Below are 57,671 nucleotides of genomic sequence, written 5' to 3'. Positions count from 1 at the left end.
ACCGCGTTATAGAGCCGCGCGTGCTGCCGGTCGATAACCCGCTTCTGCGGTTCGCGGTGATACAGGTTGTTCACCGACGCAAACACCGAACTCAGCATCAGATCGTTCAGCGTGGCGAGCGTATGTACGAGCACCGGATTGTGCGACGCCTCGCAGATCGCGAGGTGGAACGCGTGATCGAGTCGGGCATGCGTCGATGCGTCGGTCTCCTGCGCGTGGGCAGCAACCATCTCGTCGTACCGTCGCGTAATCAGGATGTAGTCGGCGGGCGTGCCGCGCAGCGCCGCGAGTCGCGCCGCCTCGGCTTCGAGCATCTCGCGCACTTCGAGCAGGTCATAGAGCGTGCGCGGTTGCGACCCCAGCAGATGCATCAGCGGCGTTTGCGCTGGCTCGGCCGTCAGCTTCGCGACGAACGAACCCTTCCCCTGCGATGTTTCGATCAGTCCCCGCGCGCGCAGGATCTTCAGCCCCTCTCGAAGCGCGGTTCGCGACACGCCTAGCTTTTCCGTCAGGCGGCGCTCTGACGGCAGTGTCTGCCCCTGTTTCAGCACGCCGTCGACGATCAGGCGCTCGATGCGCTCGACGACCACGTCCGCGAGTTGCCGCTTGCCCTCCGGTTCTGTCTCTTTCATGGCGCTCACCACTGGTATTACCACTGTTCCATGGTAGCACGCGAGCATGCGGCTGGTCGTCTGAGATCCTTGTAGAAAGTACCGCCAGCGATGGCGGTAAAAAATCGCGCTTAGAAAAACTGGTATTACCACTGAAAAATGATTCGACATCGCTGCCCCGACCCAGAACAATCGAGAAAATTTGCAGCAATCCGACGCTCGTGAGAAGCCGCGAACCCACAGGAGACACCGCATGACCTACGCTTACGACGAAAAGCTTGACGGCCCGCTTCGGGACCACGACAAAGCCGCAATCGTGCGCGACCTGCAGGCGCTCCTTCCCGATCTGCAGCTTCTGCATTCGAAGGAAGACCTGCGGCCGTTCGAATGTGATGGCTTGTCCGCCTATCGCATCACGCCGATGCTCGTCGCCCTGCCTGGCACCATCGATGAAGTTCAGACGCTGTTGAAGTACGCGTTGGCGCAGGGCGTGCCCGTGGTCGCGCGCGGCGCCGGCACCGGACTCTCCGGCGGCGCCTTGCCGCTCGAAAAAGGCATCCTGCTCGTGATGGCGCGCTTCAACCGCATCCTCGAAATCGATGCCGAAGCCGGCACCGCCCGCGTGCAGCCGGGCGTGCGCAATCTGGCGATTTCACAGGCAGCCGCTCCACACGGACTTTACTACGCGCCCGATCCGTCGTCGCAAATCGCGTGTTCGATCGGTGGCAATGTCGCCGAAAATGCAGGCGGCGTGCATTGCCTCAAATACGGGCTGACGGTCCACAACATCCTGAAGGTCGAGATCGTGACGATCGACGGCGAGCGGCTCACCCTCGGCTCCGAAGCGCTCGACTCGCCCGGCTTCGATCTGCTCGCGCTCTTCACCGGCTCGGAGGGGATGCTCGGCGTCGTGGTCGAGGTCACCGTGAAATTGCTGACCAAGCCGCAGAGCGCGAAGGTGCTGCTCGCGAGCTTCGACGACATCGAAAAGGCCGGCGATGCGGTCGCGCAGATCATCGGCGCGGGCGTGATTCCGGGCGGCCTCGAGATGATGGACAACCTCGCGATCCGCGCGGCGGAGGACTTCATCCACGCGGGCTATCCCGTCGATGCCGAAGCGCTTCTGCTGTGCGAAGTCGACGGCGCGGAATTGGACGTTCAGGAAGACTGCGAGCGCGTGGAAACGCTGCTGCGCGCGGCGGGCGCAACCAACATCCGCCTTGCGAAGAACGAAGCCGAGCGCCAGCGCTTCTGGGCGGGCCGCAAGAACGCGTTTCCGGCGGTCGGCCGCATCTCGCCCGACTACTACTGCATGGACGGCACGATTCCGCGCCGCGAGCTGTCGCGCGTGCTGCGGGGCATCGCGGAGCTGTCGGTGCAATACGGACTGAGCGTGGCGAACGTCTTCCATGCCGGCGACGGCAACATGCATCCGCTGATCCTCTTCGATGCCAACGCGCCCGGCGAGATGGACCGCGCCGAAGCGATCGGCGCGCGCATCCTAGAATTGTGCGTCGCGGTAGGCGGCAGCATCACGGGGGAACACGGCGTCGGACGCGAGAAGATCAACCAGATGTGCACGCAGTTCAACAGCGACGAACTGACGTTTTTCCACGCGGTCAAGGCCGCCTTTGATCCCGACGGCCTGCTCAACCCGGGTAAGAACGTACCGACGCTGCATCGCTGCGCCGAATTTGGCTCGATGCACGTGCATCACGGAGTCCTCCCCTTTCCTGAACTGGAGCGCTTCTGATGCGACACGACCTCATTTCCATCGACGACAGCGCGCGGCTCGTCGAGCAGGTTCGCAGCGCGCTCGCTGAGAAAAAGCCGCTCTCCATTCGCGGCGGCGACAGCAAGGCGTTTCTCGGGCGGCCCGTCTCCGGGGAAGAAATCGATACGCGCTCGCATCGCGGAATCGTGAGCTATGACCCGAGCGAGCTCGTGATCACCGCACGCGCCGGTACGCCGCTCGCCGAAGTGAACGCGATCCTCGACGAAGCCGGCCAGATGCTTCCCTGCGAGCCGCCGACCTTCGGCGGCGGCGCAACCGTGGGCGGTGTGGTCGCGAGCGGCCTGTCCGGTCCGCGCCGGCCGTGGGCCGGTTCCGTGCGCGACTTTATCCTCGGCTGCAGGATCATTACGGGTGAGGCAAAGCATCTTCGGTTCGGCGGGCAAGTCATGAAGAACGTGGCGGGATACGACGTGTCGCGCCTTATCGGCGGCAGCTTCGGCTGCCTCGGGCTCATCACGGAAGTTTCGTTGAAGGTGCTGCCCAGGCCGCGCGAGGCGCGCAGCCTCACGCTCGCGATCGAAGCGAGCGAAGCGATGCGCGAACTGTCGGCATGGCGCAAGGCGGCGTTGCCGGTGGGCGGCGCGTGCCACCTGGACGGCAAACTGCATCTGCGTCTGGAGGGCGGCACGGGCTCCGTGCGCGCGGCGATCGATTGCATCGGCGGCCAGGATCTCGACCCGCGGTTCTGGGAATTGCTACGCGAGCAGCGTCTCGCCTTCTTCGACGATCCGCGCCCGCTCTGGCGTTTGTCGCTGCCGAACAATATGCCGCTCATCGAGTTGCCGGGCGCCGTGCTGCTCGACTGGGGCGGCGCCCAGCGATGGCTCAAGAGCGACGCCCCCGCCGAGGCAATTCGCCAGATCGCGAGCGCGGCGGGCGGCCATGCGACCTGTTTCACGCCACAGCCGGGCATCGAGCCGTTTCATCCGCTTGCCGCGCCGCTGATGCGCTTTCACCGGCAGCTCAAGGAACGCCTCGATCCGTACGGCATGTTCAATCCCGGGCGCATGTACGCCGACTATTGAAGCGATCACGATCATGCAAACGAATCTCAGCGACGAAGCAAAATCGCTCGCGCGCGCGAAGGAAGCGGAAGACATCCTCCGATCGTGCGTGCACTGCGGCTTCTGCAACGCGACGTGCCCAACGTATCAACTTCTCGGCAACGAGCTCGACGGCCCGCGAGGGCGCATCTATCTGATCAAGCAGATGCTCGAAGGCGAGCCGGTCACCGACAAGACGCAACTGCATCTCGACCGGTGCCTGACTTGCCGCAACTGCGAAACGACCTGTCCGTCGGGCGTCACGTATCACGCGCTGCTCGACATCGGGCGCGAGATGCTGGAACGGCGGGTCGAGCGGCCCGTCGCCAACCGCGCGCTGCGTGCGGGCCTGCGCCATGTGATCCCGCGCGCGAGGACGTTCGGCGCGCTGCTGAAGCTCGGGCAAATGATGCGGCCGGTTCTTCCCGTGGCACTCGGCGAGAAGATTCCTCCTAACGCCCGGGTCGCCCTTGAACGGCCCGCTGTGCGCCATGCACGTCGCATGCTGATGCTCGAAGGCTGCGCGCAACGCTCGCTCTCGCCGAATACGAACGCGGCCGCCGCGCGCGTGCTGGATCGGCTCGGTATCAGCATCGAAGCAGCGCCGGAGGCCGGCTGCTGCGGCGCGACCGACTATCACCTGAACGCCCAGGAAGCGGGGCTTGTGCGAGCGCGCCGCAATATCGATGCATGGTGGCCCAAGGTGCGCGCGGGCGCTGAAGCCATTATCCAAACGGCGAGCGGTTGCGGTGCGTTTGTCAAGGAGTACGGCCACCTGCTGCGCGACGACCCGGCCTATGCCGACAAGGCTCGCCGCATCAGCGAAATGGCGCGCGATCTGGGCGAAGTCCTCGCCGATGCGCCGCTCGAAGAGTTGCGGATCAAGGCCGACAAGCGCGTCGCCTTCCACTGCCCGTGCACCTTGCAGCATGCGCAAAAGCTCGGTGGCTCGGTGGAGGGCGTGCTCGGCCGCCTTGGCTTCGACCTCGCGCCTGTTCCCGACGCGCACCTGTGCTGCGGGTCGGCGGGGACCTATTCGTTCACGCAGCCCGAGCTTGCCCGCAAGCTGCGCGACAACAAACTCGACGCACTCGAAAGCGGCAAGCCAGACGTGATCGCCACCGCCAACATCGGCTGCCAGACGCATCTGGGTGCGGGCGGCCGCACGCCGGTGCGCCACTGGATCGAAATCGTCGACGAAGCGATCGTCTGAACTGCGCACACGTTCAGCGTACGCCGGACAGTACGCCACTGCCACCAAGCCTTCAATTACGGGATTTTAACCGAAGCATTCCTATTTCGCCGCGCGGCGCACTCCGTGCGCTGCGGCAACCCTTATCGCATCCGAAAAAAGAGACTGGAGACATGGATATCATCGCCAAACCCAACGACTACGCGCTCGACCGTGCCACGGTCGAAACCCGCGCTTATTCGAAAGCCACCTGGCGGCTCTTGCCGTTCCTGTTCGTGTGCTACGTCGCGGCGTACCTCGACCGCGTAAATGTAGGCTTCGCCAAGCTTCAGATGCTCAATGACCTGGCGTTCAGCGAGACCGTGTACGGTCTTGGTGCGGGCATCTTCTTCATCGGCTATTTCTTCTTCGAGGTTCCGAGCAACATCATCATGCATCGCGTGGGCGCGCGGGTCTGGATCGCGCGGATCATGATTACCTGGGCGGTAATCTCTGCAGGGTCGCTGTTCGTTAAGACGCCGACGACCTTCTATGTCATGCGATTCCTCCTCGGCGTGGCGGAGGCGGGCTTCTTTCCGGGCATCGTCCTTTACCTGACCTACTGGTTTCCGGCCGAGCGGCGCGGGCGCATGAACGCGCTCTTCATGATGGGCATCCCCATTGCCGGCGTGGTGGGCGGCCCCTTGTCCGGCTGGATCATGGCCGTGCTCCAGGGCGTGGGGGGCTGGTCGAACTGGCAATGGCTCTTTCTGCTCGAGGCGATTCCCTCGGCGGTGCTGGGCGTCGTAACGCTGTGCTGCCTGCCGAACGGCATCCGCTCGGCGAACTGGCTCACGGATGAAGAAAAGCACGTGCTGGAGGTGAACGTCGAACGGGACAGCGCGGGCAAGACTCACGGTTCGCTCGCCGGAGTGTTCACCGACGCCCGTATCTGGAAGATGGCAGTCATCTACTTTTGTTGCATGATGGGTCTCTATGGAATCAGCTTCTACCTTCCGACGCTGATCAAGGCGACCGGCGTGCGCACCGCGCTCGATGTGGGCCTGCTGACCGCTATTCCGTATGCGTGCGCTGTCGCGAGCATGTTCCTCGTGGCCCGCAGCGCAGACCGCTCGGGCGAGCGGCGCTGGCACTTCGCGGTGCCCGCCGTGCTCGCCGGCGCGGGCCTGTTCGCCAGCACGCAACTGACCGGCAATATTCCGCTCGCGATGGTCGCGCTGACCGTCGGCACAGCCGGCATGCTTGCGACGATGCCCGTGTTCTGGACCTATCCGAGCGCGATCCTCGCCGGTGGCTCGGCTGCCGCGGCCATCGGCATGATCAATTCGATCGGCAACCTGGCCGGATTCGTCAGCGCGTCGATCATCGGCTGGATGAAAGACGTGACACATAGCACGAACGCCGGGATCTACTGCGTGGCGGGCGCGCTTGTCTTCGGCGCCGTGCTGGCTTTGCTTCAGCCGCACCGGTCCGTGAGCAAGTAAGCCGGGTGAGACTCGATAAAACCTTCTGTTGCGTTTGGTCAAGATGCCTTCTTAATGGCAGAACGCAACGCTTCTAAGCGGCTATCTTTCTCGTCGGGAGAGCGAAGAATCGGGTTGCCCGCGGGTTATTGCCTGCGCAGTTCGCGCTGGCCTTTGTCAACACGCGCCCGTTCGTGACAAGCAACCTCATTGGGGCCACGTCACTCGAGCAACTGCGGGAGAACATCGCCAGCATCGACGTCAAGCTGCCGGCAGAGGCGCTCGCGGAAATCGATGCGCTTCAGAAGGAGCAGCCGAATCCCGCGCCGTGATGGCGCAGCGATGGTCGCCCTATGGGACCGCCTGCGCGGTACCGGAAAACTGGAAGGGACTGCTCGGAAATCGTGCAGCCGAATGAACTTTTCGATCGCGAGTGAGTGGTGCGGATACCCGACCCCGGAAAGCATGCGTTATAAACGTTCACGCCACGTTCACGCGCTCGTTAATGTAGGGAGGCCTTGTCATGGGATTTGATTTCAGCGGCAAACGCGTGGTCGTCACTGGCGGATCACGCGGGATCGGCCGTAGTATCGCGCTCAGGTTCGCGCAGGCCGGCGCCGCCGTGTCTGTCTGCGCACGCAACGAGCAAGGATTGCAAGCGGTCGAGGCCGAGCTGGTCGCCTACGGCCACCCTGTGCACACCGCGCCGTGCGATCTGGCGCAAGACCGGGCGATAGGCGCGTACATCGCGGCCGCGGGCGAGGCGCTTGGCGGCATCGACATATTGATCTGCAACGCGTCGGGTTTCGGAGGCGGGGATACCGAAGCCGGCTGGAAGGCGAGCGTTGATGTGGACCTGATGGCAACGGTTCGGGCAGGTCATGCCGCGCTGCCTTTCTTGCGCAAGTCGGCCAACGCTTCCATCGTCAATGTGACCTCCATCTCCGCGCTGCATCCATCGTCCCGGACGCAGTCTTACGCGGCGATCAAGGCAGCGGTCGTGCACTATACAGCCTCGCACGCGTTGACACTGGCGCCGGATCGCATCCGGGTCAATGCTGTGGCACCGGGATCGATCGAATTTCCGGGCGGATTGTGGGAACAGCGGAAGACCTCTGATCCGGCTCTCTATGACCGGGTACTGCTTTCTGTTCCGTTTGGCAGGCTCGGTACACCTGGCGAGGTCGCTGGCGCGGTGCTGTTTCTCGCCAGTGAACACGCTGGCTGGATCACCGGTCAGACCTTGGTGGTTGATGGCGGGCAGGTGTTGACATAAGCGCGCCAAGACACGGCAGGGAGGGGCGAGGTTACGCCGCGCCTGGAGGACGTCGCTCGGCACAACCTTCTGCCCGTTTCGGCAATCACCGCCGCTTCAGTCCTTCAGCTTGAAGGCGGAGTGGCGACTCACGCGCGGACGTGCGGGAAATGCCGAGCGACTCCACAACGTCAATGGATCGCGAGAAATACGTCTTGATCGCGGCGACGAACGTGCCGATGTCCGCGCGCGAGACATCCTTGTGCGTGACGAAGCGCGAGGCATACAGCATCTGTGTGAGAATGCCGCGCTCCTTCAGCCACGCCTCGAGGGGCGCGCAGTGTTCCGGCGGACATTGCGCGAAGACCATGTTGGTAGCGTGCGACTGCACGCTGATCTCATCGATCTGCGAGAGGCCGGCTGCGAGATGGGCGGCATTGTCGTGGTCTTCGGCGAGTCGCTCTACGTTGTGGTCCAGCGCGTACAGACAAGCTGCCGCCAGCACGCCAGCCTGCCGCATACCGCCACCCAGCACCTTCCGCCAGCGATGCGCGACGTCGATCAGCGTCTTGCTGCCGACCAGCACCGAACCTACCGGCGCACCGAGGCCCTTCGAAAAGCAGATTGACACGGAATCGAAGGGCGCACACAACGAGGCGATCGTCTGCATTGATGCAACAGCGGCATTGCACACGCGTGCCCCGTCGAGGTGAGTCATCAGCCCTCGCTCGCGCGCGAGCTGCGTCGCTTGCGCGACGTAAGCGGGAGGTAGCACTTTGCCGCCAATCGTGTTTTCCAGCGCCAGCAGACGCGTGCGCGCAAAATGATCGTCGATTGGCTTGATTGCTGCGATGACTTTGTCGAGCGGCAGGGAGCCGTCCGGCGCGTTTTCTATCGGTTGCGGCTGGATGCTGCCCAGCACAGCCGCGCCACCGCCTTCGTATCGGTAGGTGTGCGCGGCCTGTCCGACAATGTATTCGTCGCCCCGCGCGCAATGTGTCATCAGCGCGGCAAGATTGCTCTGTGTGCCACTTGGGAAAAACAGGCCAGCTTCCTTGCCGGCTCGCGCGGCGACTGCCGCCTGCAGGCGCCGGACCGTCGGATCGTCGCCCCAGACATCGTCGCCGACTTCGGCAGCCGTCATCGCGGCGAGCATCGCCTGGTCCGGTCGGGTTACGGTATCGCTGCGCAGATCGATCATTCGGGTCTCCTTGACTCTGATGGGGGCGTCACACCAGCGAAGCTGACGGCGCGGATGGAATTGAGAGTTTACCAATTAGTTGCATGGTACCGCTGGTCATGGTGGCTTCAGGACGCCTTTCGATCGCCGCTGTCGCCGCGGAGGTCTTCTCGGATAACAGTTCCGTTTCGCGGAACGAATGATTGACCACGCGACGCTGGTGCTGCGCTTGCTCATGTATGGCATTTACGGCGCCTGAGTGTTCGACGTGAGTGACGTTCTGTTGCGTGCCATGGCCGATGCTCGTACTCATTTCCCGTACGTGGCCAATCTCATATGTCTGCTGCTGGCATGGCGGGTCGTTCCGGGCGGGCTGCCGAGCCGGCGACGCCGACCATTGCGCCAGCGCTGTGCAACGCAATCTTTGCCGCCACCGGCAAGCGCATCCGCACGCTGCCGATCCGGAACCAGCTCAAGGCCTGATCTGACTGGATCGCGCGGTCGTCACATGTATGGGATCAGCCGCCCCGCGCCGATGATCAATCCGATCGAGGCGCGGTGGCACCGGTACGGTTCCTGCAGCGGTCAACTTTGCGCGCTGACCGAAGCAGGGTTGGGCAAGAACAGCGATCGTGCTTGAAAAGGGCGAATTTCTGTCGTGTGCTGATTGCGCCCACGCAAGTCATTCTGGCATGCAGGGTCCCGCGCGTGGGAATAGTCGCGACACCTTGTTGCTTCCTTGGAACCGAGGCTTGGCATACGACCGGTAGACGTGTTCCGACCGGTTCCCTGGTTGTGACGACGCAGCCAGAAGCTTGCGCGCTGCATCCCCCACACCCCGGATCGGCCGCCAATTTTGTTCCCGCTGCGACGGGCAGCAGCCTGATGGAGAGATTTTGTCTCTTCATCAGGCGATATTATCTGCCCCCTGCAACGTGGTAGAACGCAGGCGATCGGGCGCTCGTCAGGCGCCAACGCCTTTCGGAACAGCCAATAGCGTCGCGCTTCTGAGGAACGCTTCGCATCTTCGAAGTTGTCGCAGTTCGACGAACTCATTGGGACGGTGCGCCTGCTCGATGTTTCCAGGGCCACAAACCACCGTAGGTATTCCGGCCTTCGAGAAGTAACCCGCTTCCGTGCCGTAGGCCACCTTTCGGCGAACTGCATCGTGCGTGAGTGCCCTGACGAGTTGAACGATCGAGGATGCTTCAACCTCAGAAAGCGATGGAGCAGCCCCAAGGCAGGAGAATGTGACGCTCGCTCCATCGAATACCGCTTTCATCTGCGCTTCCAGCCCTTCCGCATACGCCTCGATACTACGCAGAAGGCGGCCCACATCCGTGCCGGGCAAATCCCGGATTTCGAAATCGAATTCGCACACGTTGGGCACCGTATTGAGCGCAACCCCGCCACGCACCAGCCCGGTTTGCGCAGTGGTGTATGGCACGTCGAAGTCTTCGTCGAAGGGGCCCGCACGGCGGAACTCATCGGCCAGGTCGCGGATGAAGCATATGATACGCGCCGCGTACTCAATCGCGTTGACGCCCGACGGTGTCAGTGACGAATGTACAGAGCGACCCACCACGCAGCACCGGTAATGGTTCAAGCCCTTGTGAGCAATGACCGGACGCATGGATGTCGGCTCGCCCACGATGCAGCCCGTCGGGTGGATTCCGCGGTCGCGCATGTCGGCAAGGAGAAGAGGCACGCCAAGACAACCGACTTCCTCGTCGAACGAGAATGCGAGGTGAACCGGGTCTGCGAGCTTCGCTTCGACCAGCTCCGGCACGAGGGAAAGCAATGCGCCAAGGTAGCCTTTCATGTCCGCGCTCCCTCGCCCATACAGACGGTCGTTGTCGATGACTGCGCGAAAGGGGGGGGTGTGCCAATCCTGGCCGTCCACTGGAACGACGTCTGTATGACCGGAAAATACAATCCCGCCATTCACCCTCCCGTCTGCGGCCGGAATTGTCGCAAACAGGTTTGCCTTAGCATTTCGGGCGTCGTAGGTCAGTTGTGTCGCAAGACCAAGACCTCCAAGAAAATCCCGAACCATTTCGATCAGGCCCAGGTTCGAGTTCCGGCTGACCGTCTCGATTTCAACCAGTCGGGATACCCATTCAACGACTCCGGAGAGTCGACTGTCATCGTTGCATGCATTCATTTGTATGTAGGCCTATCAATCAAATATCGGTACGGCGATGAGCGTTCTATCTTTAGCCGACCTATGCCGCTTTCGGGGCGCGACATCGAACTTCGGGGTCAACCGCATTTTTGGGCCACGCTGACCATGTCACGCGTGGTCGATCACCATATGAATTTCTCGCGCGTATCGTCGGCTCCTCGCCAGTTCGAGCGATTGGGAAGCTAACCGGGCTCGCCGCTCTCGCCTGGAGGAACACGCCCCCGGGCGTGTCGCGTGTCAATTGTTCGAAAGTGCGGCTTGTTCCAGTTCCGCGGCGCCTTGCGATGGCTCGCCAGCGTCGTCGCGCTGCGTCGCGCGGGTCCCGTGCTTGGGGGTGCCGAGCAACACGGCGACACCTGCAATCACCAGCAACGCTGCCAGGATATAAAGCCCGCTTGTAAAACTTCCGGTGGTCGTTTTCGCCCACCCCATGATGGCGGGGCTGACGAAACCACCGATCAGCGCAAGACTGTTGATGAGGGCGATACCACCAGCGGCAGCGGTGCCGGACAGGTAGGAAGTCAGCATCGCGAAAAATAGCGGCATGCCGGTGAAAATCGTCGCAGTGGCGATCGCGAAGGCGAGCAGGGCCGGCGCCAGACTGCCTGCGGTCGCAGCGATCATGACCAGTGCCGCACCGCCGATGAAGGCGCACCCAGCCAGGTGCCAGCGCCGCTCCTTCTTGATGTCGGAATGACGGGTGATATAGATCATGCCTAGTGCACCGACGCCATAGGGAATAATGGAGAACATGCCGATTTCGAATGCGTCGTTGACGCCGGCATTCTTGAGGATGGTTGGCAGCCAGAAGCTGACTGCGTAGATGCCGCAGATGACGGCGAAATACACGAATGCGAACAGATAGATCCTCGGATCCTTGAGAACGTCACCAAAGGTATGACTGCGATTCGCTGCAGACGGTCCGCGTTCGGCTGCGAGTTGGTGCTCGATGATGTATTTCTCGCGACCGGTCAGCCACTTGGCGTCGCGGGGGTGGTTGACCAGCACGACCGGCACGAGCAAGCCGAGTACCACTGCGGGAAGGCCTTCAAGCAGGAACAGCCATTGCCATCCGTTCATGCCGTGAAGGCCGGAAAGATGGGTCATGATGGCGCCTGAGACCGGGCTGCCGATCACGCCGGCAACGGTGATGGCACTGGAGAAAATACCCAGGACGCGCGCGCGCCGTGTTTCCGGATACCAATAGGTCAGGTAAAGGATGACGCCAGGCGTGAAGCCGGCTTCGAATACGCCAAGCAAGAAGCGCATGACGTAGAACTCTATCGGACTTGAAATGAACAGCATGCACATCGATACGAGGCCCCAACAGATCATGACGCGCGTCATGGTCTTGCGCACGCCGATCTTCTCAAGCATCAGGTTGCTGGGCACTTCGAAAAGAAAGTAGCCAGTGAAGAAAATGCCGGCGCCAAGTCCGTAGACCGCATCGCTGAACCCGAGGTCATGCTGCATCTGCAGTTGCGCGAAGCCTACATTAATGCGGTCCAGATAGGCTATCAGATAGCCGACAAACAGGAATGCCACAAGTCTCCAACTGACCTTTCTGTAGGTTGCATCGACTTCGTCGGCAACGTAACGGGTGTTGCCAACGACATCCTTCAGTGAATGCTCCATCGTCAAATCTCCATCCTTCCATTTCGCTCATAAGCGCGCATTGCCAGCCGACGGCGCAATCCAGGAGGTCGTGGACAACGACCTCGCAAAACGGCGCCAGGGTTTCGCCGAGGCCCGGCGCCACCTGCTTGAGTTGATCGAGCAGCGCACGCTGCTTCTTGGTCCCGTTCGTTATTTGGACATAATATCTAGAACTGGATAATGTGTCAAGGAAGAAAATCCAGCGCATGACAGAGCACGCTTGCGCCCCTCGCCGGTCAGGTGTTGGTCGAGCGGATGTCGTGGCACGTTGATTCGCAGGCGGCCGAGCAGCGATGTGCGGTAGCGATCGAGCTGATCGATTGCCGCGCCAAGGTCTCAACAAAGCACTTGTCGCGCTGTTTCCCCAGCGCGCTGCCGGCCGCAGTCGGCACCACCGAGTGACTGGTGCGATTGAGCAGCTTTACGCCCAGTTCGAGGTTGCGATGGCGTGGAAGCTGCGGCGCCGGCAGATGGTGACAAATACATTGAGATCGGCGAGCTCGGTGCGGGTGAAGGCGCGCATGGTGGCTTCAATACGTGTCGTCTCGACATTCGTGCTCAATCACTCCATTAGTTCTTGCCGGCAAGCGTTAGACCGCAATCGGTCGTTGCACGAAGCACGTCGAATCTAGCTCATATATCGTTGAATTGGATTCAACAAGCCGTTGAGGCAAGCCACGCCACCTGCCTTCCGACCGGGCGGATGAACGCGTCCACGACGTTCGATGTCATGACCTGCGCAACTCGGACCCGAAGTTCCGGCAGCCGCGTTTTGCGCAGTACCTTGCGGTCGTCGAGGCGCTCTCGTCGTTTGCCCGCGAGCGCCATGACAAATCGGTGCTGGCGTTGGCGATCCGCTGGATTCTCGATCAGGGGCCGACGATTGCGCTGTGGGGTGCGTCGCCCGGACCAGTTGAGGGGCATCAGCGATGCTTTTGGATGGAGTTTCAGCGCACAGGACAAGGCGGACATCGATGCCTTGCGTCCCGGAAGCGCCGCGCGTCGGCTTCGTGCTCGAAGCCGACGACAACGTCATCCGCGTAACGCAGAATGATGACGTTGGCTTTGGCCTCTTGCCGTCGCCACCGGTTGGCGTAGAAGAGAGAGTGCAAAAGTTGGGGAGGCTCCCAGAGAGGGTCGCTCGAGCATCTGGGCGCCGCGCCGGAGTTGCAATACCTCCAGGCGAAGTGGGCGGCCCATCTGCCGTACCGCCAGGCCACGGCCATGATGAAGGAAGTGCTGCCGCTAGAAAAGGGCATTTCGTTCAGCGGCACCCGGGGTCGGATTCGCACTCTTGGAAAACAACTCGACGCTGACATTGAGCGTGACATCGCGAAGCTGCCCCAGGCCGTTGCAGACGTCCAGGTTCGCGAATCCAGCCATGTCGCCGCCGTGAGCGTCGACTCGGCGTGGCTGCGGCATTCCGACTCCGAGAGAGGCCTTGGCCGCCACGTCAACATCATCGCCCGGCGAGCGACGTTCACGGACGGTCCGTCAAAGTTGTATGCCCATGCACACCGGGAAGTCATCTCGGCTGCAGCGCGACTCGATCAGTCTCTTAGTCGACACGGTGTGGCGACCGATGAACGCGTGACCGTGATCAGCGACGACGCTGGTGAATTTGAGAAGACCGTCCAGGGCAGTCAGCTGGCTCGCGGCCGGATTCTCGATTGGTTCCATATCGCGATGAAGTTCGAGGCGGCGCAGCGTTCTGTGTTCGGCAGCAAGATGATCGCCTCGCTGGAACGGGAGTCGGTGGAAACCGAAATCACCCACGCCAAGTGGTTGGTCTGGCATGGCAAGGGCAGCAAGGCGGTGAAGCGGATCAAGGCACTAGACGATCGGCTGCTGGCGAGGGAAGGGTACGAATTCAGCACGCTGTGGTGGAATCTGAACACCGTCTACGGAACAACGCGCACACGCTAGTCAACTACGACGCTCGGCATCGCAAGGGTCTGCCGATCAGTAGTGGCATCGCCGAGTCTGCGGTGAACCAGGTCGTCAGCCACCGCATGGCCAAGAAGCGACAGATGCGCTGGACTGACGAAGAGGCGCAATGCATGGTGCAGGTCAGGGTGGCGGTTTTGAACGGGGAATTCTCGCCCCGCCGCATCTCGGCGCTCGAGCTCGCCACCTCGCGTCACAGCAAATGCATCGGGTCAGCATCGCCAAACCGGCACCGACCAACGAACAGAACAAACCGTGAGATCCTTGCCGCAAGCCAGGGCGCCTGTCGAAATCTACCTCCCCAGCTTTTGCGCGCTCTCCATTTCCGAGGGCTACATCGCCAGAACCGGAGGAGCGCTAAGGCTTGCGCCGTCAGGCATCGGACCGGCGCACACATCAGACGTAAGAAAGGGAGCGCAGCCGCGCCGATGCACTTGGGGTACACCACCAACTGCGGAACGTGACCTGCGGGTACGTCCCAATCCACCCAAGATAAGCAGCTAAAGAATGCTGCAATAGATCCACGCGAGGCCTTAACAGGCGACGAGATTTGAGTGGCCGCCCTGCTTGCGCAGGTCTTTTGCGCATGCAGGACGGCGGCCAATGGAGGATCGTTTCTCGATCTTCGCTTGGCTCTCATGCCCCTGTCCAAACTGTTCGCCACCCTGGCCAAATATCTGTGCTTGACGACCAGAAGATCCTCGCGGCTCGATATGATGTCTACCTTCAGGCCCGCGAACGCAACCCGGCTCGCTGGTCGGGCAGCACGCGCAACTGGGCGCCCATCGGCGCCGTGACGCTCAACCCTCAACGCGACTCGGTGGTGGCCATGGCGTCACAGACCGAAGAAAGGCCGCTGGCTGCATGACTGAGGCGACAACTACATTGACGCGGGCCGTTTCGGACAAGGGCGGTAATTCCGCTTTGTGCTGGTCCGAGCAGCTTGACGTGTCATGGATCACGGCACACACTATGCTGCGTACGGTCCAGTGATGAGTAAACGGGATAAGCAATACCGTTTGCACGGGTTGGTGGAGCCGGACGGCGCCTTGATCGATGGGCTGCGACTAGCAAAGCGTGGGCGCGCTGCCAACAATATTTTTTGCTCTTGTTCAGGTAGGCAAACATGCCCAATCCCCCGGAAAAATTGCCGTCTTTAGCGGACGAAATTGATGAGGGCGAACGGCGCTTCAGGTCGCTTGCAGATGTGATGCCCCAAATAGTGTGGACAGCCATGCCGGATGGTTGGATCGACTACAGCAATCAACGGTGGATCACCTATACGGGGCTTACTTTTGAGCAACTCCAAGGGTGGGGCTGGACTCAAGCACTCCACCCGAATGATTTGCAACCTACCATCGATCGCTGGACGAGCTCATTAGAGAGCGGTGAAGATTATGAGACTGAATACCGTTGGAAAAGAGCCTCCGATGGCATTTATCGATGGCATCTGGCCCGCGGATTACCGCTTAGAGACTTGAACGGACATATCGTCAAATGGGTTGGGACCAGCACCGACATTGAGGACCAAAAGCAGCTGCAGGCCGCGGCGGAAAGAGCCAACCGCGCGAAATCTGATTTCCTTGCCAGCATGAGCCATGAGCTGCGCACGCCGCTGAACGGTATTCTTGGCTACGCGCAGATACTGCTGCGGGACACCACGCTAGGCGAGCGGCAGGTCGCGGGGCTGCGCGTGATCCAGCAAAGCGGCGAGCAACTGCTGACGCTCATCAACGATGTACTCGATTTCGCCAAGATCGAAGCCGGCAAGCAGGAGCTCAGCCTCACCGACATCCCGCTGGCCAAGTTTCTGCGCATCATTGCCGAGATCATCAGCGTCAAGGCGGAGCAGAAGGGGCTGGCCTTTATCTGCGACACCGCGCCGGACTTGCCCGGGGGCATACGCGCCGACGAGAAGCGGCTGCGCCAGGCGCTACTCAACCTGCTGGCCAATGCGGTCAAGTTCACCGATCGCGGTCAGGTCAGCCTGCGGGTGCGTTTTTCCCCTCCCGCCCGGCTGCGCTTCGAAGTGCAAGACACCGGCATCGGCATCCGCGAGGAGCAATTGGAATCCATCTTCCAGCCTTTCGAGCAAGGCGGCGACGCGCAACGCCGGCTCGGAGGCAGCGGCCTGGGCCTGGCCATCAGCCAGCGCTTTGTGCGCCTGATGGGGGGCGAGATCCGGGTCGAGAGCCGGATCGGCCAGGGCAGCACCTTCTGGTTCGAGCTGGAGCTGCCGGTGGTCGAGCTCGAGATCGCGCCGCCGTCTGCCGCAGGCGTCGTGACCGGCTATCAGGGGCCGCGCAAGAAGGTGTTGGTCGTCGATGATGTGGCCGAGAATCGGGCCGTGCTGGTCGATATGTTGGGCCAGATCGGCTTTGAGATGGTCGAGGCGGAAAACGGCTGCGAGGGACTGGAAAAAGCCCAAACCTTGCGCCCGGACTTGATCTTGATGGACATCGTCATGCCGGAGATGGGCGGGCTGGAAGCCACGCGCCGCCTGCGCCAGCTGCCGGCCCAGAAGGATGTGCCGATCATCGCGATTTCCGCCAGCGCTTCCGGTGGCGACAAGGAGAGCAGCCTGGCAGCCGGCATGAGCGCGTTTCAGCCCAAACCGATCGACTTCGGCATGCTCCTTGCACAGATCGCCAGCCTGCTGAAGCTCAACTGGACTTACGCAGCGCCGCCCGCGAGCTCCGCTCCCGAACATCAGGCGCCCGGGCCGCTGCTGGTGCCACCGGCGCAGGAGATGGAAATCCTGCATCGTCTGGCGCGGGAGGGAAACATGCGCGACATAGTGCAGCGCGCCGCCCACTTAGCCGAGCTCGATGAGCGCTATCGTCCGTTCGCCGATCAACTGCGCCTGTTGGCCAAGGGGTACCAGTCCAAAGCCATTCTAAGCCTTGTGGAGCGGCACCTGGAAAGGAGACCAGCGCCATGACGGCGACCTCGGCACAGGAAACTGGCACCCACACGATCCTGATTGTCGATGACACGCCAGCCAACCTGGACGTGATCGTGGAAAGTCTTGAGGACCACGGCTTTCGGATCGTCGTCGCGCAGGACGGCGAAGAAGGGCTGCAACGCGCCGACTTTGTACAGCCAGACCTGATCCTGCTCGACGTGATGATGCCGGGACTGGACGGCTTTGAAGTCTGCCGCCGCTTGAAGGCGCTGGCAAGCACCCGAAAGATCCCAGTGATTTTCATGACCTCGCTGACCGAGACCGAGCACAAGATCACTGCGTTCAAGGCGGGCGGGGTCGACTATGTCACCAAACCGCTGCAGATCGACGAAGTGATGGCGCGGGTCGGCACGCACCTGAACCTGCATGCGATGCAACAGCGGCTGGAGGCGCAAAACGCGCAGCTGCAGCAGGAGATCGTCGAGCGCCGGCAAGCCGAACAGGCGCTGGAGACCAGCCGCGAACTGATCCGCCATCAGAGGGACGAGCTCAAGGAGCTGTACGACAAGATCGTCGTTGAGCAGCAGGTGTCGGAGCGGTTGCTGCTCAACGTGCTGCCCTACCCGATTGCCGAGCGCCTGAAGGCGCACCCCGGAGTGATTGCTGACAGTTTTCAGGAGGCCACTGTATTGTTCGCCGACATCGTAAAATTCACCCGCTTTTCTGCCGGCATGAACCCCGAGCGGCTTGTGGCGGTGCTCGATGAGATCTTCACCGACTTCGACAGCATTGCCGACCATCGCGGCCTCGAGAAGATCAAGACCATCGGCGATGCCTATATGGCTGCCGCAGGGCTGCCGGTCGCGGCGGCCGATCACGCAGCACGGGCGGCGCACATGGCGCTGGACATGATCGACGCGCTGGCCGGCTTCAATGCGCGCAACGGCTACAACTTGCAGTTGCGCGTTGGCATCAACAGTGGTGCGGTGGTGGCCGGTGTCGTCGGCAAGCGCAAGTTCATCTATGACTTGTGGGGCGACGCCGTCAATATCGCCAGCCGTATGGAGTCCCATGGCGTGGCCGGTCGCGTGCAGGTTACGGAGGCCACCCGGCAGTACCTCGCGGAGCCATTCTTGTTCGAGGAGCGTGGCACGATTGCAGCCAAAGGCGTGGGTGAGCTGCGCACGTGGTTCCTGACCGGGCGGAACGACGCGCAGCGCCCATGATGCCCAGCAGCACCTGGCTTACTGCGACAAAGTCCCCTCCTCAATAGTAAGCCGCCCGTCCCCAAGCAACTGGTCGAGCATGCCCCACGGGAACGCACCGTGCATCCCGCGCCGCCCTGCAAAGCGAGTGCGATCGGCTTTTGCGCGCCACTGCCTGGCTGTCTTCCGCTCGTTGTAGCCATCCCGAAGCTCCTCGATGGACGTTTTCAGCCATCGGTGCCAGGGCCGTGGGCAGCGATACAGCGGTCCGTTGCTGGCGCGCACCGAGCGGGATCACCAGCATCGTGTGCCTTCAGGAACGGGCGTCCCCAGCAGGACAATTTCCACCAGTACGAGGTGTTGCGCGCGCCAGCCGCACCGCGGGAGATTCATGTGCACCTGCTGCCAAGCCGCTTCGACGTGCCGCTCGGCGGGGTCGGTGCGCCGGCAACGCCGACCATTGCGCCGGCGCTGTGCAACGCAATCTTCGCCGCGACCGGCAAGCGCATCCGCACGCTGCCAATCCGGGAGCAGCTCAAGGCCTGATCGGACCGGATCGCGCGGTCATCACACGTATGCGATCAGCCGCCCGGCGCCGATGAACAATCCGATCGAGGCGCGGTGGCACCGGTACGGTGCAGCCAACAAGCGGGGCGCCGCTGGCTACACGGTCACCGGCAGCGCCCGCGCCGACAGGGTGGTCGGATGGGGGAGCCAGTGGGCGGCAGCACAAAAAGCAGATGACCGGCCAGCCGCCTCGTGGGCGTACAGGTGTGGCAGGCGAATCGTCCTCGATGGCACCTGCCTGCTCGATCCGGTAGCCGGCCGGCAGTCTAGCGATGATGGGCTGCAGTTGCTTCAGGATGGCCGTGGACGCATCGCGCGGCTGCAGCCCCTCGGCGATGCCTCCGCGCAGCGTGATGGTCGGAGTGCGGTCACGCCGCCGCAGAACGCTGGGTACGTACACCGCCGACATGCCCCCTGCACGCAACGAACGCACCAGCTTGACCGCATCGTGTCGATCGGTCTTGACGCGCTCACCCGGCGTTTTGGGATCAAACGACGGCGCACACACCATGCAGTCGAATCCCTTCTGGATGAGCTGCCGGTGAAGCCCATATCCGCACGGCCCGGCCTCGTAGACGACGCTGACCCGTCGCGCTTTGGACTGCAGTCGCTGGCACAAGCGATCGACTTCCGTCTGCGTCGTGCCGATCTTGCCGAGCCGGCAGTATGGGCACCGTGCGGCAAAACCACACGGCAGCGCTGCTGCCGGACGGCAAGGTGCTGGTTGCAGGTGGCAACCCCGGCGGGGCCTCGGCCGAACTGTACGATCCGACCACCGGCACCTGGTTTCCCACAGGCAACATGGCGTGGGTGCATGCTTCCCGCTCCCCGACGGGCGGGTATTGGTGGTGGCGGGTACCAGCGCCGCGGTGGCGGAGTTGTACGACCCGGCCACCGGTACTTGGTCGGACGCGGGGACGATGACGACGCCACGGTTCTTCCTGATGGCTACCCTACTGGCCAACGGCAAGGTGCTCGCCGTCGGCGGCAGGGATGCTCGCAACCGCGAGCAATCCACTGCCGAGTTGTTTGACCCGGGCAGCCGCACCTGGCAGGCGACTGGCGACATATTGGTGGCAGGAGGATTTGTCAGCACTGCCACTGCGGAAGGGTACAACTCGGCCAACGGTACCTGGACAAGTGTTGACAGCATGACGGGGCCACGCCTGAGTCACACGGCGCCGTTGCTGAATAGTGGTGTGATACTCGTTGTGGGCGGCAGGGATATCCATGGCAGAAATGCCCGCAACAGTTACTTGGCGTCCGCAGAACTGTTTCAGTAACGCCATGAGCCGTCGGAGACAAACGGTATGGCCAGCCTGAAACTCACGAGGCTATCTTTGCCGTAGGCGGTGTGCTGGCAGATAGCTGAAGATAGGGGACGAGCTCTCAATTCTGGATTCGCCGATCTGCAGGGTCGAGAGCGGCTCTCTCTAGACGAGCCTTCTCGTCTTCGGCTGTTGACCCGATAGAGGCTTTGAGGTGAGTTTCCCAAGCGTCCGTTCGGAAGTTGACATGAGACGACCGACTGCCGCACTTGTAATGTGTCGGCCGCCAGGGTCACCTACCCAGTGCGGCTTTTGCCATCAGGCCGAGCGCCACACAGATCAACACACCTCCGAAACCCACCTGTACGTGCTGCGCGGAGAGACGGTGCGAGGCTAGCCGCCCGGCCACCATGCCAGCCGCCGTCGCGAGACCGAACCACAGCGTCAGCTCGAGCGGCAGCGGCGCGCCATGCAGCACTGTCGCGACCACACCACCGCTGCCGACCAGCGCGATCACCATCAGCGACGTGGCGACGATGCCGTGCATCGACACGTTGGTCACTTTGCGCAGCATTGGCACGATGATGAAGCCCCCGCCCACGCCGAGGAGTCCCGTCATCAGCCCGGTCAACGCGCCGGTTGCCGCGAGTGCGATCCCGGTGGTCCACGACCAGACCAGCCGCCCGGTGTTCGGGTTGATGTGGCCGACGCAAAATCGTGAATGCGCACGGTCCGGACGCCCGCGCCGCAGCGCCTGTGACAACAGCCTTCCAGCTACCGCCAGCATGACCGTGGCGAACAGCGCCAATAGCACGCGTTGCGGTATTGCGTGTGCAAGGAGCGCACCAAGCGAGGTCAACGGCACGCCCACTACGGCCATCAAAAGCGCGGCGCGGTAGCGGACGAGCCGCAGCCGGAACGCTTCGAGCGCCCCGATCGCAGCGCTGCCCGCGACGGCGACCAGCGCGACCGGCGTCGCCTCCTGCATTGGCCAGCCCATGCCGGCCACCAGCGCCGGAACTGCCAGGATGCCGCCACCCGCGCCGGTCAGGCCGAGCACCGCGCCAACGAAGGCGCCGAGAATAAGTGAAGTTAGCATCTTCAATCCGAAAGGTCGCGAGCAGCCGCTGGGTTAGCCCACGAGTTCCGGCTGCACCAGCCACTCGCGCCCCTTGAGCATCCCGTGCCAGTAAACCGGCGGCAGGATGCGCTCCTTCAGCAGCCACGCGAGTCGCGACGGGCGCTTGCCGTCGATCAGCCAGGTCGGCATGGATGGTGCGACCTTCCCGCCATAGAGGAATTCCGCGAGCACGATCTTGCCGCGTTCGACGGTCAGCGGGCACGAGCCATAGCCGTCGTATGCCGCCACGCCCTTGACTTTCCCGAGGGAGGCAAGCACGTTGTGGGCGACGACGGGTGCCTGCTTGCGCGCGGCGGCAGCGGTTTTCGCATTAGCGGTGTTCGCGACATCCCCGAGCGCGAAGACGTTTGAGTAGGTCTTGTGGCGCAACGTCGCAGGGTCGACGTCAATCCAGCCCGCCTTGTCGGCCAGAGAACTGGCGCGGACAAAGTCCGGTGCCTTCTGCGGCGGCACCACGTGGATCATGTCGAACTCGCGCGTGACGGTCTCCACACTGCCGCTCGCGAGTGAGCGCGTGAAAGTCGCCGTCTTGCCTGGGCCGTCTATCGCGCTCAGGTTGAAGCCGAAGTTCAGTGCGATGTCGTAGCGCCTGACGTACTCCATCAGGGCGGGCACGTAGTCGGCCACGCCGAACAACGCCGCGCCGGCATTGTAGAACTCGACGTCGATCTGCCCGAGCCGACTTGACCGCTGCCAGTGATCCGAAGACAGATACATGGCCTTCTGGGGCGCCCCGGCGCATTTGATCGGCATCGGCGGTTGCGTGAACAGCGCGCGACCGCCCTTGAGCTCACGCACGAGCTGCCAGGTATAGGGAGCGAGATCGTAGCGATAGTTGGAGGTCACGCCGTTCTGGCCGAGGGTGTCGGCGAGGCCCTCAATGGCATGCCAGTCCAGCTTGAGCCCCGGACACACGATGAGCTGCCTGTAGTTCACCACCCTGCATCCTTCGAGGATGACCGAGTTCTGTTCCGGCTCAAATGCGGCCACGGCGGCCTTGATCCAGCGCACCTTGCGCGGAAGCACGGCGGCCATCTCGCGGGCGGTGACTTCAGGTTTGAACACACCAGCTCCAACCATGGTCCAGCCGGGTTGGTAATAGTGAACGCTGGCTGGATCGACGATGGCGATGTCGAGGCTGCGGTCGCGCGCAAGCAGGCTCGCGGCGGTCGCCACGCCGGCGGCGCCAGCACCGACGATCACGATGTCATGACTGGCCACGGCAACGTCGATGGGCACCTTGCCGCCGTTGGCGATGCGCCGCGTCAGCGCGGATAGGTCATAGCCTGCTACCTTGCCGGCGGCGATGATGTCCGGCATCGACCGGCGAGGCGCTTCGGACAACGCCCAAAGCGTCGCGGCGCGCATCCCGGAGCGGCAATAGGCGAGCACCGGCTTTGGCAGCGCGCGCATCAATTCGCCGAACCGCACAGCATCGGCGTCGCCGACTTTGCCGGACTCGATGGGCAGATAGTGGGCCTCGATACCCTGTTCCCGGGCCGCCGCTTCGATCTCGCTAAAGTTGGGCTGGTCGGCGCCTTCGCCGTCGGGGCGATTGCAGACGAGAGTGCGAAAGCCGGCTTCCGCGATCGTACGCAAATCGGATGCTGCAATCTGTTTCGATACCGCCAGTTCAGCCGTTAGTTTCTTGATATCCATCATTTGCTCATGTTGATTGCATGAGCCGGGTGCGCCGGCTCAGATTGCGTTGAGAGGGATCTTGAGATACGGCACGCCGTTGTCTTCCGGTTCGGGCAGATGCCCGGCGCGCATGTTTACCTGCACGGACGGCAGCATCAGTACGGGCGTGTTCAGTGTCGCGTCGCGCGCGGTGCGCATCGCGACGAAGGCCTCCTCGCTGATACCGTCGCGGATATGGATGTTGTGCGCGCGTTGCTCGGCGACCGTGCTGACAAACTGCAACGGGCGCCCTCCAGGCTGGTAGTCGTGGCACAAGTACAGCCTGGTGTCAGCCGGCAGGCTCAGCACCTTGTTGATAGACCGGTAGAGCGTGCGTGCATCGCCGCCGGGAAAGTCGCAGCGCGCGGTGCCGTAGTCGGGCATGAACAGGGTGTCCCCGACAAAGGCCGTGGTCTGTGCGCCGTGGCTGACGACATAGGTCATGCAGGCGGGCGTATGGCCTGGGGTATGAATAGCTCGCGCCTGCAACGCTCCGATGGTGAGTGTTTCGCCGTCGGAGAGCAGGTGATCAAACTGGCTGCCATCGTGGGCGAATCCCGAGCCGGCGTTAAAAAGCTTGCCGAACACGTCTTGCACGCGCGTCACCTGCGCGCCGATCGCGATCTTTCCGCCGAGTCGTTTCTTTAGGTAGGGCGCGGCGGACAGATGGTCGGCGTGCACGTGGGTTTCGAGCAGCCACTCGACCTTCGCGCCAAGCTCGCGAACGCGAGAGACGAGCGTGTCGGCTGTCGTCGTGGAGGTGCGGCCTGACTTCGGGTCATAGTCAAGGACGCTGTCGACCAATGCGCAGCCGCCTGTGCGGGCATCCAACAATAGGTAACTAATCGTCGAGGTACCGGGCTCGAAGAAGCCTTCGACCTGCATGGCGCTAGTGGTATTCAACATCCTCTCCTCAGTCAAAGGGTGCTTTTAGGGCAGGGTTGGTCAACCATGGCAAAAGGCATGCCAGCACATCAATATTTTGATTGAAGTTGCGTATCTATTTGATTTATATCAATTTATTTTTAGTGTGGAGGTGGCGAGGCCCGTCCTCATACCGCCGGCCGGAAGCGAGGACTGCCAGTTCTGGCAGTCAAGTGGCAGTTGTGGCAGTATCGACGTGTCATGTCTACTGGAGTGTCCCCGCCGTGAAACCCTCAATGCCGGTCATACCCATTGCACCCCTTGTCACGACCTCGGCTGAGGCGCCTCAAGCGCCGGATGTCAATGCGCTGGTGTCGTATCTGGAGCACGACGCTCAACCGATGATCGTGCTCGATCCCGAGTACCGCATCCTTGCCGCCAACACTGCTTATCAACGTCAGTTCGGCATCGCCAGCCAGCCCCACGTCGGCCGCAAGTGCTATCAGGTGTCGCATCACTACGACGTTCCTTGCGACCTGGCGGGCGAGCACTGTCCGATGAAACGAGCGTTTGAGCTGCGTGGCCCCGACCGCGTGCTCCACATTCATCACACGCCTCGCGGACCGGAGCATGTCGATGTCGAATTGCGGCCGATATTCAATTCGCAGCGAGAGGTAGTGGCTTATGTCGAGCGGCTCGCCACGGTGCGCGGCGCGTCCGCCACGCCCAGCGCGGAAGGTCTGGTCGGGCGCTCGACGGCGTTCAACGCAGCGATCTCCGCGTTGCATCGCGTTGCCCCTTCGATGCTGCCGGTCCTGCTTCTCGGAGAATCCGGAACCGGCAAGGAACTGTTCGCACGTGCCCTCCATGAGGCAAGCGAGCGCGCGCAACACCCATTTGTCGTTGTCGAATGCTCCGGCATCACGGAGGCCTTGTTCGAGACCGAACTCTTCGGCTATGAAAAAGGCGCGTTCACGGGCGCAGTCGCGCGCAAACCGGGTCTGGTCGAGACCGCGCAAGGCGGAACGCTGCTTCTCGACGAAATAGGCGATGTGCCACTATCGATGCAGGTCAAGCTGCTACGGCTCATCGAATCCGGCACGTTCCGCCGGGTCGGCGGTATAGAGAGCTTACGCGCGGATTTCCGGCTCGTGGCGGCGACGCACAAACCGTTGCGCAAAATGATTGACGATGGCCGCTTCCGCCAGGACCTCTACTACCGCATCAGTGCATTTCCGATTAACTTGCCGGCGGTACGCGAGCGCCCCGACGATATCGCGCTGCTCGTCGAATCGATACTGCAGCGTATCGGTAACGCACAAGGCACTGCGGGCCGCAAGTTCAGCATTGCAGCGGACGCGCTCGCGAGGCTCCATACCTATTCCTGGCCGGGTAATATCCGGGAACTGCGCAACGTGCTCGACCGCGCCTGCCTGCTGGCCGACGACGGGGTGATTCGGATCGAACATCTGCCGGATGACATGGTGGCGGCGGAGTCGGCGGATCTGGGCAGCAGCACGGGCTCACCCTCATTTTCAGCGCGTGGCGAGCTTACAGCTCGTGAGCTTGTACGGTTCGCAGAGGAGTTCTCCGGGACACGCAGCGCGCTCGCTCAACACCTCGGGATGAGTGAACGCACGCTGTATCGTCGACTAAAGACGCGAAGGTGACTGGGCGGGAGGCGAGTCGGGTTTCGATAGACGGTGACAGCGGGGCAGGAAATGCTGGCGCCAGCAATGACGTAACGATCATTTCGCTACACCTCGGCTATCCGAAAGAACGTCGGCGATCGCGTGCGACCATACTTCCGATGCACACTTGGCATCCCATCAACCGAGATCCTCAATTTGCGGGACACGGTAGCGCCAACGTGACAAGCCTCGAACGCAAGGTATTACGGTGGGTGTCTCATGTTGGCGCCGAACCGGCCAGTCACCACCGCGACGTGACTGGCCCTAACTGGCCGCCGGATAGGGGTAGGAAACGGCTTTCGCCGTCCCCTCCCTCCGAACCCGGTGTGCGGTTTTCCCGCGACGGGCTCTCCAGTCAGTTGTTTCCACATCGGTTGGCGCGCCAATTGATGAGCCTCGTACATCGTGAACAGCCCAAGATTGGCGAAGAAGGCATTTGGCCATCGACTGTGATCGCGAAAGGGTTCGGATACTTCCGGCATGCCCACCGATACACCTTCTCGTCCGTCGACGGCTTTGTTCGTCGTCGACTGCGAGCGGTCCTGCGCCGACAGCTACATCGTCCAGGTCAGGGCCGATGCTATAGCGTCCGTCCAGATTGAAGCTGACGCGAATTTCCGCTGCACGCAGCTTCCCAGCGCGTTTGCATCTCGTCTAGTCGTTTCCGACACTGGCGATGCTTCGATCTTCATCTCTGCTTCCTTCCGGTCTTTTGCTATCAACTTTCCTGCCCCGCTTCCCTAGTGCGCCTTTTGCTCTGACGCAGGTCTCCACGGCTTTACCCTTCCTCGCTTGCAGTTGCTGCGCACGTTTTGCATCGTCCGGTCGGACATGCCCGGCCTCCTGGCCGGCCAGATCCATCCGCGATGCGCCTTCGATGAGGCAAGCCCAGTAGCGAGTGCCGCGGCACCAGGTCCGGATCGCCTCGCGCAATTCGGCCTCGCTCAGGGAGAGATCCTGCGCGCAGGGGACGAGATCCTCGAAGATGCCGATCTTGAGCGGTACCTTGGGTGCCGGATTCTTCGGGAAGGCTAGCGGAAAACGTCGTTGCAGCCTGGCGATCGCGTGGACCACCGGATCGACCGGCTTTGCCCGATTGGCCGGCGTGGCTTCCCGGGCGCGGGGCGGCCTGGCCCGCTTCGGAGCCTTGGCAGCCTTGTCGGCCTTCCCGGCGTTCTGGCTGATGCTGAACAGCGGCGGCAACACAATGCTGCTGTGGCTGTCCATCGTGGTGCCGTTCGGCATCCTCTATGCCGCGGTCTATGGCCCCGAGGCGGCGCTGTTCTGCGAACTGTTCGATGCCAAGGTGCGCTACACCGGGATCTCGTTCGTCTACCAGTTCTCGGGAATCTTCGCCTCGGGCATCACGCCCATCATCGCCACGGCGCTGCTGAAGTCCGGCGGCGGCAAACCCTGGCAGATCTGCGCCTACGTTGTTTTTGCAGGATTGGTTTCCGCGCTATCTGTTGCACTGATTGGCCCGGCTGGTTCGGATCCCTTGCAGAAGAGTGACGGAGCGCTGCGCGGCTCCGCCAGATAGCCTGACTGATTCGAAGTTGCACATCGAAGTAAAGGTCTCGGGGCTCGGTAGGTGCAGCGCCCCGCGACCAGCCTGCCAACGTGACAAAGCCATTCCGGGGTCTGGTGCGCGGGTGTCGTGCCCGGCGGGCATACCGCCAGACACCACCCTCACTCACAAAATGTTGTCCCCATCTCCTCCGCCGCCTGTCGCAAATCCGGCACGAACTCGAACAACCTGTCCATCGTCATCCGCGCCAACGGTGCCTGCACGGCGATGGCCGCGCAGGCACGATTGCGGTTGAGCATGACCGGTACCGCGACCGCGATCATCCCCTGCAGGTTCTCCTGATTGTTGACGCCAAGACGACGCCTCCGCGTCTCGGCCAGCTCTGCACGCAGCACTCCGACATCGGTGATGGTGTTCGCCGACTGCGCGCGCAAGGGCAGGCTCGCAATCAGCCGTTCACGCTGCGCGCAAGGCAGGAACGCCAGCAGCAGCTTGCCGCTGGCCGAGCAGTGCAACGGTACCCGGGAGCCGGGCTGCAGGTGCATGCGCAGCGGCCACTGTGTTTCCACGCGATCCAGGTAGACCACGTCGTCGCCCGACAGCATGGTCAGGTTGCAGGTCTCGCCGACCTTGTCGACAAGCTGCTGAAGGATCGCGTGACGCGCCGCCGCGGGTCCTGCCTGCATCAGCACATTGACCGCGAACTGCCGCACGCGTGACGAGCATTCGTAGTACCGGCTGCCCGCTGTGCGCGAGACCAGCCACGTGCTCTCAAGCTGCTTGAGGAGGCGATGCACCGTCTGCTTGGGCAGCCCGATCTCCTGCACGATCGCCGCGAGCGACAGCGGCCCTTCTGCCATGGACAGGATCTCGAGGATGCGGAAGGCGCGCACGGCGGCGGCGTTCGAATGATTGCTCATGGATTCAATTTATAGGATTCCGGGACGCCCAGGGCGTCCCGAAAACTGCGTTCTGCATTGCAGCCCGGTACCGCGCTCGCGAAAGCGCACAAATTGAGACGAGCTGCTCCGCTGGCTTTACTAGATTCGATCCGGGGCCAGCGCACCCGGCCGCGTAGCCAGCAACGCGCGGCAGCCGCGCCGACCCCACCGTCCAAACCGCGGAGTCGATCCATGAGTGTGCAAATACTGCGTCACCGGCAGTCCAACAATCCCGATTTGCCCCAAGCGGCAGCGTTCGAGCCCGACCAGACGGCGCAGACCGTCACCGCGATCGTGGCGCGGGCCAGGCAGGCGCAGCGCGAGTTCGCGCGGGCCGACCAGGCCACCATCGACACGGCTGTGGCCGCGGCCGCGTGGGCCATCATGGAGCCCGCGCGAAACCGGCAGCTCGCGGAATGCGCCGTGGCCGACACGGGGCTCGGCAATGTGGAAGACAAGATCCGCAAGAACCACCGCAAGACGCTCGGGTTGCTGCGTGATCTGCACGGCCGCAAGACGGTGGGCGTGATCGCACAGGACGCGGCTACGGGCATCACCGAGATCGCGCGCCCGGTGGGCGTGCTAGCGGCCATCACGCCGTCCACCAATCCGGCGGCCACGCCGGTCAACAAGATCATCAACGCGCTCAAGTGCGGCAACAGTGTGATCGTCGCGCCATCGCCGAAGGGCCAGGGCACGTGCGAGCTGCTGCTGTCGTTCATCCATGCCGAATTCGCCCGGGCCGGCCTGCCCGCGGACCTCGTGCAGATGCTGCCCGCACCGGTCTCGAAAGCGGCCACGGCGGAACTGATGCGGCAGGTCGACCTGGTGGTCGCCACGGGATCGCAGGCCAATGTGCGCATGGCCTACACCAGCGGTACGCCGGCGTTCGGCGTGGGCGCCGGCAATGTGGCCTCGATCATCGACACCAGCGCCGCGCTGGACGCCGCCGCCGCGAAGATCGTGCGCTCCAAGACGTTCGACAACGCGACCAGCTGCTCGTCGGAAAACAGCCTGGTAGTGCTCGACGCGGTCTACAAGCCCATGCTCAAGGCGCTGGCCTCGGTTGGTGGCGTGCTGCTCACTTCGACCGAAAAAGCGCGGCTGCAGGCGCTGATGTGGCAGGACGGCAAGCTCGCCGGCAAGGCCACGGGGCAGAGCGCGCGGCGCGTTGCCGAGCTTGCCGGGCTCGAACGCGTGCGCGACCAGCAGCCGACCATGCTGCTGGTGGAGGAAGCCGGCGTCGGCAGCGACTTCCCGTTCTCCGGGGAAAAGCTCTCGCCCGTGCTGACGCTGTACCGCGCCGCCGACTTTGCCGCAGCGGTCGACTGTGTGGCGCGGCTTTACGGCTACATGGGTGCCGGCCATTCCGTCAGCCTGCACACGGCCAACCCGCGCCAGGCGCTGCAGCTCGGGGTGGAACTGCCGGTGGCGCGCGTGATCGTCAACCAGGCGCACTGCTTCGCCACGGGCGGGAACTTCGACAACGGCCTGCCGTTCTCGCTGTCCATGGGCTGCGGCACCTGGGGCGGCAACAACTTTTCGGACAACCTCGGCTGGCGTCAGTACCTCAACATCACGCGCATTGCCGTGCCCATCGCCGAATACGTGCCCGATGAAGCCGAGCTGCTCGGCGACTACTTCGCGAGGGTCGGCAAATGAACGCGCGCGTGGGACCCCAAGCCTTCGAGAGCCTGGCCACGCTGATGGCCACGCAAGCGGTTCAATGGCCCGACAAGCCCTACCTGCTAGCCCCCGACAGCGGCCACGTGCTCACGTTCGGCGCGCTCGCCGCCGACGCTGACGCGCTCGGCGAACGCTACGCGGCAGCCGGTCTGGAAAGCGAGCAGACGGTGTCAGTCTACTTGCCCAACGGCGAACAGACTGCACGTCTGCTGCTCGGCACCATGGCATGCGGGCTGGTCGTCAACCCGATCAACCTGCTGTGCCAGCCGGCGCAGCTGCGCTACATCCTCTCGCATTCCGACGCGCGGCTGATCTTCACCTGGCCCGGTGGCGAAGCCGCGATCCGCGAGGCATCGCGCGACGCCGGGCTCGAGGTGCCAGTAGTGGTCACTGCGCCCGGCGCCACGGACCTGCCCGCGCTGCCCGTCGTGAGAACGGACGCACGTCCGCTGCCGCCACCGAAGCCGGACGCGCCCGCGCTGCTCATGTACACGTCGGGCACGACGGGCACACCCAAGGGCGTACTGCTCACGCACCACAACCTAGCCACGAACGGCGCCAACGTCAGCCGCGAGCATGCGCTCGGCCCGGCCGACCGGGTGCTCGCGACGCTGCCGCTGTACCACATCAACGGCCTCGTCGTGACCGCGATCGCACCGCTGGTCCACGGCGGATCGGTCGTGATGCCGATGCGCTTCTCCGCAAGCTCGTTCTGGAAGGACATCACGCGGCATGGCTGCACCTGGCTCAATGTGGTGCCGACCATCATCGCGTACCTGCTCAATGACCCGGACGGCAAGGCGCCCGACGGCGTGCGCTTCTGCCGCTCGGCATCGGCCGCCCTGCCGCCCGAGCACCACCGTGCATTCGAGTCGCGCTTCGGCATTGGAGTAATCGAAACCATGGGCATGACGGAGACCGCCGCGCCCGCGTTCAGCAATCCGCTGGATCCCGGGCAACGGCGCATCGGCAGCATCGGCCGGCCCTCGGGAACGCGTGCGCACGTGCTCGGGCGCGACGGCAAGCCGCTGCCCGATGGGCAGATCGGCGAGATCGTCCTGCAGGGCGAAAACGTGATGGCGGGCTACTACAAGGCGCCCGAGGTCACGCGCGACGCCTTCACGCACGACGGCTGGCTGCGCACCGGCGACCTCGGCTACCGCGATGCCGACGGCTACTTCTACATCACTGGCCGCGCGAAGGAATTGATCATCAAGGGCGGCGAGAACATCGCCCCGCGCGAGATCGACGAAGCGCTGCTGCGGCACCCCGCGGTGCTAGAAGCGGCCGCAGTTGGCGTGCCGGACTCGGCCTACGGGCAGGAGATCGTCGCCTTCGTCGTCGTGCGCGAGGCCACGCCCTGCGACGACGCGGTGCTGCGTGCGCACTGCCTGCGTGAGCTGGGCCGCTACAAGACGCCGAAGGAGTTCCGCTTCATTGCCGAACTGCCGCGCGGCCCGTCCGGCAAGGTGCAGCGGCTCAAGCTGCTCGACCCCGCCTGAACGCCTGAATCCCGCTTTCCCCTGAGCGCCCGCCTTGCGGCGTTCCGGTCCGCAACCATCGCCAAGGAGGCCACCACCCGACATCGCACCGGAACAGGAGACAAGACCTAGTCCGCAACCCGACAGACAGCAGATTGCTCAAGGACGGGGCAGCACGGCACACCCCGTGCCCTGGCCACCCGAAAGCGCATGGCTACGGACCAATGCGCCGGGCGACCGCCCCGTTAACGCCACGCGCGCCAGCCGCGCAAAGGAGGTGGTATGAAGCAACGCATCAAGACCCGGCATATGATCCTCGGCGTCATATGCCTAATGTATTTCATCGCCTATATCGACCGCGTCAACATCTCGGTCGCCGCCCCGCTGATCCGCGAAGAGATGGGACTGACTTCTTCGCAGCTCGGCCTGGTGTTCTCCGCCTTTGCCTACCCCTACGCCGCCATGCAGATCCTCGGCGGCTGGCTTTCCGACAAATTCGGGCCCAAGAAGGTGCTGATCGTCCTGTCGCTGATCTGGGGCGTGGCTACCGTGCTCACCGGCTTCGCGGGCAGCGTGCTGATGCTGGTGGTGCTACGCTTCGTGCTGGGCATCGGCGAAGGCGGCGCGTTCCCGACGGCCACACGCACCTTCACGTACTGGATGCCGGTAGCCGAGCGCGGCTTTGCACAGGGCATCACGCACAGCTTCGCCCGGCTGGGCGGTGCCATCACGCCGCCGATCGTGCTCGCCATCGTGGCGGCCGCCGGCTGGCGCGAGGCGTTCATCGTGCTGGGCGCGATCAGTCTCGGCTGGACCCTGCTCTACGCCGGCGTGTTCAAGGATTCGCCCGACGAACACAAGCGCGTGACGCCGCAGGAACTGCGGGAGATCGGCTACCGGCGCGGCGAGTGCCAGCGCTCGGCCAAGGCGGCCACGCCGTGGCGGCGGCTGTTCAAGCGCATGTGGCTGGTGACGTTCGTGGACTTCTGCTATGGCTGGTCGCTGTGGGTCTACCTGACCTGGCTGCCTTCGTACCTGAAGGAGGCGCGCGGCTTCGATCTGAAGCAGCTCGCGCTGTTCACGGCGCTACCGCTGATGGCGGGCGTGGTCGGCGATACGCTCGGCGGCGTGCTGTCCGACCGCATCTACAAACGCACCGGCAACCTGCGCCTGGCGCGCGGCGCAATCCTGTTCGTCGGGCTGGCCGGCTCACTGATGTTCATCGTGCCGATGACGTACACGGCCGACGCCGTCAACGCGGTGATCCTGCTGTCGCTGTCGTTCTTCTTCCTGGAACTGACCAACGCCGTGCTGTGGAGCCTGCCGCTCGACATCGCCGGCAAGTACGCCGGCACCGCCGGCGGCATGATGAACACGGGTTTCGGCCTGGCCGGCATGATCTCGCCGGTGGTGTTCGGCTACCTGATCGAGGCGACCGGCAGCTACAACCTTCCCTTCATGATTTCGGCGGGACTGCTCGGCGTCGGCGCGCTGGCTTCGCTGTTCATCAATCCGCTGAAGACCGTGGACTCGCCCGAGGAAAAGGCCGCCGAAGTTCGCCCGGTCTTCCCCTGATCCGGCGTGCGGGGCCGGACCCGCTCAGTTGATCGGGTCCAGCTTCGCCACCGCCAGCCACTTGGCGCCGTGGCACTTGAAATCGATCTGGGCGCGGGCATCCGCGCCGTCCCCTTGTTCTCGTGCAGTTTGCCGGGGTAACTGCTCCTAGCAACCAAGCGGGCTTCCGGGCGGCTTCTTAAGAATATCCCGTAAATCAATAGGTTACTGTCTGCGCATCGGTCCAGCATCGCCAAACCGGCACCGGCCAACGAACAGAATTAACCCTGACATCCTCGCCGCAAGTCAGGGCGCCTGACGAAATCGGCCTCCCCATCTTTTGCACGCTCTCGTCTACGCCCAAGAAGCGATCGGGTCCTCAATTGCCCACATTAATATGAAGTCCTTTGCGTCCTCGTGTGCGAATGCGTCTTCCGTCTTGATCTGTCCAAGGCGGTGCTCAGGCAAAGCCGACTCGCGCGCGAGGTTGTGTCGGTCCTGAAAGCACTCGCAGCGTGGATGGGCGTCTGCCGCAACCTGCAATCGCCGGCTAAGATGGCTGTTTGAGACGTGCTTTCTCCGCCTTGGCCAGATAGGAGTGCAGCTTCTTAAGGTGCTCGGACATCAACAGGGAGGCTTGCTCGACCTCGCGCGCCCGAAGGTGTTGCAGAATGCGGAAGTGCGTCTTAACGGTCGTCGGCAAGGGCACCGCATTGTCCCGCTGCAGTAGCGAGGAAACCAGGTCGGTAAGGGCGCCGACCAGCAGCACCATCACCTCGTTGTGTGTGGCCCGTGCGAGGACGCGATAGTAGTCCAGCAGTTGGGCTCGGCGCTCTATCAGCTTGCCTTCCTTGGTGAGCGCCTCAGTCAACTCGATGCTGCGCTGTAGCGCGTCGAAGTCCGCCTCGGTGCCGCGCATGCAGGCGAGGCGAATGACTGCGTCCTGAACGATGGCCCGGCTCTCCGTCAGATCCTGGATCGAGATGCTGCCAAAACTCAGCAGGTCATTCAGCGAGCTGGACACCACGGACGAGCCAACCTGCGAGATGTAGGTTCCGCCCTTTGGACCTTTGCGCAGTTCGATCACGCCTGAACGCTCGAGGCTTCTCAGTGCCTCCCGGACTGCCGACCTGGAGGTTTGAAATCCCTCGGCGAGATCCCGTTCCGAAGGCAGCCTGTCGCCTGGCTTGAGGGCGCCGCTTGCCAGCTGCTCCTTGATCTTTTCGCAGATGTCCTCGAAGACCCGTGGCGGCCTGTCAGTCGTCGCGCTTGAATCTGGAGTTGGCACCATACCTGGAAATCGCACTGGATAGATAAGCAAAATGTGGGGCCGAGGATGAACAGCGCTCTCTTGTCGCGCTGGCGCTACTCGGCAACTACGCCGGCAGCCTTGATCATGGCGGAGGTCTGCTGGCTTTCGGCTCGGATTGTATCAGCCAGCATCTTGCCATCGCCGGCTACAACGGTGAGACCCTTCGCATGGACTTGCTGCTCGACGAACACCGGATCCCTCAGCACTTCCGCTACGGCCGCCCGGATTTCTTTGACTACGGCGTCGGGCGTACCGGCCGGCGCAAGCAGCGCATACCAGATCGAGCTCTTGGCATAGGGAAAACCTTGTTCCACCGTGGTTGGCACGGACGGGTACTGGCTCAGTCTGGTATTGCCTGCCACTGCCAGCGGCTTGAGCCTGCCGGACTTGATATGGGTTTCCATCACGGCGACGCTGCCGCTGGCAAGCTGCACGTCATTCGCGAGCAATGCAGTCAGATTCTGCGCGATGCCGTTGTAGGGGACATGCAGGAGTTGAATCCTCTCGTGATCGTTGATCGCGGAGAAGAGCAGGTGCGGCTGGCTGCCGTTCCCGTAGGAGCCGAAGTTCAGGCTGTCCGGTTTCTTCCTGGCCAGATCCACCAGCTCCCTGAGGGAATTTGCGGGTAGCTTGGCATTGGCCACGATCAACTGGTCGGCCTTGACCATCATGATGACTGGCGCAAAACTCTTCTCGGGATCGTACGGCAGCTTTTTGTACAGGAAGCGGTTCGATACGACAGTCTGGTTCACCGTTGCCAGCAGTGTGTAGCCGTCTGCAGGCGCGCGCGCCACGAATGCCGCGCCAATCGCGGAGCCCGCGCCGGCCTTGTTATCCACGACGATCGGCTGCTTCCAGCGGGCACTCAACCGACTTGTCATGGCGCGGACGAGGACGTCGATGCCGCCCCCGGCGGCGAACGGGACAATGACGTTGACGGGCTTTTCCGGATAGGCAGCCAGCACCGGCGCGGCAGCGAGCAGCAGGGCGCTGGATGCGAACAGCATTATCTTCTTGAACATGTTGTCTCCTGATCTTCTGGTCCGGGTGCCACCGGCAGTCCTTGCCTGCACCGGTTTATCGGACATCACGGCACGGTTGTCGCGATGTTGGTCACAGCCCGGTCCGTTCTAGTACGCACGTGGTGCAACGGCTTCGCGTTCCTTGACGTCCAGACTCATTTCACCCACGCCCTCGATGGCGATCTTCAACGTATCGCCTGCCGCGAACGGTCCAACACCTTCCGGCGTGCCGGTGGCGATGACATCGCCAGGCGACAGCGGCAGCACCGACGAGATCAACTCGATCAGCTCCGCCACGCCGACGATCATGTGCTGTGTTGACGCTTGCTGGCGCAGTTCGCCATTGACCCATAGCTGGTTGCTCAACCCGTGCGGATCGCCGACCTCGTCGGCCGTGACGATCCATGGCCCCAGCGGGGTGAATCCCTCGAAGGATTTGCGCATCGAGCGCTCTTCTTCCGCGACGCCGGGTTCGATACGCATGGTGGCGTCGATCAGGCAGGCATAGCCGAACACGTATTCCATGGCGTGTTCGCGCGGAACATCGCGACCCGCTTTTCCAATGATGACCGCCAGCTCGGATTCGTGATCGAAGCGCCGGGTGGAACCCTTGGGCAGGAAGATCGTACCGCCGGCCCCAACCAGGGAGCCGGGTGCCTTTAAGAAGAAGCCTTGTTCCCTGGCGCTACGGCCGCCCTTGGTGACGACGCGGTCCCCCAGTTCACCGATGTGCTTGCGGTAGTTTGCCGGCGCGGCAAATATATGCGGCGGGCAGGGCGCGGCGGGAAGCAGGCGCACCGTATCCAGGCGTCGAGGGAGGCTTGCCGCGCGGCATCGCTTGAGTTCCTCCTGAACACTGCCCCAGTTGGCGATGAGCCAGTTCAACCGCTGCTGCGGAAGAGCGTCGATAGCGGAAGGCACCACCGCGGTGACATCGTACAGTTGGTCTCCTTCCACCAGACCAATCCGGTAATCGTCGAACGACCCGATCTTCATGCCAGTTCCTCTCTAAAGTAACCCAATGATCTCAGTACCGGCAGATCGTTGACCTGCCATAGCAGCGCGTCTTGCCCGCCGGTGTTCTCATGTGCGTGCCACTCCCATGGCGCAACCGTGAAGAGGTCGCCTGCGCACCAGGCGAAGCGCTGGTCCCCGACGCTGGTTGCCCCTTCGCCGCGCATGACGTAGTAGAGCTTGCTGCCGGTGTGGCGCCGCTTCCGACCCACAAAGCCGGACCGCAGCAGCTGCATCCGCATGGCGAGCGTTGGCATGGCAGGGCCGCCGCCCAGCGGATTGCGATACTCGAGCACAACATCGTCATACGCATCACCCGGCATGCCCGCGGCGGCAGCAATAGCCTTCTCGGCAACGTCGAAAGGATAGGCCAGCAGCGGGTTGGCGCCGCCGGCGCGAGGCTGCGCGCCGGGAGGCATCATCAAGCCGCTGCCGAACTGGCGCCAGCTCCGATCCGGCACCGTGTCCACCGGCTGCAGGCCATCCGTGTAGGGTTCGAAGAACGTGGCCTCCAGCGCTTGCATCAGCGAGATGTCAAGGACGTCAAGCCAGATCATCGGCTGGTCGCCCCGATGCACGTGATCGTGCCACGCCCACGATGGCGTCAGCACGAGATCGCCCGTGCGCATCGGATAGCACTCGCCATCTACCGTCGTCCATGCTCCCTCGCCTTGCATGATGAAACGCAGGGCGTTGGCAGTGTGGCGGTGCGCGGTGGCGACTTCGCCGGGCAGGATGACCTGGATCGATGCCCAGAACGTATTGGTAGTGCCGCGCGGCAGGCCGGGATTGTGCAGGCGCAGTGTCCGGCGCGGCCCACCTGCGGTCAGGTCGACCTCCTGTCCGATGCGTTCCAGCAAGGGGGACAGATCCTCCCAGCGCCAATGCACGGACTGGGTCGCAGGCCGTGGGCTGCGCGTGAACAATGGGGGATCGTCTGGCTGGTGCACTCGGCAGTGGTACTTTGCCAGGTCTTGCTTCAGGGCACGTCTGCGATCCGCGTCCTGGCCGATGAATTCGTCTGACATATCAGACCTCCGCCAGTTGGTAAGCGCGGCGCGGAACAGGACTGCCGGCGGCACCCATGCCCCGCACGACATCGACGATGCGGCGGGCATCTGGGGGGACAGTATCACCACGCCATGCCACCGAGCCGTCCGGTCGTACCAGCACCAGGCGGCGTCCATAGATGGCCTGGGCTTCGCCTTGCGCGATATCGGCCACCTCCAGCGGCAGACCGACCTCCGCAGCCGCCTGCGTGATGGCATCCACCCCGGGAGGATGATCGCCAAAGCGCAGCAGTACGTAATGCTTGCCGAAAAGGTCCAGCGTGGACTTTCCTTTGGAAAGCCACACGTGGGGCGCGCGCGATCCCGGCCTCGCGCTCTGCGTGTACCGTGCCACCTCGTTGGGCGGGGCGGGCGTGCCATCGGGAACGACGATCGGCGAATCCTCATAGACATAACCGAGATGGATGCCGATCGAGAACCATTCGCGCTTCATCATCTCCGTATAACGCGCACCGTACTCGCGTCGTGCCGCATCGATATGCACGTTGTCGCTGTCGAAGATGGCCGCTTCGGGCTTGACCACCCGCGGCGACAGCATCCGCCGGAGATTCTCTCCGGCTTCTGTGACGTTGCGCACCGCGACAGGCCGCTGCTCATCCTCGTAGGAATCGAGCAGAAGGGGGCCGCCCCAGCCCTGCAGCGTGCCTGCCAGCTTCCAGCTCAGGTTGACCACATCGAGGATGCCCGTGTTCATACCGAAGCCGCCTGTCGGGGAGGTCAGGTGCGCAGCGTCGCCGGCGATGAAAACCCGTCCCTTGCGGTAATGGTCCGCCACCAGTTGCCGCCTGACCCAGGGCAGGACCGAGAGAATCTCGAAGTCGAACTCCCGTCCCACGGCTCGAACGATGGCGCGGCGGATCTCGTCCTCGCCGAGCGTGCGCTTTTCGGCGTTGCCTACCAGAGAGAATCGCCATTGGTCACGGCCGTTGATGGCCACCAGCGTCGCCCAGGTGCCCTCCGGTCCGATGAAGATATAGCGGTAGCCGGGCTGCTTGGTGTGGAGCCGCTCGAGCCCGTCGCAGCGGAAGATGACGTTGGTCGTGTAAGTCAGTACGGAATCGCCCGACATGCCGATGCCGAGTGCCTGGCGCACTGCGCTGGCACCACCGTCGCAGCCCACCAGGTACTGCGCTTTGATCTGGCGGCGTGCTTCGGTTTTCCCATCCTTGACCGTCACGATTACGTGGTCACCACGGTCTTCCAGTGTTTCCAGCTCCGTCTCGTACACCAACTCCGCGGCCCCCGTGCTGGCGGCAAAGCGCTGCAGCACCGGGTCGAAGAAGTTCTGCGGGCAGCGCTCACGCTTTTGCGGGCTTTGCGGCGGACATGTTTCGTTTCTTGGCGCCGGGAATGTCTCCCGGCCGAACTCATATCCATTCAAGTCGGTCACCCAGGCACAGTCCTGCGGGTAGTCCCGGTTGTAGCCGGCCTGTTCCACCGCCTCGACGATGCCCCAACGCCGGCAGAACTCCATGGTTCTGATGCCGACCATGTCCATGCGAGGCTGAGGAACGATTCCATTGCTCCTTTCGATCAGGGTGCACTTGACACCACGCCATCCGAGATCGCCCGCCAATGCCAGGCCGACTGGTCCACCTCCCACGATCAGCACCGGGGTCTTCTGGATCATCTGTCCCTCCATTCTTCAATTAAGTCGACGCTGCCGCCCGCTAGTTAGAACCGTCGACATGACTCGACAAAGCAGTCCGGACCTCGGGGCATGCGTTGGACACTACAACATGGTCAGACCATGTTGGTCGGACCATGTTGGTCGGACCAAATTGTAGCGGAGTAGATGATGTGCGCGAGTTGGTAGAAACCCTCGGGCGACGATCGAGGGTTGACGTGAATGCTCTTGAGGAAACACGGCGGCCGTACTGGAGGCGCCGGGCCCGAGAGCCTGTTCGGCAGGGGATTTCGGGTCGTTCGGCGCAGCTATACCGTTGCCAGTTATAATTTCACGATCATGAAATCATCAGGAGAGCAGCTTCCACGCTGGCCTCCCTTCTTTACGGGACGGGCTTCCATGTCGCGACCACTACCTGATCAGACGCCGCCTTCGCGCGCGACGATTCGCACCATTCACCAACTGGGCGTTCGCGTTCGAGCCACCCGCGCAGGGGACGGGATGCCCATTGACCAGGCGGCGAAACATTGCGGCGTCTCCGTTGGCATGCTGTCCAAGCTGGAGAACGGCAAGGGCGTCAATCTCGAGCACGCCCTGCGGGTGATGGACGGCCTGGGTTTGACAATGCTGGTCGTTCCCAAGGCACATGCGCCTTGGCTCGAACAGGCAGCGACTCATGCGGCCAAGATCGGCGAGGATGCGGCCAGGAAACGGCATGCCTGGCTGGAAGAGTAGAGGGCGGCAATCAGGATGAGCGTCAGGGCTCGGAAGGGCTCCTCGATTGGGGTGCGGAAACGCTGAGCGCGTCAACTTATGGCCATCGTGATTTTCTAAGAACACAATTGCCAGATCCATCATCAGCCCGGGGCGATTGGGGGCTGGGGTTGGTCCAGCCATTCTCGAACACCATCTCGTCCAGGGATTGCCGTCTGGCCCAGTCTTCCTGTTCCAGCATCGGCTTCTCATAGAAGGTGTCGACCTGGCCGAGGCACAGCACAGCCACTGGCCGGGCACCGGGCGGCAGCCGCAGCAGCCGGCCAAGCGGTTCAGGGTCGAACAAGGAAACCCAGCCCACGCCGATTCCTTCCGCGCGCAGCAAGCCAGAGGTTCTGGATGGCGCAGGCCACCGAAGCGAGATCCATGTCCGGCATGGTGCGCCGACCGAAGATATGCCGCTCACGCCCATCCATCAGCGCTGCCACCAGGACTTCCCCGCAGTCCAGGATGCCCTCCACCTTGAGTCGCATGAACTCGTCCTGGCGTTCGCCCAGGGCGAGCGCGGTGCGCTGGCGTTCGGCATCGACCAGCGCGTGGACCTGCGTTCTCAGGTTCCTGTCAGTGAGGCGGATGAAGCGCCAGGGTTGCATGAAGCCGACGCTGGGGGCGAGATGCGCAGCGTGCAACAAGCGTTCGAGCAAGGCAGGATCGAGCGGGTCCGGCCGAAAGTGGCGCATGTCGCGACGCTCCCGGATGACGCGATAGACGGCGGTAATGTCACTGTCGCTGTAGCGAGATGGGTTCATGGCTTGAATAGCGTGGCGGTGCGCTGGGGCGGGAGGGAACGTCGCAAAGCAGGGAGCTTGCCACGATGGTGCCGTGACGATCGATGGCTTCGCGCTGTGCGGTGTTGCGATGCGGGCTCATCCTAGGTCTTGCTGGTCCAGCCGATCCGGTGCCGCTCCTGCGTCGCCGCGTGTCGCGCATCCTCTTCGCTGTGCAGGTAGCCGCTGGTGGTGGCGATCGAGGCATGGCCAAAGTTGTCGCGCACAAAGCGCAGGTCGACCTGCTGGTCGGTCATGTGCGAGCCGGCGGTGTGGCGCAGCCAGTGCGCCGAGGCGCTGGCCAGCACCGCGGCCTGCGCTTCCCACTCGGGCCCGCGCGCCCGCAGGCGCTCGGCCGCCAGGCCGAACACCTCCTTCAGAATCAGGTGCAGCGCCCCGCGTGACAGGGCCTTCTCTTCATTCTGGCGGCCGATCACCGGCAGCACCAGCGGGCGCGTTTCCCTCGGCTGCGGGGTGGGCGGCAGCCCGTTGACGCGGCGGTAGCGCGCCAGTTCGGCGATCAGCTCATCGGTGGCCGGTACCAGCCGGGTCTGGTTGCCCTTGCCGGTCACCTCCAGCCACCAGCGCTCGATGCCCTGGGCATCGCGCCGGCAGAAGAACGCGCCCATGGTCGTGGCTGTCAATTCGGACGCCCGCAAGCCACCCAGATAGAGCACGGTCTGTTGCCGATCGTTAACTCCGCTAGCGGTGTCCACTATATCCGCTAGCAATCACATGGTTGTAACCTATTGATCTATATGGAGAATTATTCGTTTTTGGTGTTATTGGTCGTTGTGCAAGAGCAACGCCATTCTCTGTCCACGCCCAATAATTCGGCTAATACGGCTCGGCGGTTCATTAATTCGGCTAACGCGGGCTACGCCGAGGCGGTGTCGGCGAAATACTATTGCTGGCCGGGTAGGGCGGTCGGGTGAAGAACTTGTTTGGTCACAAGAAGACCCGCTACAAGGGCTTGGCCAAGAACACCGCACAGATGTTCAGCCTGTTCGGTCTCGCAAATCTGGTGATCGCCAAAAAGCCGTTGTTGGCGTTTCAGGGGAGCAATCCGTCTTGAACATGCAAATCGAGCCCGAAAGGGTACGAGATGAGGGGCATGCGGCGCGAAATGGGGCAGAACTCTCTCTTCTTCCGCATGGTAAAAATCAGACACCAAACAGCCGTCGAACTCCAGCGCCGCTGCTATTGATCAGCAATTCCCTTACTCGAACGGACCCCATCAATCTTCCTTAACGCTTCGGGAAATTATAACGCCGGTTCGCGTTAAGACTTCGGTGGTCAGTCGTATGATCGTATCCATACCACTGCCACGTCGCTCATTCTGGTATGCGACAAGGTATTCCTGCTGCCTTAAGCGGGGCGTCGTGTGAAGTGTATGAATTAGCCGGGACGAAATCTTATCTTTCATAATCGCGGGCGACATGACAGCAACTCCATGCCCGGCTGCAACGAGTTGTATCATCGTCGAAAGAGAATTGCTCGAGCTGATATTTGTAGGCTCCATCCCTGCATCGCGAAACCAGTTCATCACAAGCGTGTGGTTTGATGACGGCGCCGACACTGTGATAATCGGCAAAGACGCCAACGCCGCCGGTGTAATCTCGCGCTTGCGGACCAGCTTTGGCGAGGCGATCCAATGCAAGTTGGATAGACCGATAGTGTGCTCACGTACGTGCCGGGAGCTCGATGATTCGTTCAATATTGCGACGTCGAGCTCGCGCGAAATAAGTCTGCGGGTCAATTCGACGCCCACATCTACAGTGATCTCGATGTGCAACTCCCTGTAGGCTGTCTTCAACTGCGTCAACAGTTCCGTAAGCCCCCCGAGGGCTGTGGATTCGTTCGCACCCAGCCGGAGCAGTCCTAACATCGGATCGCGTTGCGTGGCGATGCGCGCGAAGGCGTCTGCAAGCTTCACGATCTCTTCGGCCTGCGCCAGCGCATCCCTGCCGACTGCAGTAAGTCCACTACGTCCGCGCTCCCTTTCGAACAACTCGACCCCAAGTTGCGTTTCCAACTCCTGGATGCGTGCAGATATGGTCGGCTGCGTCAAATGTTGATGACGCGCTGCGGCGTGAAAGCCGCCTAAACGGGCGACCCAATAGAACGTCTCGATTTGTTGGAGCGTAAGTCGCATGATCAAATTTTTCTATCGAGAGGGGAGCCAAAATTCGATTACCTGTGATCAATATTAGCACTCTACACTGGCTCAATGAGTGAGTAATCAAGGTGGCAAAGAGACGAAGTAGGTGACCATCAAACCTCACCTTTCAGAGATGCGGGAAAGAGCAGTTGCTTCAGACCGCACGTCCAGGAGGTTCTGTTCGCTGCTTCGTTTTTGTAAATGTGGTGTCAACGATGCTCCAAACCTAGATCGGTCTAGGTAGCCGCCTGCCGTGCCGGTCCTCGCACTCGGAGGTGAACGTGGTTACGGTGCGCGAATGTTCGAAGCGATGAGACCAATTGCGCTCAATGTGGTGGGTGGCGAAGTCAGCGGATGCGGTCATTACCTGCCAGAAGGGGCTCGCGGCCGCGAGAGTGAGCTATTGCTTCGCTTCTTCAACGGCGAACGCCTAAGTCCGTAAGTCACCGCGGTTGACCGCCTGCATCTTGTCACATTGCAGGCGGTCGCCTAAAGCTGATACCGATATTTTGGGCGTGCTCGCGGAGACCGTGCGCCCTTTACGCTCCCTGCAGCGCCGAAACACAACTACGGAAACAACTCCCTAATATTCTTGGAGCCAAATCATGTCCATCGACACTACGTTCTCGGATAACCATCAGAACGCTGCCATAGCTGATCGAGTGTTCTGGAAGATCGGCTGGCGAATTATACCGTTGATTATGGTTTGCTATTTCTGTGCCTATCTTGATCGGATCAACGTAGGTTTCGCCAAGCTGCAGATGCTCAGTGACTTGGGCTTCTCGGAGGCAGCCTACGGCCTAGGTGCAGGTTTGTTTTTTTTGGGATACTTCCTGTTTGAAGTGCCGAGCAACCTGCTGATGGCCCGCATCGGCGCAAAAAAAACGCTGGTCCGGATCATGCTGTTGTGGGGACTGATTTCAGGGGCCTTCGCATTCGTCCAAACGCCGGGACAGTTCTATGTGATGCGCGTGCTTTTGGGAGCAGCAGAGGCTGGTTTTTTTCCGGGCATCATTCTTTACCTTACCTACTGGTTTCCTTCGCACATTCGCTGCCGAATGACGGGTTTCTTCTATACCGCGATTCCCTTGTCCGGTCTCATCGGATCTCCCATTTCGGGGTGGATCATGACGGCATACCATGGTCATCTTGGCCTGAGCGGATGGCAATGGCTTTTTGTTCTCGAGTCTTTGCCCACCCTCGTCATGGCTCTCCTTTTGCCCTTTCTGCTGGTGGACCGGCCGCATCTCGCCAAATGGCTGTCCGATGACGAAAAACGATTTGTCGCGGCGGAACTACAGGCTGAGGAAAACGAAAAGCGAGCGCTGGCGCATGGCGAAGTGCGCATTCGGCAGGTCTTTTCGAGCCCTAGAGCCTGGTATCTGATCGCATTGGCACTCTGTCAGACGATGGGGCTGTACGCGATCTCGTTCTGGTTGCCGACTTTGATCAAAGAAATTGGTTTCTCTACGCTTGAGCAAATTGGTTGGATCTCCGCTATTCCATTTGCTATCGGCGCCGTCGCACTGAATCTGGTGTGTCGAAGTTCAGACCGGCGCACGGAGCGACGCTGGCACACTGCCGCGGCTTATCTGGCGACTGCTGTCGGATTGGTTGCCAGCACGTTTACTCATGGTCCTGTCAGTTCGTTGATCGCATTGAGCGTGGCGACCGCCGGCGCCTACACGGCGACAACTATGTTTTGGACGCTTCCGAGTCAATTCTTCACAGGAGTAGGGGCAGCGGTCGCAATCGGAATGATTAATTCATTCGGGAATCTAGGTGGCTTCGTGAGCCCTTATGTGATCGGTGTGGTGAAGGACGCAACGGGTTCTCCAACGTATGGGATTTACCTCCTGTCATTGATTTTGGTGATCGGTGCGATTCTCGTGTTGAGGTTGCCGAAATCAATTGTGAACCGCTAGTACGACAGCACAAAACGTTGGCGAGGCCGCCGTCATTTAGACGCAGTCGCCGCCCCACATGCGTCACCCGAGTTCATCAGTTCGGTGACCGATGCGGTCATGGATGAGGTCACCTGCCTGGCAGGCTCGCCAGCTGGAAGGGATCTACCTGGTGATGTTGTTCGGCGGTTGCAGCCAAGTTCATGGGCTCACGGTCGCAGCAGTCAAGAGCGAAGGGCGTGATCAGGATTCTTTATCGCGAGGCGGGTCGATTTTTGATTACTTCTTATCCCCCTCGCCCTTATACACTCACTTCGTCGATCAGAAAATGATAAAAGAAAGGAAGAAAGGGAGACGTAACGGGCATACCTGAAAACCCGACGGTTGGCGAACGCTCGGACTAGGACTTTCCTGCATGCAGTCGGTTGATCGTGCAGTTCACCGGCTCTTCCTTCCTAGCGACCATGTGCTTCCAATCGATGTGGGTATGACACTTGGTGTGTTCGATTGGAATCGACTACGAACGCGAAACGTGAATTTAACGGATTACTGAAACTATGACGATTAAAGCCATTGAAGAGATTATTGGTCGAACTGTTCGACGGGACATCAGCCGCATGGTCAGTTTTGCGCAGGGAGGCTTGGAGCGAGCCGCGCGTTCGATCATGAGTACACCGAATGCGCACGTTGGCATTGTCACAGGCTTTTTCATCCGCAATGCGGTTCCGCCGTCACCGGAGACCGACGGTCTGGGTGGCATGGCACACATGGCCGCTGGCCTCGCGAACGCCGGCATTCCCGTTACGATCATCTCGGACGCGCCCTGCGCAAAGGCGGTTTGGGCGATTTCCAACGAGCTTCCCAAGTCAGTCACGCTGGAAATAACAGCAGTTAATACAGATTCGGTCGTCACGCTCCGCGAACGACTGGCAGCAGGCGTTCAGCCCATCACGCATCTGATCGCGATTGAACGCGTATCCCCCGGCAGCGATGGAAAGCCGCACCGGGAGTATGGTGCTGACATGACTGACGATACTGCACCGTTGCATCTGCTTTTTAACGATCCCACATGGGATCGACCGTGGGTCACGATAGGCATCGGCGATGGAGGAAACGAGATTGGGATGAGCGGGTTGCCTTGCGACATCATTCGTGACGACATCCCGAACGGCCACCTTATTGCAGCCACAACGCCAACTGACCACCTGATCGTAGCGGGCGTTTCGAACTGGGGCGGTTGGGGATTGCTGTTGGCGATGGCGTTGGTCGAACCCAGTCTTTCGGGGTCGTTGCTCGCGGATTTTCGCCCGGAGAAAGACCGTGCATTTCTCACGGCGGCGGTCGAAGTCGGGCAAGCCGTAGACGATAGCCGCATTGATAAACCTGCCCGTCCGGTTATGAGTGTCGACCGTTTACCGTGGGAGACGCATGCGAGCCTGTTGATGCATTTGCGTCAGGTGACTGAGGCATATCTCGAACGCGTTCGCCAGTCGTCGATGACATAGCGAGTTCCACGCTCTCCAATAGATAAGCGTACAGAAATGCAAGCTAACTATTGTGTAATACAAATGAGAACCGAAATAATGTCTAACAGATCATTATCAGCTCCCAAACTTAGCCCCGGATGGGCGCACTCTCTGCCGGAGGATGTTCAGACGCCCTGTTTCACAATCTATGAGCAAGGCATAGTCGATAACCTTCACGCAACTGCGCAAGCATGCGGAGGGATCAGCCGCTTGATGCCGCACGTCAAGACGCATCGCGCAAGCTGGATAGTTGAACTGCTGCTGAAGGAGGGTGTTCGTGCTTTCAAGGCTTCCACAGTAGCAGAAACGGCGATGGTGCTGGCCGCTGGTGCACTCTATGTCGTCTGGGCCTATCCAAGCGCCAACAGGGCGAACATTCGGGCCCTGATCAACGTTGCCGGAAATTATCCAAACGCGTCGATCGGCGCGCTCGTTGACTCGTCCGAGGGGCTTGAGGCGTGGCGCAGTGAGCTCGAGGCCAGCAAACCAGGCACCTCAAACCTAAAGCTGATCGTCGACCTCGATCCCGGCATGGGACGTACCGGGGCGCCGCTGTCAGAGGTGGCGCTCGATCTGGCGCGGGATATCGACGCTTTGGGCCGTTTTGGCGGATTCCACATCTACGACGGTCATATTCAAGGACCGGACGGTGCAACGCGACGTGAACGGCTCGGTTCGGTCGTGGAGCAAGCAACAGATCTTATGGAGCGCGCCGCAGGGGCAGGTTTGTGTTCCGATCTGATCGCCGGCGGCAGCTATAGCTTCAATGTCTGGCCAGCTTCGTTAGCCGATTACGTAGGACCGGGAAGCTGGACCTATTCAAGCGACCAGCATGACGCGGAGCTTCAAGACTTTGGCTGGCAGCCGAGCGCCTATGTGCTTGCCACCGTGATTGCCACGAAGGGCCAGACGGCCACGCTTGACGCTGGTGCCAAGGCAATTTCTCCCGACAAGCCTTTAAGCGCGCGCTTTCGATGGAACGGGAAGATTCTGATGATGAGCGAAGAACATGTGGTGGTCGAAAACGAAGATCTGGCGGTCGGGGATCGGGTGCTTTTGATGCCTCGCCATGCGTGTACGACTGCCTATCTCTTCGAAAAGGCGTTGGTGTTCGGTCGCGACGGCGAATGGACGTACCGCGAGCAGATGGGGAACCGCCGTTAAGCGACGATCAAATGTCGGCGTGAAGACGGTGAAGATGTGCCCGGCCTATGCGCAGCAGCCCGCGACGCTTGTTGGCATTCCTGACCTGTTTGCCAGGGATGCAAGAAAGACGCTGGGGAAGAATCATTAAGAGCACGTCTTTCCTCTGCCTTACCGGCGGATGTCGTAGCAGCGGTCGAGCAGGAGCGTTTCGAAGGATGGATCTTGAATGAAGTGGAGTGCGGCGCTGCGCTTCCTGGTTTCTATCCTCCGAATGGAGTCAATAAGGCAGAGGCCACTAAGAAATAGCTGTCTTTAGCGGCCAAACAAGACAACGAGGATAGTCAGATGGAAAGCCCCACGAAAACTCCAGCTCGTGTGATCGAGGTTCCAAACCTCAAGGCAGGGGGACATTACTCGGCTGCAGTAGCTGCAGGTGGCTTTGTATTTGTGTCGGGGCAAACTCCCCGCGATGAAGCAAGACAAATTGTCGGGGACACAATCGAGGAGCAGACGGCAGCAGCGCTTGATAACGTCGCTAAAGTGTTGGCTGCCGCCGGTGCTTCGATGACCGACATCGTGAAGGTCACGATCTACTTGACGGACTTGAACCTGTTTCCACGGTTCAACACCGTTTATGCGACTAGGTTTTCTGACTTTAAACCAGCACGCACAACCGTGGAGTGCGGACTGCAAGGGGTGATGGTCGAAATTGACGCCGTCGCTCACATCAACGTATGAGTGATCAGGTATCTCATGCGACCTAGACGTCATTTCCCTTCATTGGGATTTGACCGGCCGGTCGGGGCACGTCGAGGCGCGAGTCGAAGGGCTGCCGTCGAGCATTACTTCTCGAATGAAACATGGTTTTCCTAACGCGCATGTTCGAAGAAGTTTCGGCTTGCATACTATAGGAGATGCTTTATGCGTACGTCCATCCCCGCCCGGAGCCGTGAGTTTCCACCGGTCTGGTCCCCTGTATTGACCCAGTTCATTGTCGATTTGAAGCCGTCAGGACCTCGCTTCTTCCAAAACCGCTCTTCGCTGTTGCGTCAAGAGGTTGGGCTTGCAATATTCGGTACAAACTCCGAAGCGAATTCGCTAACGCGTGCCGATAGGGCTCGTATCGCGGATAGCCGGCGAGCCGGTCTCTGGCCCGCGCTGGCGGGGTGCCGCGGAAACCAAAATAATCTTTTGGTTAATCGGTCTGGGGATCGCTTCTTTTTGCCTTACGTCTTCGTCAAACTCCGTGTATGACGCATTCCGGGGAGAGCGGAGACGACATGGATTTCCCTATCACCAATGCGACTCGTCGCACCTTGCTGCGGGCGGGACTGCTGGCCCTCACCGCCATGACCGCTTTCACCAGTGCCCCGGCCGCGTTCGCGGCCTATCCGGACAAGCCGATCCGGCTGGTCGTGCCTTATCCGCCGGGCGGCGCCACCGACGTGATCGGCCGCATCGTTGCCACCCGCCTGGGCGAGGTGCTGGGCCAGCAAGTGGTGGTTGACAACCGGGGAGGCGCGGGCGGAAACATCGGCGCCGAGGTGGTCGCCCGGAGCACGCCAGACGGCTACACCCTGCTCATGGGCGCACTGACGTCCCATGCAACCATGGCTACCCTGGAAAAAGGGCACTTGCGTTACGACATCATCAAGGATTTCGCCCCGGTGATGGTCGTTGGCTCGGTGCCACTGGTGGTGGTGGTCAATCCGAGGGTGCCGGTCAAGACGCTCCAGGAACTGGTCAGCTACGGCAAGGCCAATCCCGGCAAGCTTAACTACGCCTCGTCTGGTGCCGGCGCCCCGCAGCGCATGGCGGCTGAGATCTTCAAGAAAGAGGCCAATATCGACATGACCCACGTGCCGTACAAAGGCAGTGGTCCCGCCATGACAGACCTGGTGGCCGGGCAGGTCAACATGATGGTGGAGACGGTGCCGGCGGCGCAGCCGTTCATCAAGGCAGGCCAGTTGCGCGCGCTTGCCGTGGCGGCACCCAAGCGCATCTCGATGCTGCCGGACGTGTCCGCTGCCGCAGAGAGCGGCATGCCCACCCTGGACGTCAGCTCCACCTTCGGCGTGCTGGCACCGGCGGGCACGCCCGCGCCGGTGGTTGAGCGCCTGAATGCGGCGCTGGCCAGGATTCTGGCAATGCCTGATGTCAAGGCACAGTTTCTGAAGCAGGGTGTCTATGCCTTGCCGCCAACGACCCCTGAAAAATCGGCCGAGCGCTTGCGCACCGAAGTCACACGCTGGGAAAAGGTCATCTCCGACGCCCATATCAATTCCGATAGCTGAACCGACGTTCCCCACGACCCATGACCACTAATGAACCCAAAGGGAGATGGTCGGGAATTCCATCGGTAGTCCGTCGGCGAGCATGATGCCGCGCTACCCAGGCGCGCGGCGAACGTAATTTGTCAATCCAGTCGGTTCAAGTTATTCAAGCGAGGTACTCATGCAATTAGGAATTGAAGGCAAGGTAGGACTGGTGCTGGGCGGCGGCGGCGGCCTGGGCAGCGCCATCGCGCTGGCGCTGGCGGCGGAGGGCGTGAAGGTCGTGGTCGCCGACGTCAATGAGGAAGCGGCAAGCCGCACCGCGGCAACGATCGCCGCGAAGGGCGGCACGGCGCTTGCGCGCACCTGGGATCTGGCGGACCTGGCGTCGATCGAGACCCATGTCGCCGCCATCGAGGCCCAGTTTGGCCAGGTCGATATCCTGGTCAACAATACCGGCGGCCCGCCGCCCACCACCGCGTTTGGCCAGGAAACGGCACTGTGGCGCAAGCACTTCGAAAGCATGGTGCTGTCGGTGATCGCGATCACCGACCGGGTGCTGCCCGGCATGCGGGCCAGGCAGTGGGGGCGCATCGTCACCAGCACCTCGTCCGGCGTGGTCGCGCCGATTGCGAACTTGGGCATTTCCAATGCGCTGCGCCTGTCCCTGGTGGGCTGGTCCAAGACCCTGGCGCGTGAAGTCGGCCGTGACGGCGTGACGGTCAATATCGTGCTGCCGGGACGCATCGCCACCGACCGCATCCGCTTCCTGGATGAAGCCAAGGCCGGCCGCGAGCAGCGCCCGGTGGAGGAGGTGTCGGCTGAAAGCACCGCGGCCATCGCGGTGGGCCGCTACGGCCGCCCGGAGGAATATGCCGATGCGGTGACGTTCCTGGTGAGCGACCGCGCCGGCTATATCACCGGCTCCACCATCCGCATCGACGGTGGCCTTATCCAGAGTATCTGAGGCTCGCGGGAACTGCCCCCCGCGCCCCAGCACGACCGACCCGACCCAACACCAGCTTTCGCGGAGACCCAAAGATGCTGTTGACCGCTGACGCCAAGGGCGTCTTCCCCATCGCGCCCACGCCATTCCTGGACGACGGATCGATCGACGTAAGTTCGATCGATCGCTTGATGGACTTCTATCTCGGCTGCGGCGCGACCGGCGTGACCGTGCTCGGCCAGCTCGGCGAAGCGCCCAAGCTCGAGCACGCCGAGTCGATCGATGTGGCCGCGCGCATGATCCGGCGCGCGGGCGGGCTGCCGGTGGTGGTCGGGGTCTCGGCGCCGGGTTTCGCCGCCATGCGCGCGCTGACGCGCGAGGTGATGGACCTGGGTGCGGCCGGCGTCATGATCGCGCCGCCCAACACGCTGCGCACCGACGACCAGATCGTCGGCTACTACCGGCAGGCGGTAGACGCGATCGACGCCGACGTGCCGTTCGTGCTGCAGGACTATCCGCTGACATTCTCGGTGCAGATGACGCCCGGCGTGATCCAGCGCATCGTCGGCGAGTTGCCGTCGTGCGTCATGCTCAAGCACGAAGACTGGCCCGGCCTGGAAAAGATCTCGGCCCTGCGCGCTTTCGAGAAGGAGGGTTCAATGCGGCACATCTCCATCCTGTGCGGGAACAACGGGCTGTTCCTCGACTACGAAATGGAGCGCGGCGCCGATGGCGCCAATACCGGCTACTCCTTCCCGGATATGCTCTGCGACGTGGTGCGCTTGTCGGCCCAGGGCGAGCGCGAGGCCGCGCACGACCTCTTCGACAACCACCTGCCGCTGCTGCGCTACGAGCAGCAGCCCGGCGTCGGTCTGGCCGTGCGCAAGTACGTGATGATGCGGCGCGGAATCCTCTCCTCGGCGGCGCAGCGCAAGCCAGCGGCAGCCATGTCGGCGACGGCCCGGCACGAGGTGGACCACCTGCTGCGGCGTCTGGCGAGGCATGACCCGCGCGCGGCACTGGCAGATTAAACCCCAAACCAAATGCAACAAGGAAACATCATGGCGACCACATCGCTTCCCCTCGACGAAAGTGTGATCAAGGCGCTGCAAAGCGTGACCACCGCAACCCTGACCACCGTGCTGCTCAAGCATGGCCTGCGCAACGTCTGGCTGCGCGGCACGCGGCCGCTGGCACCCGGACAGCCGCGCCTGGTCGGCCGCGCTTTTACCTTGCGCTTCGTCCCCGCGCGCGAAGACCTGGCGACGCCGGCCTCCTGGGGCTCGCCGATTTCCACGCGCGCGGCCATCGAGGACATGCCGGCCGGCTGCATTGCGGTGGTGGGCGCGCTGGGTGTGACCGATGCTGGCATCTTCGGCGATATCCTGTGCGCGCGCCTGCGCAAGCGCGGCGTGGCCGGGCTGGTCACCGACGGCGTGGTGCGCGATGTGGCGGGCGTGCTGGGCACGGGACTGCCGGTGTGGTGCCGGGGCACCGCCGCACCGCCGTCGGTCGCCGGCCTGACCTTCGTCGGCTGGCAGGAACCCATCGACTGCGGCGGGGTTGCAGTGTTCCCCAACGATGTCATCGTGGTGGACCAGGACGGCGCGGTGCTGATTCCCGCCGCCATGCTGGACGAAGTGATTGCCGCCTCGGTCGAACAAGAGCGCCTGGAGGGCTGGATCATGCAGGAAGTGGAGCGCGGCATGCCGTTGCCCGGCTTGTATCCGCCCAACGAGGAGAACAAGGCGCGGTACAAGGCCTGGACGGAAGGCGAAGGCGCGGACCGCTAAATGCTCCGGGCGCCAACGCGCGCCCGCGCCGTCAATTCGCCCAACCACGTCGTTGTCAAATCTGACGACTCCGTCTGGTTCACCGATCCGCCCATGGGGTTCTCGGTCGCCCGTGGACGAACCTCAACTCATCCGGTACGCGTATGGTTTCGAGCAGGCTGCCCGCGCGCGCAAGATCCCTGCGTCCACCCCGGGCTTGGCGCGCAACGACTAAGAACCCGTTCTCAAAGAGATGGGCCCGCTCTGGTGCGCTCCGTCTGGCGCCTGCAAGAGTGCGGCCTGTCCCTTATGCCACCGGCGCTTGCTGTCTTACGCCACCTACCATGTGTCCGAGCCATGTTTAGACGTCTGCTGCTCCCAATTCTCTCCCTTGCCATCATTGCCATCGCTGCGCCAGCGGCCGCAGCTTATCCCGACAAGCCGATCCGGCTGATCGTGCCGTCGGCTCCCGGCGGAGCTCCGGATGCGTTAATGAGAGCCCTCGGTCCACAGTTGGCACAGCAATTGGGCGTGCCCATCGTGATTGACAACAAGCCGGGTGGCTCCTACGTGATCGGCACGATGGAGCTGGTGAGGTCCGCGCCCGACGGCTACACGCTGGCTTACGGCAATATTGTCTCGCTGGCGACAAACAAGTCGCTGCTGCCATCGGTGCCATACGACGTCGAAAAGGACCTGACGCTGATCGCGAACACGCTGCGCCTGTCCAACATGATGATCGTCAACGACAGTGTGCCCGTCAGGACCATTCCCGAACTGATTGCCTATGCGAAAAAGAATCCGGGCAAGCTGGCCTTTGGATCGGATGGCAACGGCACCACCGCACATCTGGGCGTCGAACTCTTCAAGGCGATGACGGGCGTCAACATGCTGCATGTGCCCTACCGCGCGGCGACTTCGGCCGTCACGGACCTGATCGGCGGTGGCATACAGCTCATGATGATCAACACGCCGGTTTCCGCACCGATGGCCAAGGCAGGCAAGGTGCGGGCGCTTGGCATCTCCTCGGCGCAGCGCCTGGCTGCATATCCGGACGTTCCCGCGATCGCCGAATCCGTGCCCGGATTCGAGGTGTCGGCATGGGGAGGCATTGTCGGCCCGGCCCACATGTCCAAAGACATCGTTACTCGCCTCAACCGCGAGATTCGCATCGCGCTGGAGAGCCCCGCAGTGCTGGAGCGATTCAAGGTGCTGGGGGCGGAAATCGCGCCCAGCACGCCCGAGGAGTTTCTGGACCTGTCCCGCCGCGAAACGGTCAAGTGGGCAAAGATCGTGAAACTCTCCGGTGCCAAGATCGATTGAAGGAGATCCCCGTGAGTCCCTGGAAAGCAGCCCAAGCCGGCGACCCCGCCGTTGCCATCGATACACCCGCGCTCGTGCTCGACCTGGATGCATTCGAGCGCAATCTGAAGCGAATGGCTGACGCATTGCGCGGCCGAAACGTGCGTCTGCGTGCTCACGCCAAGAGCCACAAGTGTCCGGAGATCGCCTTGCGACAGATCGCATTGGGCGCTGTGGGTATCTGCTGCCAGAAGGTTGGCGAGGCTGCCGTGTTCGTGGAAGCCGGAGTTGGCGACATCCTGGTCACGAACCAGGTGATCGGCGACACCAAGCTGCACCACCTTGCGCCGCTGGCACGCAAGGCGCGTATTGGGGTGCTGGCCGATCATCCGCAGCAGGTGCTGGCGCTGGCCGCAGCGGCGCAAGCGCATGCCGTCACCCTCGACGTCTACATCGAGGTCAACGTCGGCGCCAACCGCTGCGGCGTGGCGCCGGGCGACGAAGCCGTGCAACTTGCCCGGCTGATTGCCGGCAGCGCGGGGCTGCGCTTCGCCGGGCTGCAGTGCTACCACGGGCCAGCCCAGCATCTGCGGTCGCCGCAGCAACGCAAAGCGGCCATTAAAGACGCTGTCGAGGCTGCGCGCATGACGCGCGACGCTATCGAAGCCTGCGGCGTGGCTGTCGAACGTGTCACGGGCGCGGGCACCGGCACCTTCTTGCATGAACGCGACAGCGGCGTCTTCAATGAGCTCCAGGCGGGATCCTACATATTCCTGGACCGCGACTACGGTGACAACGAGCGCGGGGAGGGCGATGTGCCCTTCGAGCACGCATTGTTCGTGCGCACGACGGTGATGAGCCGAGCGGATCCGCAGCGCGCGATCGTGGATGCTGGCCTGAAGGCATCGAGCGTGGATTCGGGCATGCCCGCTGTCTGGCAGCGGCCCGACCTGCGCTATGTGAAGGCTGCAGACGAACATGGCGTCCTGGCTACTGCCGATGCCACCGCAGTGTCGCTGGGAGACGTGCTGATGCTCGTGCCGGGCCACTGCGACCCTACCGTCAATCTCTACGACGAACTGGTGTGCGTGCGCGGCGACAAAGTTGAGGCCCTCTGGCCGATTGCCGCGCGCGGCGCGCTGTTGTGAGCGCGGGTACGCCACGGAAACTTTTCAGGAAATCCCATGAAAGCAAATTTTGATCTGCTGATCCGCAACGCGAGTATCGTGGATGGCACGGGCGCGCCGCGTTACGCGGGTGACATTGGCATCCGCGGCGACCGCATCGCCCGTATCGGCGATCTGTCGGGCGCGCGCGGCGAGGTGGAGATCGACCTCAAAAGCCGCATCGCGGCCCCGGGCTTCATCGACGCGCATACCCACGACGACCGGCTCATGCTGTCCAGCCCCGATATGGCGCCCAAGGTCAGCCAGGGCATCACCACGGTAATCGCGGGCAATTGCGGCATCTCGCTCGCGCCGATGCCACGACCGGTCCCGCAGCCGGTGACTCCGCCACTGAACCTGCTCGACGAGCAGGGCGACTGGTTCGCTTTCCCAACATTCGCCTCCTACATCGCGGCACTGCGTGACAAGCCTCCCGCTACCAACTGCCCCTTGCTGGTGGGTCACACCACGCTGCGCGTGGCGACAGTGGAGGATCTGGAGCAGCCGGCATCGGGGGCGCAGATAGAGCAGATGCGCAGCCTGGTGCTCGAAGCGCTGGAAGCCGGCGCGATCGGTGTCTCGACCGGCCTGTTCTACGAGCCATCGATTGCGGCGCCGACCGAGGAGGTGATCGACATCTGCGGCCCGCTCCAGGCATTCGGCGGCGTGTACTGCACCCACATGCGTGATGAAGCGGATCGGGTGATCGATTCGCTGGAGGAGAGCTTCCGAATTGGCCGCGAGGTTGGCGTGCCGGTGGTGATCTCGCACCTCAAGGTGGTCGGCGAAAAGAACAAGGGCCGATCGCAGGAAGCCCTGTCCTTCATTGAGCGGAACATGGCGACCCAGCCGATCTGTATCGACTGCTATCCCTATACGGCCGGCTCCACGGTTCTGTCGGCCCACCGCGCGGCGAGTTCGACTCGCGTCATTGTGAGCTGGTCGAAGTCGCTTCCGGAATTCGCGGGGCAGGATCTGGACGCCATCGCTCGCAAGCTTGGCGTGGACCAGGAGGACGCGATCCGCCGCCTGAGTCCAGCGGGGGGATTTACTTCCGGCTGGACGAGGGCGACGTGCAGCGCATCCTGAAGCACGAAAAAGCCATGATCGGCTCGGACGGCTTGCCGCACGACGCGTCTCCGCACCCGCGTCTGTGGGGCAGCTTCCCCCGCGTGCTGGGCCACTATGGCCGGACCCTCGGCTTGTTCCCCCTCGAAACTGCCGTACACAAGATGACCGGTCTCACCGCGAAGAATTTCGGCCTGCAAGACCGGGGCCTGCTCAAGGAGGGGGCGTTCGCCGATCTGGTCCTGTTCGACGCCGAGACCATCGACGCGGCCGCCACCTACGACGCGCCGACCGCTCCGGCGCATGGTATCGATACAGTGATTGTCAATGGCTCCCTCGTCTGGCATGGCGGACGACCGACGGGCGCGCGGCCAGGGCGCGTGCTGGCGCGCCATCAAGCAAGCTGAACCAGAGACCACGCACTTGGGCGGGCAGATATCAGGAAGGCCCTCATGGTCCCGGATGTGGTGGCCCGGGAATTCAGTATGCCCCTCCATGGGGCTCGCTGTACCGCCATATTTCCGACCCTACCGTCTTATTCAAACTGGACGGCCTTTCACAGTCGCCTTGGCGTCGGCCCCTTTCGAGATCGAATTTTTGTGGGGTCTTCCGCACTTTGTGTGACGGCCGCGTCGAGGGCTTGATTTCGGGTCGATCTGGCCCAACTTTGATCGTTACCATGAGCCAAGTTCTCGGTGGGATCGATCGTATTCTCGCCCGTGTAGGTAAGCGCGTTGTCTCCAGCGACGCGCGAGGGGAGACCATGACTGTCGAAGCCTGCAGTACGGTTCGCGCGGCACCTTGTCCTGCCTGCCGTCGTTGGAGTGACCGACTCCATGGCAGCTATGTGCGCAGGCTGGAGGAACGACCGATGCTCGAGCAGCGGGTCGTTCTCGCCGTCGAGGTGCGTCGCTTCAAGTGCGCGAACGCCGACTGCCCCCGTCGTACGTTTGCCGAGAGCATCCACGCCTTGGCCGGTCGGCATCAGCGTCGAACGCGATCGCACGCTCGGGCGTTGCACGCGCTGGGCCACGCCCTCGGTGGTGAGGCGGCAGCCCGGCTTGCTAACGCCTTGGGCTTGCGCACCAGTGCCGACACCGTGCTGCGGGAGTTGCGAAGAGCTCCTGGGCGCTAGTGCAGACCACGACCGCGGGTCGTCGGCATCGATGACTGGGCGATCGCGCGCGGTCACCAGTACGGAACGATCATCGTCGACCTGGAGAGACGTGAGCCGATCGAAGTGTTCGCCGGCAGGAAAGCCACTGCGGTGGCCGCGTGGATGCGTGCGCACCCATCGATTGAGATCGTCGCCAGGGATCGGGCCGGGGCCTACTCCGAGGCGGTCGACATTGCGCTGCCGAGAGCCAAGCAAGTTTCCGATCGCTGGCATCTGCTGTGCAACCTGCGCGACAACGTCGAGAGGCTGCTGTGCCGACTCGGGCCGCAACTGCGCCAAGCCGCGCAGCAAGTCGAGGTCGGTGGCGTGACCCTGGGCCGGCAGGGGGTATTGAGCCGCAACTCACTGCGGTCATGGCAGCGCCTGAGCGATCAGCGTCGCGCCACGCGGCTGGCGCTGTACGAGCGGGTGATGGCGCTACGCGCCCAGGGCGGCACGATGAAAGGAATCGCGCGCGAGCTCTCAATCAACCATCGAACCGTGCGCAACTTCATCACCGCGGGAGCCTTCCCCGAGCGCGCCCCCAAGGCGCGGGGTCCGACCCCTTTGGATCCCTATCGCAGCTACATCGAGGAGCGAATCGCCCAGGGCTGTCGCTTTCCGAGAGAGATCTGGCAAGAGCTCCGGCTATACGGGCAGTCGCGCCGCCGTGCAGCATTGCGTGGTCCGCCTTCTCTTTCCGCAGGGCAAGGTACCGCTTGTCCAGGCCACCCGTGCGCACGATGCCGTGCCCGTCGGCCCGGCGCGTGTTCGGATGGCTTGTCGGATGGAGGAAGCTCGCCGTCGAGGAGCCCAGGAGTGCGGAC

The 57,671-nt window shown here is 62.5% G+C and carries 42 protein-coding genes and 14 pseudogenes (1 of these 56 running past the window's edge); 33 read left to right on the top strand and 23 right to left on the bottom strand.

All coding sequences use genetic code 11. The annotated features are described in order from the left end of the window. Positions 1 to 632 carry the 5' portion of a transcriptional regulator GlcC gene (gene glcC / locus RM96_RS18735; RefSeq protein WP_039012764.1) on the bottom strand. 136 nt of this gene lie to the left of the window's left edge, so only the first 632 of its 768 coding nucleotides appear in the window; the start codon lies at positions 630 to 632; its stop codon lies beyond the left edge, outside the window. 232 nt (positions 633 to 864) lie between these two features. Between glcC and glcD the strand changes: the two genes are divergently transcribed. The 6 genes and pseudogenes from glcD to RM96_RS18705 all read left to right on the top strand — a co-directional run bounded on the left by glcD (position 865) and on the right by RM96_RS18705 (position 7,380). Next, on the top strand, positions 865 to 2,364 hold the full coding sequence (gene glcD, locus RM96_RS18730; protein ID WP_039012761.1) for a glycolate oxidase subunit GlcD: 1,500 nt from the start codon (positions 865 to 867) through the stop codon (positions 2,362 to 2,364). Next, positions 2,364 to 3,431, top strand: a complete 1,068-nt coding sequence (gene glcE, locus RM96_RS18725; protein WP_039012759.1) for a glycolate oxidase subunit GlcE — start codon at positions 2,364 to 2,366, stop codon at positions 3,429 to 3,431. Before glcD ends, glcE begins: the two co-directional genes overlap by 1 nt. Before the next feature lie 13 nt (positions 3,432 to 3,444). Next, positions 3,445 to 4,662 (top strand): glycolate oxidase subunit GlcF, encoded by a 1,218-nt coding sequence (glcF, locus tag RM96_RS18720; protein ID WP_039012757.1) that lies wholly within the window; start codon positions 3,445 to 3,447, stop codon positions 4,660 to 4,662. A 152-nt stretch (positions 4,663 to 4,814) separates the two neighbouring features. Next, complete coding sequence (locus RM96_RS18715; protein WP_039012755.1) at positions 4,815 to 6,125, top strand: MFS transporter; 1,311 nt, start codon at positions 4,815 to 4,817, stop codon at positions 6,123 to 6,125. A 122-nt stretch (positions 6,126 to 6,247) separates the two neighbouring features. Further along, a pseudogene (locus tag RM96_RS18710) lies at positions 6,248 to 6,436 on the top strand (aldo/keto reductase); the annotation flags it as partial. Between the two features lie 191 nt (positions 6,437 to 6,627). Beyond that, positions 6,628 to 7,380 carry an SDR family NAD(P)-dependent oxidoreductase gene (locus RM96_RS18705; protein ID WP_039012752.1) on the top strand — a complete coding sequence of 251 codons (753 nt, stop codon included), beginning with the start codon at positions 6,628 to 6,630 and terminating at the stop codon, positions 7,378 to 7,380. Positions 7,381 to 7,558: 178 nt separating this feature from the next. On the opposite strand, the pseudogene ltaE reads toward RM96_RS18705, so the two are convergent. Both ltaE and RM96_RS38710 read right to left on the bottom strand, forming a co-directional pair. Further along, positions 7,559 to 8,560 (bottom strand): annotated as a pseudogene (gene ltaE / locus RM96_RS18700) (low-specificity L-threonine aldolase); the annotation flags it as partial. A 28-nt stretch (positions 8,561 to 8,588) separates the two neighbouring features. Then, positions 8,589 to 8,852, bottom strand: coding sequence for a hypothetical protein (locus RM96_RS38710; protein ID WP_152624147.1), 264 nt, complete (start codon positions 8,850 to 8,852; stop codon positions 8,589 to 8,591). 38 nt (positions 8,853 to 8,890) lie between these two features. Between RM96_RS38710 and RM96_RS40550 the strand changes: the two genes are divergently transcribed. Further along, positions 8,891 to 9,022, top strand: a complete 132-nt coding sequence (locus tag RM96_RS40550) for a hypothetical protein (protein ID WP_274520202.1) — start codon at positions 8,891 to 8,893, stop codon at positions 9,020 to 9,022. A gap of 481 nt (positions 9,023 to 9,503) precedes the next feature. On the opposite strand, the gene argE is transcribed toward RM96_RS40550, so the two are convergent. From argE to RM96_RS39410, 5 genes and pseudogenes are all read right to left on the bottom strand, one after another. Next, positions 9,504 to 10,703 carry an acetylornithine deacetylase gene (gene argE, locus RM96_RS18695; protein ID WP_052279584.1) on the bottom strand — a complete coding sequence of 400 codons (1,200 nt, stop codon included), beginning with the start codon at positions 10,701 to 10,703 and terminating at the stop codon, positions 9,504 to 9,506. Between the two features lie 258 nt (positions 10,704 to 10,961). Beyond that, the gene (locus RM96_RS18690; RefSeq protein ID WP_063925998.1) at positions 10,962 to 12,359 is read right to left on the bottom strand and encodes an MFS transporter; all 1,398 of its coding nucleotides are present in this window, start codon (positions 12,357 to 12,359) and stop codon (positions 10,962 to 10,964) included. Positions 12,360 to 12,417: 58 nt separating this feature from the next. After that, positions 12,418 to 12,534: pseudogene (locus tag RM96_RS37260) on the bottom strand (transcriptional regulator); the annotation flags it as partial. Positions 12,535 to 12,801: 267 nt separating this feature from the next. Next, a complete protein-coding gene (locus RM96_RS39700; protein ID WP_202966746.1) occupies positions 12,802 to 12,942 on the bottom strand; it encodes a hypothetical protein in 141 nt (46 codons plus the stop codon). A 92-nt stretch (positions 12,943 to 13,034) separates the two neighbouring features. Then, a complete protein-coding gene (locus RM96_RS39410; protein WP_193752482.1) occupies positions 13,035 to 13,352 on the bottom strand; it encodes a hypothetical protein in 318 nt (105 codons plus the stop codon). 252 nt (positions 13,353 to 13,604) lie between these two features. Between RM96_RS39410 and RM96_RS38700 the strand changes: the two genes are divergently transcribed. The 5 genes and pseudogenes from RM96_RS38700 to RM96_RS37245 all read left to right on the top strand — a co-directional run. Beyond that, positions 13,605 to 14,306, top strand: coding sequence for a hypothetical protein (locus RM96_RS38700; RefSeq protein WP_152624146.1), 702 nt, complete (start codon positions 13,605 to 13,607; stop codon positions 14,304 to 14,306). A gap of 709 nt (positions 14,307 to 15,015) precedes the next feature. Continuing rightward, positions 15,016 to 15,195: pseudogene (locus RM96_RS18680) on the top strand (hypothetical protein); the annotation flags it as partial. A 258-nt stretch (positions 15,196 to 15,453) separates the two neighbouring features. Next, a complete protein-coding gene (locus RM96_RS18675) occupies positions 15,454 to 17,268 on the top strand; it encodes a PAS domain-containing hybrid sensor histidine kinase/response regulator (RefSeq protein ID WP_082016599.1) in 1,815 nt (604 codons plus the stop codon). Continuing rightward, complete coding sequence (locus RM96_RS18670; RefSeq protein ID WP_039012749.1) at positions 17,265 to 18,458, top strand: adenylate/guanylate cyclase domain-containing protein; 1,194 nt, start codon at positions 17,265 to 17,267, stop codon at positions 18,456 to 18,458. The genes RM96_RS18675 and RM96_RS18670 overlap by 4 nt, the downstream gene beginning before the upstream one ends. A gap of 288 nt (positions 18,459 to 18,746) precedes the next feature. Beyond that, positions 18,747 to 18,983: pseudogene (locus RM96_RS37245) on the top strand (xanthine dehydrogenase family protein molybdopterin-binding subunit); the annotation flags it as partial. A gap of 226 nt (positions 18,984 to 19,209) precedes the next feature. Here the strand turns inward: RM96_RS37245 and RM96_RS40875 are convergent. Both RM96_RS40875 and RM96_RS18665 read right to left on the bottom strand, forming a co-directional pair. Then, a pseudogene (locus tag RM96_RS40875) lies at positions 19,210 to 19,389 on the bottom strand (hypothetical protein); the annotation flags it as partial. Further along, positions 19,387 to 19,662 (bottom strand): annotated as a pseudogene (locus RM96_RS18665) (IS110 family transposase); the annotation flags it as partial. The pseudogenes RM96_RS40875 and RM96_RS18665, both read right to left, overlap by 3 nt. Positions 19,663 to 19,810: 148 nt before the next feature. Between RM96_RS18665 and RM96_RS18660 the strand changes: the two are divergent. Next, positions 19,811 to 20,287, top strand: coding sequence for a Kelch repeat-containing protein (locus RM96_RS18660; RefSeq protein ID WP_238587312.1), 477 nt, complete (start codon positions 19,811 to 19,813; stop codon positions 20,285 to 20,287). A gap of 277 nt (positions 20,288 to 20,564) precedes the next feature. Here the strand turns inward: RM96_RS18660 and RM96_RS18655 are convergent, their stop codons facing one another. Genes RM96_RS18655 through RM96_RS18645 form a run of 3 tightly spaced genes read right to left on the bottom strand, consistent with a single transcriptional unit; the run spans position 20,565 to position 23,999 of the window. Next, positions 20,565 to 21,371: a sulfite exporter TauE/SafE family protein gene (locus RM96_RS18655; protein ID WP_039012747.1), complete on the bottom strand. Its 807-nt coding sequence runs from the start codon at positions 21,369 to 21,371 to the stop codon at positions 20,565 to 20,567. Positions 21,372 to 21,404: 33 nt separating this feature from the next. Beyond that, complete coding sequence (locus tag RM96_RS18650; protein ID WP_039012746.1) at positions 21,405 to 23,072, bottom strand: bifunctional protein tyrosine phosphatase family protein/NAD(P)/FAD-dependent oxidoreductase; 1,668 nt, start codon at positions 23,070 to 23,072, stop codon at positions 21,405 to 21,407. 39 nt (positions 23,073 to 23,111) lie between these two features. Then, a complete protein-coding gene (locus RM96_RS18645) occupies positions 23,112 to 23,999 on the bottom strand; it encodes an MBL fold metallo-hydrolase (protein WP_039012744.1) in 888 nt (295 codons plus the stop codon). Positions 24,000 to 24,358: 359 nt separating this feature from the next. Here RM96_RS18645 and RM96_RS18640 point away from each other — a divergent pair, with 359 nt between their 5' ends. Continuing rightward, entirely contained in the window at positions 24,359 to 25,627 is a 1,269-nt protein-coding gene (locus RM96_RS18640; protein WP_238587317.1) for a sigma-54-dependent Fis family transcriptional regulator, read from the top strand. A gap of 675 nt (positions 25,628 to 26,302) precedes the next feature. On the opposite strand, the gene RM96_RS37240 is transcribed toward RM96_RS18640, so the two are convergent. Next, a complete protein-coding gene (locus RM96_RS37240; RefSeq protein WP_443112261.1) occupies positions 26,303 to 26,851 on the bottom strand; it encodes a ProQ/FINO family protein in 549 nt (182 codons plus the stop codon). Between RM96_RS37240 and RM96_RS18630 the strand changes: the two are divergent. Then, positions 26,787 to 27,188 (top strand): annotated as a pseudogene (locus RM96_RS18630) (MFS transporter); the annotation flags it as partial. The gene RM96_RS37240 and the pseudogene RM96_RS18630 overlap by 65 nt on opposite strands. 149 nt (positions 27,189 to 27,337) lie before the next feature. Here the strand turns inward: RM96_RS18630 and RM96_RS18625 are convergent. Next, positions 27,338 to 28,096, bottom strand: coding sequence for an IclR family transcriptional regulator (locus RM96_RS18625; RefSeq protein ID WP_039012738.1), 759 nt, complete (start codon positions 28,094 to 28,096; stop codon positions 27,338 to 27,340). A 213-nt stretch (positions 28,097 to 28,309) separates the two neighbouring features. Here RM96_RS18625 and sauS point away from each other — a divergent pair, with 213 nt between their 5' ends. From sauS to RM96_RS18610, 3 genes are all read left to right on the top strand, one after another. After that, positions 28,310 to 29,779 carry an acylating sulfoacetaldehyde dehydrogenase gene (gene sauS / locus RM96_RS18620; protein ID WP_039012737.1) on the top strand — a complete coding sequence of 490 codons (1,470 nt, stop codon included), beginning with the start codon at positions 28,310 to 28,312 and terminating at the stop codon, positions 29,777 to 29,779. Continuing rightward, positions 29,776 to 31,305 carry an acyl--CoA ligase gene (locus RM96_RS18615; protein ID WP_039012735.1) on the top strand — a complete coding sequence of 510 codons (1,530 nt, stop codon included), beginning with the start codon at positions 29,776 to 29,778 and terminating at the stop codon, positions 31,303 to 31,305. Before sauS ends, RM96_RS18615 begins: the two co-directional genes overlap by 4 nt. Positions 31,306 to 31,566: 261 nt before the next feature. After that, a complete protein-coding gene (locus tag RM96_RS18610; protein WP_039012734.1) occupies positions 31,567 to 32,859 on the top strand; it encodes an MFS transporter in 1,293 nt (430 codons plus the stop codon). 529 nt (positions 32,860 to 33,388) lie between these two features. On the opposite strand, the gene RM96_RS18600 is transcribed toward RM96_RS18610, so the two are convergent. The 5 genes from RM96_RS18600 to RM96_RS18580 form a co-directional block, all read right to left on the bottom strand. After that, on the bottom strand, positions 33,389 to 34,129 hold the full coding sequence (locus tag RM96_RS18600) for a FadR/GntR family transcriptional regulator (RefSeq protein WP_052279582.1): 741 nt from the start codon (positions 34,127 to 34,129) through the stop codon (positions 33,389 to 33,391). A 74-nt stretch (positions 34,130 to 34,203) separates the two neighbouring features. Further along, entirely contained in the window at positions 34,204 to 35,172 is a 969-nt protein-coding gene (locus RM96_RS18595; RefSeq protein WP_039012730.1) for a Bug family tripartite tricarboxylate transporter substrate binding protein, read from the bottom strand. A 108-nt stretch (positions 35,173 to 35,280) separates the two neighbouring features. After that, the gene (locus tag RM96_RS18590; protein ID WP_039012728.1) at positions 35,281 to 36,168 is read right to left on the bottom strand and encodes a fumarylacetoacetate hydrolase family protein; all 888 of its coding nucleotides are present in this window, start codon (positions 36,166 to 36,168) and stop codon (positions 35,281 to 35,283) included. Beyond that, positions 36,165 to 37,214, bottom strand: a complete 1,050-nt coding sequence (locus RM96_RS18585) for a cupin domain-containing protein (protein WP_039012727.1) — start codon at positions 37,212 to 37,214, stop codon at positions 36,165 to 36,167. The genes RM96_RS18590 and RM96_RS18585 overlap by 4 nt, the downstream gene beginning before the upstream one ends. 1 nt (position 37,215) lies before the next feature. Further along, positions 37,216 to 38,886 carry an FAD-dependent oxidoreductase gene (locus RM96_RS18580; RefSeq protein WP_082016597.1) on the bottom strand — a complete coding sequence of 557 codons (1,671 nt, stop codon included), beginning with the start codon at positions 38,884 to 38,886 and terminating at the stop codon, positions 37,216 to 37,218. A 498-nt stretch (positions 38,887 to 39,384) separates the two neighbouring features. On the opposite strand from RM96_RS18580, the gene RM96_RS18575 reads away from it, so the two are divergent. Further along, on the top strand, positions 39,385 to 39,618 hold the full coding sequence (locus RM96_RS18575) for a helix-turn-helix domain-containing protein (protein ID WP_238587311.1): 234 nt from the start codon (positions 39,385 to 39,387) through the stop codon (positions 39,616 to 39,618). 76 nt (positions 39,619 to 39,694) lie between these two features. Here RM96_RS18575 and bluB read toward each other — a convergent pair. Beyond that, a pseudogene (gene bluB / locus RM96_RS18570) lies at positions 39,695 to 40,406 on the bottom strand (5,6-dimethylbenzimidazole synthase). Between the two features lie 122 nt (positions 40,407 to 40,528). Then, positions 40,529 to 41,104, bottom strand: a pseudogene (locus RM96_RS18565) (tyrosine-type recombinase/integrase); the annotation flags it as partial. A gap of 251 nt (positions 41,105 to 41,355) precedes the next feature. Here RM96_RS18565 and RM96_RS38680 point away from each other — a divergent pair. Then, positions 41,356 to 41,499 (top strand): annotated as a pseudogene (locus RM96_RS38680) (IS5/IS1182 family transposase); the annotation flags it as partial. 162 nt (positions 41,500 to 41,661) lie between these two features. On the opposite strand, the gene RM96_RS18560 reads toward RM96_RS38680, so the two are convergent. After that, the gene (locus RM96_RS18560) at positions 41,662 to 42,579 is read right to left on the bottom strand and encodes a LysR family transcriptional regulator (RefSeq protein ID WP_039012723.1); all 918 of its coding nucleotides are present in this window, start codon (positions 42,577 to 42,579) and stop codon (positions 41,662 to 41,664) included. 611 nt (positions 42,580 to 43,190) lie between these two features. Between RM96_RS18560 and RM96_RS18555 the strand changes: the two genes are divergently transcribed. The 13 genes and pseudogenes from RM96_RS18555 to RM96_RS40870 all read left to right on the top strand — a co-directional run. After that, entirely contained in the window at positions 43,191 to 44,510 is a 1,320-nt protein-coding gene (locus tag RM96_RS18555) for an MFS transporter (protein ID WP_052279581.1), read from the top strand. Positions 44,511 to 45,046: 536 nt separating this feature from the next. Next, positions 45,047 to 45,994, top strand: coding sequence for a glutamate cyclase domain-containing protein (locus tag RM96_RS18550; RefSeq protein WP_052279580.1), 948 nt, complete (start codon positions 45,047 to 45,049; stop codon positions 45,992 to 45,994). 36 nt (positions 45,995 to 46,030) lie between these two features. After that, entirely contained in the window at positions 46,031 to 47,179 is a 1,149-nt protein-coding gene (locus RM96_RS18545; protein ID WP_274520200.1) for an alanine racemase, read from the top strand. Positions 47,180 to 47,326: 147 nt separating this feature from the next. Further along, positions 47,327 to 47,467, top strand: a pseudogene (locus RM96_RS40025) (ribonuclease activity regulator RraA); the annotation flags it as partial. Positions 47,468 to 47,506: 39 nt separating this feature from the next. Further along, entirely contained in the window at positions 47,507 to 47,899 is a 393-nt protein-coding gene (locus RM96_RS18540; protein ID WP_052279579.1) for a RidA family protein, read from the top strand. A 542-nt stretch (positions 47,900 to 48,441) separates the two neighbouring features. After that, positions 48,442 to 49,455, top strand: a complete 1,014-nt coding sequence (locus RM96_RS18535; protein ID WP_039012719.1) for a Bug family tripartite tricarboxylate transporter substrate binding protein — start codon at positions 48,442 to 48,444, stop codon at positions 49,453 to 49,455. A gap of 160 nt (positions 49,456 to 49,615) precedes the next feature. After that, complete coding sequence (locus RM96_RS18530) at positions 49,616 to 50,401, top strand: SDR family oxidoreductase (RefSeq protein ID WP_039012718.1); 786 nt, start codon at positions 49,616 to 49,618, stop codon at positions 50,399 to 50,401. Between the two features lie 74 nt (positions 50,402 to 50,475). Continuing rightward, positions 50,476 to 51,411 carry a dihydrodipicolinate synthase family protein gene (locus tag RM96_RS18525; RefSeq protein ID WP_039012715.1) on the top strand — a complete coding sequence of 312 codons (936 nt, stop codon included), beginning with the start codon at positions 50,476 to 50,478 and terminating at the stop codon, positions 51,409 to 51,411. A gap of 30 nt (positions 51,412 to 51,441) precedes the next feature. Beyond that, on the top strand, positions 51,442 to 52,173 hold the full coding sequence (locus RM96_RS18520) for a ribonuclease activity regulator RraA (RefSeq protein WP_039012712.1): 732 nt from the start codon (positions 51,442 to 51,444) through the stop codon (positions 52,171 to 52,173). Between the two features lie 288 nt (positions 52,174 to 52,461). Continuing rightward, on the top strand, positions 52,462 to 53,475 hold the full coding sequence (locus tag RM96_RS18515) for a Bug family tripartite tricarboxylate transporter substrate binding protein (RefSeq protein WP_238587310.1): 1,014 nt from the start codon (positions 52,462 to 52,464) through the stop codon (positions 53,473 to 53,475). Positions 53,476 to 53,486: 11 nt separating this feature from the next. After that, entirely contained in the window at positions 53,487 to 54,602 is a 1,116-nt protein-coding gene (locus tag RM96_RS18510) for a DSD1 family PLP-dependent enzyme (RefSeq protein WP_039012709.1), read from the top strand. Between the two features lie 36 nt (positions 54,603 to 54,638). Beyond that, a pseudogene (locus tag RM96_RS18505) lies at positions 54,639 to 56,095 on the top strand (N-acyl-D-amino-acid deacylase family protein). Positions 56,096 to 56,367: 272 nt separating this feature from the next. Then, positions 56,368 to 57,671: pseudogene (locus RM96_RS40870) on the top strand (ISL3 family transposase); the annotation flags it as partial.

Origin of the sequence: Cupriavidus sp. IDO (genome assembly GCF_000812465.1) — a bacterium.
Classification (GTDB): Bacteria; Pseudomonadota; Gammaproteobacteria; order Burkholderiales; family Burkholderiaceae; genus Cupriavidus.
The sequence above is the reverse complement of the archived record's forward strand: the minus strand, read 5'-3'. Positions and strand labels throughout refer to the sequence as shown.

Coding starts and splice junctions, on each gene's coding strand:
- RM96_RS38700 (WP_152624146.1), top strand. CDS start 13,605: ATGATGAAGGAAGTGCTGCCGCTAGAAAAGGGCATTTCGTTCAGCGGC.
- RM96_RS18675 (WP_082016599.1), top strand. CDS start 15,454: ATGCCCAATCCCCCGGAAAAATTGCCGTCTTTAGCGGACGAAATTGAT.
- RM96_RS39410 (WP_193752482.1), bottom strand. CDS start 13,352: ATGTCCGCCTTGTCCTGTGCGCTGAAACTCCATCCAAAAGCATCGCTG.
- RM96_RS18690 (WP_063925998.1), bottom strand. CDS start 12,359: ATGGAGCATTCACTGAAGGATGTCGTTGGCAACACCCGTTACGTTGCC.
- RM96_RS18590 (WP_039012728.1), bottom strand. CDS start 36,168: ATGAAGATCGGGTCGTTCGACGATTACCGGATTGGTCTGGTGGAAGGA.
- RM96_RS18655 (WP_039012747.1), bottom strand. CDS start 21,371: ATGCTAACTTCACTTATTCTCGGCGCCTTCGTTGGCGCGGTGCTCGGC.
- RM96_RS18575 (WP_238587311.1), top strand. CDS start 39,385: ATGCCCATTGACCAGGCGGCGAAACATTGCGGCGTCTCCGTTGGCATG.
- RM96_RS18520 (WP_039012712.1), top strand. CDS start 51,442: ATGGCGACCACATCGCTTCCCCTCGACGAAAGTGTGATCAAGGCGCTG.
- RM96_RS18580 (WP_082016597.1), bottom strand. CDS start 38,886: ATGATCCAGAAGACCCCGGTGCTGATCGTGGGAGGTGGACCAGTCGGC.
- glcD (WP_039012761.1), top strand. CDS start 865: ATGACCTACGCTTACGACGAAAAGCTTGACGGCCCGCTTCGGGACCAC.
- RM96_RS18560 (WP_039012723.1), bottom strand. CDS start 42,579: ATGCGACTTACGCTCCAACAAATCGAGACGTTCTATTGGGTCGCCCGT.
- RM96_RS18540 (WP_052279579.1), top strand. CDS start 47,507: ATGGAAAGCCCCACGAAAACTCCAGCTCGTGTGATCGAGGTTCCAAAC.
- RM96_RS18535 (WP_039012719.1), top strand. CDS start 48,442: ATGGATTTCCCTATCACCAATGCGACTCGTCGCACCTTGCTGCGGGCG.
- RM96_RS18645 (WP_039012744.1), bottom strand. CDS start 23,999: ATGTTGAATACCACTAGCGCCATGCAGGTCGAAGGCTTCTTCGAGCCC.
- glcE (WP_039012759.1), top strand. CDS start 2,364: ATGCGACACGACCTCATTTCCATCGACGACAGCGCGCGGCTCGTCGAG.
- RM96_RS18545 (WP_274520200.1), top strand. CDS start 46,031: ATGCAAGCTAACTATTGTGTAATACAAATGAGAACCGAAATAATGTCT.
- RM96_RS18610 (WP_039012734.1), top strand. CDS start 31,567: ATGAAGCAACGCATCAAGACCCGGCATATGATCCTCGGCGTCATATGC.
- RM96_RS18585 (WP_039012727.1), bottom strand. CDS start 37,214: ATGTCAGACGAATTCATCGGCCAGGACGCGGATCGCAGACGTGCCCTG.
- RM96_RS18615 (WP_039012735.1), top strand. CDS start 29,776: ATGAACGCGCGCGTGGGACCCCAAGCCTTCGAGAGCCTGGCCACGCTG.
- RM96_RS18705 (WP_039012752.1), top strand. CDS start 6,628: ATGGGATTTGATTTCAGCGGCAAACGCGTGGTCGTCACTGGCGGATCA.
- glcF (WP_039012757.1), top strand. CDS start 3,445: ATGCAAACGAATCTCAGCGACGAAGCAAAATCGCTCGCGCGCGCGAAG.
- argE (WP_052279584.1), bottom strand. CDS start 10,703: ATGAATGCATGCAACGATGACAGTCGACTCTCCGGAGTCGTTGAATGG.
- RM96_RS18555 (WP_052279581.1), top strand. CDS start 43,191: ATGTCCATCGACACTACGTTCTCGGATAACCATCAGAACGCTGCCATA.
- RM96_RS38710 (WP_152624147.1), bottom strand. CDS start 8,852: ATGAGTACGAGCATCGGCCATGGCACGCAACAGAACGTCACTCACGTC.
- RM96_RS18715 (WP_039012755.1), top strand. CDS start 4,815: ATGGATATCATCGCCAAACCCAACGACTACGCGCTCGACCGTGCCACG.
- RM96_RS18595 (WP_039012730.1), bottom strand. CDS start 35,172: ATGTTCAAGAAGATAATGCTGTTCGCATCCAGCGCCCTGCTGCTCGCT.
- RM96_RS18650 (WP_039012746.1), bottom strand. CDS start 23,072: ATGGATATCAAGAAACTAACGGCTGAACTGGCGGTATCGAAACAGATT.
- sauS (WP_039012737.1), top strand. CDS start 28,310: ATGAGTGTGCAAATACTGCGTCACCGGCAGTCCAACAATCCCGATTTG.
- RM96_RS18525 (WP_039012715.1), top strand. CDS start 50,476: ATGCTGTTGACCGCTGACGCCAAGGGCGTCTTCCCCATCGCGCCCACG.
- RM96_RS18600 (WP_052279582.1), bottom strand. CDS start 34,129: ATGGTGCCAACTCCAGATTCAAGCGCGACGACTGACAGGCCGCCACGG.
- RM96_RS18515 (WP_238587310.1), top strand. CDS start 52,462: ATGCCACCGGCGCTTGCTGTCTTACGCCACCTACCATGTGTCCGAGCC.
- RM96_RS18625 (WP_039012738.1), bottom strand. CDS start 28,096: ATGAGCAATCATTCGAACGCCGCCGCCGTGCGCGCCTTCCGCATCCTC.
- RM96_RS18640 (WP_238587317.1), top strand. CDS start 24,359: ATGATCGTGCTCGATCCCGAGTACCGCATCCTTGCCGCCAACACTGCT.
- RM96_RS18550 (WP_052279580.1), top strand. CDS start 45,047: ATGACGATTAAAGCCATTGAAGAGATTATTGGTCGAACTGTTCGACGG.
- RM96_RS18530 (WP_039012718.1), top strand. CDS start 49,616: ATGCAATTAGGAATTGAAGGCAAGGTAGGACTGGTGCTGGGCGGCGGC.
- RM96_RS18670 (WP_039012749.1), top strand. CDS start 17,265: ATGACGGCGACCTCGGCACAGGAAACTGGCACCCACACGATCCTGATT.
- RM96_RS40550 (WP_274520202.1), top strand. CDS start 8,891: ATGGCGGGTCGTTCCGGGCGGGCTGCCGAGCCGGCGACGCCGACCATT.